Genomic DNA, 56,910 nt, shown 5'->3' with positions numbered 1-56,910 from the left:
GCGAGCAGCTCTCATTCAAGGAGCATCCGCGCGCGCCGCGAAGCGCACGCTGAAGCGCGCGCCGGGCATGGCTGCGCCCGGGTGCACGTCTTCCAGCAGCACCTCCACGTCGTGCTGGCGCGCGATCTCGCGCACGATGGGCAGGCCCAGGCCGGAGCCGTCGGCGTCGGTACCCAGGGCGCGGTAGAAGGGCTGGAAGACCAGCTCGCGCTCGGCCTCGGGCACACCCGGGCCGGTGTCCTCGACCTGCAGCAGCACCACGCGGCCGAAGGTGTCGGGCAGCACGCGCGCGGTGACCATGGCGGGGTTGCTGCCGTTGGAGGGGGTGTAGTTGATGGCGTTGTCCAGCAGGTTGCGCACCAGCTCCTTGAGCAGGGTGGGGTTGCCGTCCACCCACACGCCGCGTGCGCCGGGCTCCGCGCCGTCGTAGCCCAGGTCGATCTGCCGCTCCATCGCGCGGGGCACGCTGTCGCGCACCACCTCGATGACCAGGCGCGCCAGGTCCAGCGGCTGGCGCTGCACCACGGCGCTGCCGCCCTCGGCGCGCGCCAGCGCCAGGAGCTGGTTGACGGTGTGGGTGGCGCGCACGGACGAGCGGCCGATCTGCTTGAGCGACTGCTTGAGCTCGTCGGTGCTGGTGCCCTCGCGCTGCGCCAGGTCGGCCTGCATGCGCAGGCCGGCCAGCGGGGTCTTGAGCTGGTGCGCGGCGTCGGCCAGGAAGCGCTTTTGCGTGGCCATGGATTCGTGCAGGCGGCGCAGCAGGTCGTTGACCGAGTCCACCAGCGGCGCCACCTCCATGGGCACGGCCTTGTGGTCCAGCGGCGAGAGGTCGTCGCTCTTGCGCGCGCGGATGCGCTCCTCCAGCTGGTGCAGCGGCTTGATGCCCCGCGCCAGCGCCAGCCACACCAGCAGCACGGCCAGCGGCAGGATGACGAACTGCGGCAGCATCACCCCTTTGATGATTTCGGTGGCGAGCACGCTGCGCTTGGAGCGCGTCTCGGCCACCTGCACCAGTGCCGCGGGGGCATCGGGCAGCGGCACGCGCACCCAGATATAGGCCACGCGGATGTCCACGCCGCGCAGCTCGGCGTCGCGCAGCCGCACCTCGCCGGAGAAGGTGCGCTCCTCGGGCGGAGGCGGCGGCAGGTCGCGCTCGCCCGAGAGGTAGGCGCCCGTGGGCGAGAGCACTTGGTAGTAGACGATGTCCGACTCGTCGGCGCGCAGGATCTCGCTGGCCGGCTGCGGCAGGTTGAACTGCACCTTGCCGCCCTGCACGGTGACGAGCTGGGCCAGCGCGTGGGCGTTGTATTCGAGCGCGCGGTCGAAGGGCTTGTTGGCCAGGCCCTGGGCCACCAACCAGGTCAGCGCCAGACTCACCGGCCACAGCAGCAGCAGCGGCGTGAGCATCCAGTCGAGGATTTCGCCGAAGAGGGAGCGCTGCTCGCGCTGGAAGATTTTCAAGGTTTTCGGCCTCCAGCGCCTATATGGCAAGCGCCAGCAGCTATGAATTAATGAGCATCAACTCGGGATCTTTTCCAAGCAATAGCCCAGCCCGCGCACGGTGGCGATGCGGATCGGCCCGCGCTCGATCTTCTTGCGCAGGCGGTGGATGTAGACCTCGATGGCGTTGTTGCTCACCTCCTCGCCCCACTCGCACAGGCGCTCGACGAGCTGCTCCTTGCTCACCAGGCGGCCGGCGCGCTGCAGCAGCACCTCCAGCAGGCCGAGCTCGCGCGCGGACAGCTCGACCATCTTGCCGTCGATGGTGGCCACGCGCCCGGCCTGGTCGTACACCAGCGGCCCGTGGCGGATGGCGCTGCTCGCGCCGCCCATGCCGCGGCGCGTGAGGGCGCGTACGCGCGCCTCCAGCTCGGAGAGCGCGAACGGCTTGGCCATGTAGTCGTCGGCCCCGAAGTCCAGGCCCTTGACGCGCTCCTCCACGCTGTCGGCCGCCGTGAGGATCAGCACCGGCAGCGACGATCCGCGTCCGCGCAGGCGCTTGAGCACCTCCAGCCCGTGCAGCTTGGGCAGGCCCAGGTCGAGGATGAGCAGGTCGAACTCGTTGTTGGTCATGAGCGCGGCATCGACCTCGGTGCCGCTGGACACATGGTCCACCACCGCGCCCGAGCCGCGCAGCGAGCGCAGCAGGCCGTCGGCCAGCACCTGGTCGTCTTCGGCGATGAGGATGCGCATGGCGGGGTGTCTCCTGGTTATGGGCGCGGCGGGCACGCCTTGCTGTCCCTCAAATTCTAGGGCGTGTCTCCACCCGCATAGGCCTCCAGCCCCAGCGCCGCCACGGTGGCCACCTCCGCGCCCACCTCGGCGCGGAACTCGGCCTCCGCCTGCGCCACCGCGGCGCGGAAGGCGGCCAGCCAGGCCAGCCCCATGGGCGTGAAGCGCACGATGCGCGCGCGGGCGTCATGCGGGTCCGCCTCGCGCGTGACCAGCCCCCAGGCCTCGCATTGCTGGACCAGGTCGGCCATGGACTGCTTGGCCATGCCGGCGCGCTCGGCCAGGTCGGTGACGCGGTCGCCGCGCAGGGACAGGTGGCGCGTGATGTGGATGTGCGCCGCGCTCACCTGGTCGCGCGCCGCCAGGTTGGACAGGGCCAGCGGCGCCTCCGCGCTGCGCGCCATGAGCTGCAGCACGCGGGCGTCGAAACGGCGCATGGCATGGCCCAGCAGCCGGCCCAGGTGGGTCTGGCGCCAGCGGTCGTCGGGCAGTGGGGTGTCGTCCATAGCAAATTGTCAGCCAAACTGTCTAAAAAATCATTGGAATTAAAAATACCCACCCCTAAACTACTGTTCAGGCATACAGACTGTCATTCAATCCAGACAAGGAGCACTCCATGGACGCAAACGCCAACACCGAAAAAGCCAAGGCCCTGGCCGCGGCCCTGGCCCAGATCGAAAAGCAGTTCGGCAAGGGCACGATCATGCGCCTGGGCGAGGGCGAGCAGATTGAGGACATCCAGGTCGTCTCCACCGGCTCGCTGGGCCTGGACGTGGCTTTGGGCGTGGGCGGCCTGCCGCGCGGCCGGGTGGTCGAGATCTACGGCCCCGAATCCTCGGGCAAGACCACGCTCACGCTGCAGGTCGTGGCCGAGATGCAAAAGCAAGGCGGCACCTGCGCCTTCATCGACGCCGAACACGCGCTGGACACCAGCTACGCCCAGAAGCTCGGCGTGAACCTCAACGACGTGCTCATCAGCCAGCCCGACACCGGCGAACAGGCGCTGGAGATCGTGGACAGCCTCGTGCGCTCCGGCGCCGTGGACCTGATCGTCATCGACTCCGTCGCCGCCCTCGTGCCCAAGGCCGAAATCGAAGGCGAGATGGGCGACGCCCTGCCCGGCCTGCAGGCCCGCCTGATGAGCCAGGCGTTGCGCAAGCTCACCGCCACCATCAAGAAGACCAACTGCATGGTCATCTTCATCAACCAGATCCGCATGAAGATCGGCGTGATGTTCGGCAGCCCCGAGACCACCACCGGCGGCAACGCGCTCAAGTTCTACGCCAGCGTGCGCCTGGACATCCGCCGCATCGGCACCATCAAGAAGGGCGACGAGGCCATCGGCAACGAGACCAAAGTGAAGGTGGTCAAGAACAAGGTCTCGCCCCCGTTCAAGACGGCCGAGTTCGACATCCTCTTCGGCGAAGGCATCTCGCGCGAGGGCGAGATCATCGACATGGGCGTGGAGGCGCGCATCATCGAGAAGAGCGGCGCCTGGTACGCCTACAACGGCGAGAAGATCGGCCAGGGCCGCGACAACACGCGCGAATTCCTGCGCGAGAACCCTGCCCTCGCCCGCGAGATCGAGAACAAGGTGCGCGAAGGCCTGGGCGTGGCCCTGCTGCCCGCAGCGGCCCCCGCCGCCACGGGCGATGCCCCGCCCCCCGCCGAGAAGCCCGCCCGGGGCAAGAAGGCCGAGAAGGCCGAAGAGGCCTGAAATCCAGCCCAGCGCTTGGCAGGCAAGCGCAGGCAGCTATCAAGCCAATAGCACATGGGTTTCGCCCGGCTCTCGCTCAAGGCCCGTGCGCTGCGCCTGCTGGCGCAGCGCGAGCACTCGCGTAGCGAACTGCAGGCCAAGCTTGCGCGCCACGTGGAGGAAGGCGAAGACCTTCCCGCGCTGCTGGACGCGCTGGAGGCGCAGGGCTTCGTCAGCGCGCAGCGCGTGGCCGAATCCGTGGTGCACCAGCGCGCCGCGCGCTTCGGCGCCCGGCGCGTGGCGCAGGAGCTGCGGGCCAAGGGCCTGGATGAAGACCTCGTGCGCGCCACGGCGGCGCAGTTGGCCGGCACCGAGCTGGAACGCGCCCGCGCCGTGTGGTGCCAGCGCTTCGGGAGCGCACCGCCACCCGCCACACCCCAGGAGCGCGCGCGCCAGATGCGCTTTCTGGCCGCGCGCGGGTTCGCAGCCGAGGTGGTGTGCCGAGTGGTGCGCGGCGGCGATGAAGAATTCGAATGAAATCAGGCTCTAGCGCTTATACAAAAAGCGTTAGCAGCTCTTATTTCAAGAGCGTCTATCCCAGCAATCTTTCCGGATTGGCGTCCAGCTTGGTCAGCGCGTCGCGTGTGGCCCGCAGCGTGAGGCTTTCCTCCTCCTGCGCCACCAGCAGGCCGGCCTGCAGGTAGGCGCCCAGGCGCCGCAGCTGGATCAGGTAGCTGCTGCCGTCCATGGCGGCGAACAGGTGCAGCTGCTTGCGCTCGCTGTGCCAGACATACTGCACCTGGGCCGAGGCGCCGCTGTGGTCCAGCGTGAACCACGTGCCGCGCGGCAGTTCCTGCGCCCAGGCCACCATCTCCTCCTGCACGGGCGCGCCATTGTCGGCGATCACGTGGATGGACGAGGCGTCGATGCCCAGCAGCATCTCGATGTTGTCGGCGTTCAGGGGCATGTCGCCCATGGCCTCGTCGCCGATGTAGTCCTCCAGGTTCGCCAGGCGCCGGGCCATGGCGTCGATGTGGGCTTGCGGGATGGCAGCGGTCTTGGAGAGGAAGGCATCGGCCAGCGTGTCGGTCAGACCCTTGATCAGCACGTCCTGCTCCTGGCCCGCCACGCCAATCAGCGCCAGGCCCTGGCGCAGGCTCTGCAGCAGCGCCGGCAGGCTCTGGATGACCTGGGCGCGGTCGGCGCGGTTGGGCTTGGCGCTGGCAGCCCACACCAGGTCGGCCGCGGCGCGCTTGTAGGCCACGGTGTCGGCGTGCTGCGCCCCGTTGCGCACGGCGGACATGGCCAGCACCTCGGCCCAGGTCTTGAAGAGGAATTCGCGGATCTCGTCGCGCACCGGCATGTCCTTGAGCATGGTGCGCATCTCGATCGTGTACTGGATGGCCAACGTTTCCTTCTGCTCCACCTGCTGGGCCACGCTGACGATGCGTGAGGTGCCCTGCTTCTCGGTCAGGAATTTGGCGAGGAATTTCTCGAACTCGCCCAGCACCAGCTCGAACACGCGCCGCCCGGTTTCGGGGTACTGCTCGATCACCTGCACGATGCGGCGGATCTCGGCCTCCAGCGCGCTGCCGTTGATGCTGCTCGCGTCGAAGCCCAGCACGCAGGCGCCCATGCGGTCGATGAGCTGGCGCGCGGGGTGGGTCAGGTTGCTGAAGAATTCGGGCTCGGCCAGCGCCACGCGCAGCACCGGCACCTGCAGCCGCGCCACCCACACGCGCACCGAGGGCGGGATACGGTCCTCGCTCAGAATGCTCTGGAACATCAGCGCCACCACCTCGATGATGGCCTTCTCACTGGCCGTACTGGCCTTCTTCTTGAATTCCGCCGAGCGCTCGCGCACCACGTTGGCCACCTGCACCACGGCCTGCGGGCTGTAGTCCTGCACCAGGGTGGCCATGCCGCTGTAGTAGGTGTCGGCCTGCACGCGGTGGGCCGCCAGCGCGTGCGCCAGCGCGGCGGACGCGGGCGGCGCCTTGACCATGTCGTAGCCGGTGGTCGGCTGGGTAAGCAGGCGGCGCAGCTGCACCATCACGCCCTGGGCGCGCTGGCGCGCCCGCACGAGCGGGTTGCCGAAGGCCATGCCTGGGCGCGCACCCGGCAGGGGGGCATGGAAGCCCGTGGGCGGTGCCACCATCGTGGGCTGGAACGCGGCCTGGCGCGCCATGGCCTCGCGCGACTGCTGCAGCGCCTGCGAGGCGAGCCCCGCCGGCTCGGGGGCGCCAGTGGAAGGGCCCTTCGCGGCCAGCGCACCCGACCCGCTGCCCGGGCCTGTGGCGGCGGGGCGGCGCACGCGCGCGCGCAGGTCGTCGGACGCCGCCACCCCGTGTTCGTCGTACAGCTTGACCAGCCCCTGGTAGTGCCCCAGCGCCAGCACCGCCAGCTCGCGCTGCAGCGGATCGAGCACGAACTGCAGGTCGCTGCGCTGCAGGCCCGTCTCCAGCCACTGCTCCACCAGCCGCAGGCAGAGGGTTTCAGGGCGCAGGATGTCGCGGCTGTCGAGCTCGTGGCCTTCCAGGTGCTCGGTGCGCTTGCGCGCCTCGTCGAAGGGGTTGCCCACGTGCTCCAGCACGGTGAGCGCCATGCGCGAGGCGAGGATCTTGTTCTCGACCACGTCGTCGCTGAGCAGTTCCAGCCCGCCCGAAGCCAGCGCGCCGCGCGAGGTGGTGGTGGGCGGCGCCAGGTTCTCGCGCCAGGCGCGGCCGGTGCGCTCCACCCAGCCCTTGTGGTGGGCCTGGTAGCTCATCCAGGCATCGCGGCGCAGTTGCATGTCGCGCTGCGTGCCCGGCTGGCCCATGAGCTCGGTCAAAAAATCCTGGATCTTCTTGTCCAGCGCCGGCAGGCTGGCGCACAGGCCGTCCACGAACCGCTGGCGCGCCAAGTGGGCAAGCCGCCGGTGGGCAAGGGGGGAAGGCTGGGGATCCATGGGACCTCGATATTAGCCGCAGCCCGTATGCAGCGGCGCATCCGCCGCCCGCGTGTTTACACCACCGCGCCGGCGTTCGGATCGCCCGGATCGCCTTCCTTGCGCGTGCCGGTCTTGACCAGGTCTTCGCGCTTGACGCCCAGCCACATGGCAATGGCCGCGGCCACGAACACCGAGGAGTAGATGCCGAACAGGATGCCGATGGTCAGCGCCAGCGCGAAGTAGTGCAGGCTGGGGCCGCCGAAGAAGAACATCGACAGCACCATGGCCTCGGTCGAGGCGTGGGTGATGATGGTGCGGCTCATGGTCGAGGTGATGGCGTGGTCGATCACCTCGGGCGTGGAGAGCTTGCGGAATTTGCGGAAGGCCTCGCGGATCCGGTCGAAGATCACCACCGATTCGTTGACCGAGTAGCCCAGCACGGCCAGCACGCCGGCCAGCACCGACAGCGAGAACTCCCACTGGAAGAACGCGAAGAAGCCCAGGATGATGACCACGTCGTGCAGGTTGGCGATCACCGCCGCCACGCCGAACTTCCACTCGAAGCGGAAGGCCAGGTAGACCACGATGCCCAGCACCACCATGCCCAGCGCCATCAGGCCGCCGTGCACCAGCTCCTCGCCGACCTGCGGGCCGACGAATTCGGTGCGCCGCAGCGCCACTTCGGGGTCGGCGGCCTTGAGCGCAGTCAGCACCTGCTCGCTCTGCTGGGCCGAGGTCACGCCCTTCTGCACGGGCAGGCGGATCATCACGTCGCGCGAGGTGCCGAAGTTCTGCACCGTCACGTCGGCGTAGCCCAGGGACGAGACCGTGTCGCGCACCTTGCCGATGTCGGCGGTCTGGGTGTAGGCGACTTCCATCACGGTGCCGCCCGTGAATTCGACCGACAGATGCAGCCCCCGCGTGACGAGGAAGAACACGGCCAGCGCGAAGGTGATGAAGGAGATCGCGTTGAGGACCAACGCGTACTTCATGAAGGGAATGTCCTTGCGGATGCGGAAGAATTCCATGACCGTCTTTCCTTACTGAGCCTTGCCGGCCACGGAGCGCATTTCGGATGCGTCCTCGGGCTTCCACACCTGTCCGATGGACACGCTCTTGAGCTTCTTCTTGCGGCCGTACCAGAGGTTGACCAGGCCACGCGAGAAGAACACGGCCGAGAACATGCTGGTCAGGATGCCGATGCAGTGCACCACCGCGAAGCCGCGCACCGGGCCCGAGCCGAAGGCCAGCAGCGCCAGGCCCGCGATGAGGGTGGTGACGTTGGAGTCCAGGATGGTGGCCCAGGCGCGCTCATAGCCTGCCGCGATGGCCGCCTGCGGCGAGGCGCCGCCGCGCAGCTCCTCGCGGATGCGCTCGTTGATCAGCACGTTGGAGTCGATGGCCACGCCCAGCGCCAGCGCCATGGCGGCGATGCCGGGCAGCGTCAGCGTGGCCTGCAGCATCGACAGGATGGCGATGAGCAGCAGCACGTTCACGCCCAGCGCCACGGTGGAGAACACGCCGAACAGCATGTAATACACGCACATGAAGGCCGCGATGGCCGCCATGCCCCAGACCACGGAGTGGATGCCGCGCTCGATGTTGTCGGCGCCCAGGCTGGGGCCGATGGTGTATTCCTCGATGATCTCCATGGGCGCGGCCAGCGAGCCGGCGCGCAGCAGCAGGGCCGTGTCGTTGGCTTCCATGGTGGTCATGCGGCCGGAGATCTGCACGCGGCCGCCGCCGATCTCGGAGCGGATCACGGGCGCGGTGACCACCTCGCCCTTGCCCTTCTCGAACAGCACGATGGCCATGCGCTTGCCCACGTTGTCGCGCGTGATGTCCTTGAAGATGCGCGAGCCCTTGGCGTCCAGCGTCAGGTTGACGGTGGGCTCCTGCGTCTGGCCGTCGAAGCCGGGCTGGGCGTCGGTGAGGTTCTCGCCGGTCAGCACGACCTGCTTCTTGACGATCACGGCCTGGCCGTTGCGGTCCAGGTACTTCTCGGAGCCGAACGGCACGGGGCCGCTGCCCATCTCGGCGGCGCGGGCCTCGGTGCCCTCGTCCACCATGCGCACTTCCAGCGTGGCGGTGCGGCCCAGGATGTCCTTGGCCTTGGCCGTGTCCTGCACGCCGGGGAGTTGCACGACGATGCGGTCCAGGCCCTGCTGCTGGATCACGGGCTCGGCCACGCCGAGTTCGTTGATCCGGTTGTGCAGCGTGGTGATGTTCTGCTTGAGCGCCTGCTCCTGCACCTTGCGCAGCGCCTCGGGCTTTATGGAGGCGCGCAGGCGCATGCCGTCGCCGTCGGGGCTGCTCGTAGCCTGCAGGTCGGGGAACTGGTCGGCGATCAGGTTGCGCGCGGCGGTGAGCATGGCCTCGTCGCGCACGCGGATGTCCACCGCCTGCCCGTCGCGGCCGATGCCGCCGTGGCGGATGTTCTTCTCGCGCAGCGCGGTGCGCAGGTCGCCCGCGTACGACTCGGCCTTCTTGGTGAGGGCCGCCTGCATGTCCACCTGCAGCATGAAGTGCACGCCGCCGCGCAGGTCCAGGCCCAGGTACATGGGACGCGCATGCAGCGCGGTGAGCCAGTCGGGCGAGCGCGACACGAGGTTGAGCGCGACGATGTAGGGCGGGTCGGACGGGTCCGGAATCAGCGCCTTCTCGATCGCGTCCTTGGCCTTGAGCTGGGTGTCGGGCGTGTCGAAGCGCGCGCGCACGGAGTTGCCGTCGAACACCACCGAGTCCGACACCACGCCCGCGCCCTGCAGCGCTTCCTCGACGCGCTTTTGCACCGCGGTGTCGACCTTGATCGTGGCCTTGGCGGACGACACCTGCACGGCAGGCGCCTCGCCGAAGAAATTGGGCAGGGTGTACAGGGCCCCGATGAGCAACACGATCACCAGGATCGCGTATTTCCAGACCGGATAACGGTTCATGTTCGCGTTTCTTTTTCAAAGGCGCGCCCCAGGCAGGGGCCGCCGTGCAAGGGCCGCCCCGCAGCACTGGCGGCGTCCCCCTTCCCGCGCACAGCGCGAGAGAAGGGGAAGCGGCGCAGCCGCTCAGGGGGTTGTGCCTCACTTCACCGTGCCCTTGGGCAGCACCTGGGCGACGGCGCTGCGCTGCACTTGCACTTCCACGCCGTTGGCGATCTCCAGGTGCAGGTAGCCTTCGGACAGGCGCGTCACGGTGCCCAGGATGCCGCCGGCGGTGGCCACTTCGTCGCCCTTGGCCAGGGCTTCGATCATGGCGCGGTGCTCCTTCTGGCGCTTCATCTGGGGACGGATCATGATGAAGTACAGCACCACGAACATCAGCACCAGCGGGAGCATGCCGGTGAGCGAGGCCATCATGCCGCCCTCGGCGGCAGCGGCGGGAGCGGTCTGTGCAAAGGCAGGGGAAATCAACACGGGAAGGACTCCACGAAGAGGTGGGAATAGGAATATCCGCCAGGGGCACCGGGGCCTGCGGGCGGCGAGCCGGCCATTGTATGCGGCGGGCCGGCGGACGGGCCTGCTCCGGCGCTGCGCGCACCCATGGAGTGGGTGGTGCGGCACAGGGAACAAAAAAGCCTTGGAGCGCTTGCCCCACAAGCGCAAAAAGCTACTTAAACAATAGCAAAAAAGCCCCGTACCATGGCCGGTTAATGGTCACGGCGCGCACGGACATCATCGGCCTGGGCCTACGCCCGTCCCGTGCAGGCACTTCTAGGATAGGACACCGCATCCGCCGCAAGGGCGCCCCGCGCCGCCCTGCCTTCTCCCTCCTCCCGACACCGCTTTCCGAGAAAGGAGCCCTTCCCCATGGATTTCGCATCGGCATCCGCCTGGCTTCGCGCCGAGACGTTCTGGGGCATGCCCGCCGCGGGCGTGCTGGTGGCCCTCGCCGCGGCCGCGGGCACCTGCATCGTGCTGACGCTGCTGCTGCGCTGGGCCATCGCCCGCACCCGCCGGCATACCGACACCCGCAGCCCCGGCGGCCCCGGCAGCCTGCTTGCCCAGGTGCTGGCGGGCACCAGCCACCTGCTCATCCTCCTTGCGGCGCTGCTCGTGGGCGCAGGCATGCTGGACCTGCCCGGGCGCTGGCACGACCGCGTGGGCCAGCTCTGGTTCCTGGCGGTGGCGGTGCAGATCGGCCTGTGGGGCACGCGGGCCACGGCCATCGCCGTGGAGCGCTACCGGCAGCACCACGGGGCGGCGGGCGCAGGGCAGATCAGCGCCTCGGCCACGCTCATGTCCTGGGGGCTGCGCACGGTGCTGTGGGCCACGGTGCTGCTGGCCATCCTCTCCAACCTGGGGGTGAACATCACCGCGTTCATCGCCAGCCTGGGCGTGGGCGGCATCGCGGTGGCGCTGGCGGTGCAGAACGTGCTGGGCGACCTGTTCGCCTCCATGGCGATCGCGGTGGACAAGCCCTTCGAGGTGGGCGACTTCATCGTCGTGGGCAACATCGCCGGCTCGGTGCAGCAGGTGGGCGTGAAGACCACGCGCATCCGCGCGCTGAGCGGCGAGCAGGTGGTGATGAGCAACACCGACCTGCTCAAGCAGACCATCAACAACTACCGCTACATGCGCGAGCGGCGCATCGTCTTCAGCTTCGGGATCGCGCAGGACGCCACGCCCGAGCAGGCCGAGGCCGTGGCCCAGGCCATGCGCGCCATCATCGAGGCCGAGCCGCAGCTGCGCTTCGACCGAGCGCACTTCAAGGGCTTCGGCGCGAGCTCGCTCGACTACGAAGTGGTCTACATCGTGCAGGACCCGGGCTACAACCTCTACATGGACCTGCAGCAGCGCATCAATCTCGCGCTCTTGCGCCAGCTGCAGGCACTGGGCGTGCGCCTGGCGGTGCCGGTGAACCGCGTGCTGGTGGCCGGCCCGCCCGGCGCACCAGACGAGGACGCCCCGGCGGGCGTCAGCCCTCAGGCCGCCTGACGGGTGGCGGGGGCGCGCCAGCGGTCCATCAGCGCGAACCACTTCTTGCGGGCGGCCTGGAGGTGGCGCTCCTTCACGTGGCCGTAGCCGCGGATTTCCTCGGGGATGCGCGCGACCTCCACGGCCAGCGCCAGCCGGTCGGCTGAGAGGCCCGCCAGCAGTTCGTCGATGCTTGCGCGGTATTCCTGGATCAGCGCGCGCTCGGTCTTGCGCTCCTCGGTGCGGCCAAAGGGGTCGAGCGCGGTGCCGCGCAGGCCTTTGAGCTTGGCTAGCATGCCCATGGCGCGGCGCATCCAGGGGCCGTAGCTCTTCTTGACGAGATGCCCCTCGCCGTCGTGCCTGGCGAACGTGGGCGGGGCCAGGTGGTGCACGATGCGCCAGTCGCCCTCGAACATGCCTTCGAGGCGCCGGGTGAAGGCCGGGTCGGTGTGCAGGCGCGCTACCTCGTACTCGTCCTTGTAGGCCATGAGCTTGAACAGGTAGCGCGCCACGGCCTCGGTCAGCCGCGTGCCCTGGCCCAGCGGCGTTTCGGCCGCCTGCACCTTGTCCACGAAAGCCCGGTACTCGGCGGCATAGGCGGCGTTCTGGTAGTCGGTGAGGAATTCCACGCGCTTGGCCACCATCTCGGCCAGGCCGGGCTTCTTGACGAACTGGATCACCTGCGCGGCCTGGCCTTGGGCGGCCCCGTATAGCGCCTGCACGGCAGCAAGGTCGTGCGCGCAGCGGCGACCCCACTCGAACGCCGCCTTGTTGTTCTCCACCTGCACGCCGTTGAGCTCCATGGCGCGCATGAGCGCGGCGTGCGACAGGGGCACGCGCCCTTTCTGCCATGCGTAGCCCAGGATCAGCGGGTTGGTGTAGATACTGTCGCCCAGCAGCTGGGAGGCGGCCTGCTCGGCGTCGAACACGCCCAGCAGCTCGCGGCCCACGGCCTGGGCGATGGCGGCCTCGCAGCCGTCGGCGGGGAACTGCCAGTTGGGGTTGTGCACGAAGGCGGCCGCGGGCGTGCCGTGCACGTTGAGCGCCACGAAGGTGCGCCCCGGCTGCATGGCGGCCAGCGTGGCCTTGTTGGCGGCGACGATGGGGTCGCAACCGATCACCAGGTCGGCCTTGGCCGTGTCCACCTTGGTGGTGTGGATGGCCTCGGGCCGGTTGGCGATCTGCACGTGGCTCCAGGTGGAACCGCCCTTTTGCGCGAGGCCGGCCGCGTCCTGCGTGACCACGCCCTTGCCTTCGAGGTGCGCGGCCATGCCGAGCAGCGAGCCGATGGTGATGACCCCCGTACCGCCCACGCCGGCCACGACGATGCCCCAGGCCTCCTCGGCCACCGGCAGCACCGGCTCGGGAATGGGCGGCAGCGCGGCAAGGTCGCCCTTCTTTTCCTTCCTGGGCTTCTTGAGCTGGCCGCCCTCGATGGTGACGAAGCTCGGGCAGAAGCCCTTCACGCAGGAATAGTCCTTGTTGCAGGTGCTCTGGTTGATGCGGCGCTTGCGGCCGAACTCCGTCTCCACGGGCTCCACGGACAGGCAGTTGGACTGCACCGAGCAGTCGCCGCAGCCCTCGCAGACCAGCTCGTTGATGACCACGGTCTTGGCGGGCGTGGCGAGCGTGCCGCGCTTCCTGCGGCGGCGCTTCTCAGTGGCGCAGGTCTGGTCGTAGATGATGGCCGTGCAGCCGGCGATCTCGCGGAATTCGCGCTGGATGCGGTCCAGCTCGTCGCGGTGGAAGACCTCGATGCCGGGCGGCAGGTCGTTGAGCAGCTCGGGGTGGCCGGCGCGCGCCGCACCCACGGCGTGCGTGCGGCCCTGGTACTTGGCCGGGTCGTCGGTCACCACCACGAGTTTGGCCACGCCCTCGGCGCGCAGGCTGTGCGCGATCTGCGCGACCGAGTGGCCCTCGGGCCGCTCGCCCACCTGCTGGCCGCCGGTCATCGCCACGGCGTCGTTGTAGAGGATCTTGTAGGTGATGTTGGCGCCCGAGGCGATGCTCTGGCGGATGGCCAGCAGGCCGCTGTGGAAGTAGGTGCCGTCGCCCAGGTTGGCGAACACGTGCTTGTCCTTGGTGAACGGCGCCTGGCCCACCCAGGTCACGCCCTCGCCGCCCATCTGCGTGAAGGTGCTGGTCTTGCGGTCGGGCATCCAGTTGGCCATGTAGTGGCAGCCGATGCCGGCCACGGCGCGCGAGCCTTCGGGCACGCGCGTGCTGGTGTTGTGCGGGCAGCCGCTGCAAAACCAGGGCATGCGCTCGCCCGTGTCGATGGTCGTGGCGGCCAGGCCGCGCTCGCGCGCCTCGACGACCGAAATGCGCTCGTCCATGCGCGCCACGATGTCTGCAGGCACGCCCAGCTTCTTGAGGCGCTTGGCGATGGCCTTGGCGATGATGGCCGGCGTCAGGTCGGCCTTGGGGCGCAGCAGCCAGTTCTGGCTGGGGTTGGGCATGCTCCACTCGCCGCCGGTGTTGTCGCCCTCGATCTCGTCGAACTTGCCCAGCACGTTGGGGCGCACGTCGGGGCGCCAGTTGTAAAGCTCTTCCTTGATCTGGTATTCGATGACCTGGCGCTTTTCCTCCACCACCAGGATTTCCTGCAGCCCCCGCGCGAAGTCGCGCGTGATGGTGGCCTCCAGCGGCCAGACCACGTTGACCTTGTGCACGCGGATGCCGAGCTGGCGGCAGGTCTCGTCGTCCAGGCCCAGGTCCACCAGCGCCTGGCGCGTGTCGTTGTACGCCTTGCCGCTGGCGATGATGCCGAAGCGGTCGTGCGGGCCCTGGATCACGTTGTAGTTGAGCTTGTTGGCACGCACGTAGGCCAGGGCGGCGTACCACTTGTAGTCCATCAGGCGCGCCTCCTGCTCCAGCGGCGCGTCGGGCCAGCGGATGTGCAGGCCGCCCGGGGGCATCACGAAGTCCTCGGGCAGGACGATGTTCACGCGGTCGGGGTCCACCGAGATGCTGGCGGACGACTCCACCACCTCCTGGATGGTCTTGAGCCCCGACCACAGGCCCGAGAAGCGGCTCATGGCGAACGCGTGCAGGCCCATGTCCAGGATGTCCTGCACGCTGCTCGGGAAGAACACCGGCAGGCCGCAAGCCTTGAAAATGTGGTCGCTCTGGTGCGCGGCCGTGCTGCTCTTGCTGATGTGGTCGTCGCCCGCCACGGCGATCACGCCGCCGTGCCGGGCCGTGCCCGCCATGTTGGCGTGCTTGAACACGTCCGAGCAGCGGTCCACGCCCGGCCCCTTGCCGTACCAGATGCCGAAGACGCCGTCGTACTTCTTCGACTCGGGGTAGATGTCGAGCTGCTGCGTGCCCCACACCGCCGTGGCGGCCAGCTCCTCGTTCACGCCGGGCTGGAAGACGATGTTCTGCGCCGCCAGGTGCTTGCGCGCGCTCCACAGCGACTGGTCGTAGCCGCCCAGCGGCGAGCCCCGGTAGCCGCTGATGAAGCCCGCCGTGTTCAGCCCCGCGGCCGCGTCGCGCTGGCGCTGCAGCATGGGCAGGCGTACCAGGGCCTGCACGCCGCTCATGAAGGCGCGGCCCGCGCCCAGGGTGTATTTGTCGTCGAGCGTGACGGTTTCGAGCGCGCGGCGAACGTGATCGGGCAGCGGGGCGTTCATGGTTTTTGTCTCCGTGGGGTGCAGGTCCGCAGCCTCTTGGGCGCGGCATCTTCGCGGCGCCGGTGGGCACCGCTTGTAAAGAGTGCAGTGTATGTGCGCGATTCGGATAAGTGTTTGCTTTTTTTGCCGAGTTAACCCTGATGCAAGAAAGATCCTTTCCCAAAAGAATGCACAAATGGAAAATCTTGACCGTTACGACCTCGCCATCCTCCGCGAGCTGCAGGCCGAGGCCCGCCTGACCAACGCCGAGCTGGCGCAGCGCGTGGGCCTGTCGGCCGCGCCGTGCTGGCGCCGCGTGCGCGCGCTGGAGGAAGCCGGCTTCATCCTTGGCTACCACGCCGAAATCAACCGCCACAAGATCGGCCTGGGCGTACTGGCCTTCGTGCGGCTGGACGCCGAGCGCAGCACCGGCGACCTGACGCGCGCCATGGAGCAGGCCATCGCCAAGATCCCCGAGGTCGTCTCCTGCCACTACATCAGCGGCACCGGCACCTTCGAGCTGCAGGTGGTGGCGCCCGACCTGGACAGCTTCTCGCAGTTCGCACGCAACGTGCTGCTGAACCTGCCCAACGTGAAGGACATGCACACCAGCTTCTCGCTGGGCGAGGTCAAGGCCGGCGGCGCGCTGCCGCTGGCGCACCTGACGCCTGCGCGTGCCAGCGGGCGCGGCTAGCGCGCTGCGGTTTCCATAGCTGCCCGCGCTTGCCCCCTGGGCGCCGGGCGGCTTTTTCCTGCGATATCCGAGGGCTGCCAGGGGGCGGCCCGGCCCGCGGTGGCGGGCGCCCGGCATCCCCGCCACAATCGCAGTCACATGCCGCCACAGCCCACCCCCGACAGCGGTCCCGCGCCAGCGCAGCCGTCCCCCGAAGCCGCCCGCACATCCGCCAGCGCGGATGCCGCCGAAGCCGCCGCCTCCGCCGGCCTGGAGCACAGCGCCGCGCAGCGCGCGCCCTCCTCGCCCTTCGCGCCGCTCTCCGTCCCCGCCTTCCGCATGCTCTGGCTCACCTGGCTCGCGGCCAACACCTGCATGTGGATGAACGACGTGGCCACGGCCTGGCTGATGACCACGCTGACCAGCTCGCCCGCGCTGGTGGCACTGGTGCAGACGGCCTCCACGCTGCCCGTGTTCCTGCTGGGCCTGCCCAGCGGGGCGCTGGCCGACATCCTGGACCGGCGGCGCTACTTCATGGCCACGCAGTTCTGGGTGGCCGCCGTGGCCGTGGTGCTGTGCGGGGCCATCCTCTGGGGCGGGCTCAACGCCTACATGCTGCTGGCGCTCACCTTCGCCAACGGCATCGGCCTGGCGATGCGCTGGCCGGTGTTCGCGGCCATCGTGCCCGAGCTGGTGGGGCGCCACCAGCTGCCGGCGGCGCTGGCGCTCAACGGCGTGGCGATGAACGCCTCGCGCATCATCGGGCCGCTGGTGGCCGGCGCCATCATCGCCGGCGCGGGCAGCGCCTGGGTGTTCGTGCTCAACGCCGTGCTCTCGCTCATCGCGGGCTTCACCATCATGCGCTGGCGGCGCACGCCCACGCCCAACCCGCTGGGGCGCGAGCGCCTGACCAGCGCCATGCGCGTAGGCCTGCAGTTCGTGCGCGAGTCGCCGCGCATGCGCGCCGTGCTCTGGCGCATCTCCATCTTCTTCCTGCACGCCACGGCCCTGCTGGCGCTGCTGCCGCTGGTGGCGCGCGACCTGGAGGGCGGCGGCGCGGGCACCTTCACGCTGCTGCTGGCCAGCATGGGCGCGGGCGCGATCGGCGCGGCCATGTTCCTGCCGCGCCTGCGCCAGATGATGGCCATGGACGCGCTGGTGGCGCGCGGCACGCTGGCGCAGGCGGTGGGCACGGCGCTGGTGGCCTTCGCGCCCACGGTCTACGTGGCCGTGCCCGCCATGGTGCTGGCCGGCGCGGCGTGGATCACCACGGCCAACTCGCTCACCGTCTCGGCCCAGCTCGCGCTGCCCAACTGGGTGCGCGCACGGGGCATGTCCATCTACCAGATGTGCATCATGGGTGCCACGGCCGCGGGCGCGGCGCTGTGGGGCCAGGTGGCGGCGCTGACCAGCGTGCACATGAGCCTGGCCGTGGCCTCGGTCACCGGCGTGGCGGTGATGGCGGTGGTGCAGCGCCTGGTGCGCGACCGCCACGGCGACGAGGACCTGAGCCCCTCGCGCGCCTTCAAGATGCCCCAGGCCGACACGACGCCCCAGGCAGGCCTGCGGCTGGTGACCAGCATCGAGTACTTCATCAACCCCGCACGCGCGGCCGAGTTCCGCGCCGTGATGCAGGAGAGCCGCCGCGCGCGCATCCGCCAGGGCGCGCTGAGCTGGGAGCTGCAGCACGACATCGCCGATCCGCGCCGCTACGTGGAGCGCATCGTGGACGAGTCGTGGACCGAGCACCTGCGCCGCTTCGACCGCGTCACCACCTCGGACGTGGCGCTGCGCGACCGCAAGTTCGCCTTCCACGTGGGCGACGCACCACCGGTGGTGTCGCGCTACGTGGTGGAAGGCGAATGAGGCGCTCCTGAAAAAGGAGCTGCTTGCGCTTGCCAACAGCCATTTCCAGCCTATTTCCTTATGGAAACGGCTGGCAGCAAGCGCAACCAGCTATTCTTTCGGTAGCGCCATGCGCACGATGCGCGCCGGGCAGTTGGCATAGGCCTGGGCCACGCGCAGCTGCATGAGCCGGTGGCCCGGCGGGCTGCGAAAGCCCGGCAGCACCGCGTCATCCACCACGTCCAGATCGCCGTTGACGCGCAGGCGCGCGCCGCGCGCGAAGTCCACGAAGACGAGGCCCGCCGCCCCGCCCGCGCCAGCCAGCAGCCGCGCATCGCGCTCCGTGTCGGCCAGGAAGTGGAAGGTTCGAGCGTCGCCGAAGGCCAGCAGCGGGTAGATGCCCTGCGGCGTCTCCACGCGCGGCAGCACCTGGGACCAGAGCGCGCCCGAGGGCTCGCGCACGGTGATGAAGCAGAACGCCTGCGCGTCCATGAAGCGCGCCTGGCCCGCGCTCAGCTGCGGGGCGATGGTGCCCTGCATCTCGCGCGCGAGCTCTTCCACGCCGAAGCGGCGGTGTGCCTCGCGCTCGCCCGCGTGGAACACGGCCTCGGTGCCGTTCACGATGCGCATGGCGGCTCCTTCCACACGAGGCGCGGCAGCCCGGGCTCGTCCCGCTCGCTCACCAGCTCCACGCACACGGCCACGCTGCGCGGCGCGCCAGGCCAGTCGGGCAGCGCCCCGCCGATGCGCGCGCGGCCCTGCAGCAGCACGCTGCGGCGCGCGTCGAAGTCCACGAACAGCAGCGCGATGGCATCGCATTCGATCAGGTTGCCCAGCGTGTTGAACAGGTTGTTGCCGGGGTAGTCGGGGAAGACCACCTCGGCCCCCTGCACGCGCAGCAGCGGCCCGTCGCCCTGGCCGCGGTACGAGCAGTCGCATGCGCCCGCCGCGCTGGCCGAGCCGACGAGGAAGAACGCCCGCGCCTCCAGCCAGGGCTGGAGGACGACTAGGCGTGCGGCCTCCCCTGTCAGAAGAACCCCATCGCCTTGGGGCTGTAGCTCACCAGCAGGTTCTTGGTCTGCTGGTAGTTGGACAAGGCCATCTTGTGGTTCTCGCGCCCGATGCCCGACCGCTTGTAGCCGCCGAACGCCGCGTGCGCAGGATAGAGGTGGTAGCAGTTGGTCCACACGCGCCCGGCCTTGATGGCGCGGCCCATCTGGTAGGCCTGCGTGCCGTTGCGCGTCCACACGCCCGCGCCCAGGCCGTACATGGTGTCGTTGGCGATGGCGATGGCCTCCTCCACGGTCTTGAAGGTGGTCACCGAAGCCACGGGGCCGAAGATTTCTTCCTGGAACACCCGCATCTGGTTGTTGCCGAACAACAGCGTGGGCTTGACGAAGAAGCCGTCGTCCATCTCCTGGCCGGGGCGGTTGCGCTCGCCGCCGGTCAGGCACTGCGCGCCTTCCTCCTGGCCCAGGCTGATGTAGCCCAGGATGCGCTCCATCTGCTGCTGCGAGACCTGCGCGCCGATCATGGTGCTCTTGTCCAGCGGGTGGCCCTGCTTCATGGCCTGCACGCGCTTGACGGCACGCTCGATGAAGCGCTCGTAGACCGACTCCTGGATCAGCATGCGCGAGGGGCAGGTGCAGACCTCGCCCTGATTGAGCGCGAACATGGAGAAGCCCTCCATGGCCTTGTCCAGGAAGTCGTCGTCCGCGTCCATCACGTCGGCGAAGAAGATGTTGGGACTCTTGCCGCCCAGCTCGATGGTGGAGGGGATCAGGCTGTCGGCCGCCGCGCGCAGGATGCGCTGGCCCACGGCGGTGGAGCCGGTGAAGGCGATCTTCGTGATGCGCGGGCTGGTGGCCAGGGCCTCGCCCGCCTCCTTGCCGTAGCCGTTGACCACGTTGATGACGCCTGCCGGCAGCAGGTCGCCGATCAGCTCCATGAGCACCATGATCGAGGCAGGCGTCTGCTCGGCGGGCTTGAGCACCACGCAGCAGCCGGCGGCCAGCGCGGGCGGCAGCTTCCACGCGGCCATCAGCAGCGGGAAGTTCCACGGGATGATCTGGCCGACCACGCCGATGGGCTCGTGGAAGTGGTAGGCCACGGTGTGCTCGTCGATCTCGGAGATGCCGCCTTCCTGCGCGCGGATGCAGCCCGCGAAGTAGCGGAAGTGGTCGATGGCCAGCGGGATGTCGGCCGCCATGGTCTCGCGCAGCGGCTTGCCGTTGTCGATGGTCTCGGCGATCGCCAGCAGCTCCAGGTTCTGCTCCATGCGGTCGGCGATGCGCAGCAGGATGTTGGAACGCTCGGCCACCGGCGTCTTGGCCCACTTGTCCTGCGCAGCGTGGGCGGCGTCCAGCGCCAGGTTCACGTCTTCGGCGTCCGACTGCGCCACGCGGCAGAACGGCTTGCCGGTGATGGGCGAGACGTTGTCGAAATACCGGCCCGCCAGCGGCGCGACCCACTTGCCGCCGATGAAGTTGTCGTACTGCTGTTTGTAGGGGTAGGCGATGTCGAGGTTGAAGCGCTTGAGTTCGAACATGTCCATGGTCTTGTCTCCTTGTCGTTGCGGCCTGGCACCGCGCCGGCCGCCAGTGCTGACGCAAGGCGCATGCCAGTGCGCCCCCGCGCCTGCGGCCGCCGCGCGCTGTCACAGCCGCTGCGCCAGGCTGTGACAACACGGTGTTGCAGACTGCGACAGCCCCCGTTCCTATAATTTCCCGCAGTGCCCGCCAGAGGCCAGGAGACAAGCATGCGTGGAGCTTTTGACCCCCTGCAACAGGCCCGCCGCCAATTGGTGGAGTGCGGCACTGTGGCCTCCGGCGCGCTGGGCGAGCGGCTCACGCGCTCATGGCAGCGCAGCCTGCACGCCGGCCTGCAGCCGCTCTCGCGCGGCCCGGCGCCCGAGCCCATTGAAGGTCCCGCCTTCCACCGCGTGCTGCAGCGCAACGAACAGCTGCTGGCCTATGCGCGGCCGGTCATGGACTACCTCTACGGCCAGATCCAGGGCAGCCACTGCATGCTGGTGCTGGCCGACGCGCACAGCACCCTGCTGCACACCCTGGGCGACGACGCCTTCCTCGACAAGGCCCAGCGCGTGGCGCTGCGCCGCGGCGCGTCCTGGGACGAGCGCGAGCGCGGCACCAACGCCATCGGCACCGCCGTGGCCGAGCGCGCCGCGCTGCAGGTGCGCGGCGCCGAGCACTTCCTGGAGCAGAACGGCTTCCTGCACTGCTCGGCCACGCCCATCTTCACCGCCCAGGGCGAGGTGGCCGGTGCCATCGACATCTCGGGCGACCGCTACGCCTCGCAGCGCCATGCGATGGGCCTGGTGCACGGCGCGGCGCGCATGATCGAGAACAACTGGCTCAAGGCGCGCTACCCGCAGCACCTGCGCCTGCATTTGCACGCGCAGGCCGAGGGGCTGGACACGCCAGCCGAGGGCATCGTGGTGCTGACACACGACGGCGTGCTGGTGGGCGCCAACCCCGAGGGCATGCGGCTGTTGAATCTCGCGCCCGCCGACTTCTCCGCGCTGCGGCTCGAAGGCCGCCTGCAGCAGCGCCTCTCGCGCCTGCTGTCCCTGGCCGGACAGGCGCCGCAGGCGCTGGAGCTGCCCGACGGGCGGCGCCTGCACATGCGCGTGCAGGCGCCCGCCGCCACGGTAGTGGCCTGCGCACCTTCGCGCGCGGCCCCCCGCCCGCCCGGGACGCGCTGGCCGAGCGCGACACCGGCGATGCGCAGTGGCACGCCGCCACGCAGAAGGTGCGCCGCATCCTGGACAAGCCCATCCCCCTGCTGGTCCTGGGCGAATCGGGCGTGGGCAAGGAAGTTTTCGCGCGCGCCTGCCACGACAGCGGGCCGCGCCGGGGCAAGCCCTTCGTGGCCATCAACTGCGCGGCCATCCCCGAATCGCTGATCGAGGCCGAGCTGTTCGGCTACGCGCCCGGCGCCTACACCGGCGCGCAGCGCGGCGGCAGCCCGGGCCGCATCCGCGAGGCCGAGGGCGGCACGCTGTTCCTCGACGAGATCGGCCACATGCCGCTGCTGCTGCAGACCCGCCTGCTGCGCGTGCTGCAGGAGCGCAAGGTCGTGCCGCTGGGCGGAGCCCCCGTGGCGGTGGACTTCGCGCTGATGAGCGCCACCCACCGCCCTTTGGCGCAGGCCGTGGCGGACGGCAGCTTCCGCGGCGATCTGTACTACCGCATCAACGGGTTCAGCGTGCACCTGCCGCCCCTGCGCGAGCGCACCGACTTCGCGGCCCTGGCCGCCGCCATCGTGCGCGAGGCGGCGGGCACCCCGTGCCCTATCGCCCCCGACCTGCTCGCCGCCTTCCAGCGCTACGCCTGGCCGGGCAACCTGCGCCAGCTCACCAGCGCGCTGCACACCGCCTGCGCGCTGCGCGAGCCGCACGAGACCTGCATCGGCTGGCAGCACCTGGCCGACGACCTGCGTCTGGCGCTGCAGGAGCCCGCGCAGCCGCCCCAGGCCGCCGGCATGCTCAAGGAGCTGTCACGCCACGCGCTGCACGCGGCCCTGCGGGACACAGGCGGCAACGTGAGCGCGGCCGCGCGGCGGCTGGGCATCAGCCGGCAAACCATCTACCGCCATCTCCGTTCCGAAGGCTGAGTCAGGCGAAGCTGCGCCGCAGCACGCCCAGCAGCACCGTGCGCAGCAGCGGCGCCAGCGCCTCGGGCGGCGCGCCGGGCCGCAGCGCTGCCTCCAGCGCACCCCAATGGGCGGCCACCGTGCCCGTGACCTCGGCGCGCCAGCGCGCGGCCAGGCGCGGGGCGTCCTCGGGCGGCACGCGGGCCTGGTGCGCGATCACCAGGTAGTGGGTGCAGGCCGCCTCGACCGCATGGCGCTGAACGTCGCCCGCCGCGCTCTTCTTCTGCAGCGTGCGCACGGCCCAGGCCGTGGTGCCGCCCAGCAGCGCCCCCAACGCCGTGCCCGCGCCCAGGGTCAGGCCGCCCAGGCCCACGTCGATCAGTGCGCCCGCCTTGGCGCCCGCAGCGGCCCCGGCGGCGGCGCCTGCCGAGGTGCCGACGGCCAGCGCCGCCGTGCCGTCGCCGCGCGGGGCGGACAGGGCAGCGGGCGCCTCGGGCGCCGCCGGGGGCTGGCCGTGCAGCGCGCGCAGCGCGGTGTCCAGCGTGTGCAGGTGCCGGGCGTAGCCGGCCGGGTCCAGGACGGCGGCGCGCAGATGCCGAGCCAGGGCCTGCAGCGACTGCTCGAACCGCTCCTCATTGCGTGCCTCCCAGGCCGAGCGCAGCCGCTCCAGCACGGCACTGCGCTGGGGCAGCAGGGCGGTGGCGCGCTCGAACAGCACAGGCTCCAGCACCCAGCTTTCGCCCCACGCGGACCAGGGCAGCGCAGCCAGCGGAGCGCCCTGCCAGGCAGCGGGCACGGGCGCGTCGGCTAGGGCGATGACCGCGTCCACCGGCTCGCCCTGCGCGTCGGTGAAGCGCAGCTGGTCCTGCGTGCCCTGCTCGGCATGCGCCGCGACGACGGCGCGCAGCGCCTCGGCCTGCGCGGGGCTGGCGCCGAGCACGCCCAGCACCACGTCGCCGGGCAGGGCGGCGCGCAGCGCGTCGAAGTCCTGCAGGTCGAGGCGCAGGCCGCGCACCAGCCGCGCCTCGCGCCAGCGCGCCCAGGCGGCCAGGGCCAGGCGCGGCAGCACGACGACGAGCAGCAGCAGGCCCACGTACATCCACACCCAGCGGCTGCCGGCCGCGCCCTGCCCTGCGAAGTTCTGCGTGGCCGCGATCTCCTCCAGCGTGAACGGCGCCAGGCCGAACAGCGCGGTGAGCGGCCAGAACAGCACGGCCGCGATGGCGTGCACCTGCGCGGCGTCGAGGAAGGTGCTTTCCCAGCCGAACTGGTAGCGCACGACCAGGCCGCGCAGCAGCAGCGACAGCGCGATGCCCGCGCCCCAGGCCGCCGCGCACAGGTGCAGCACGCGCGCCAGGCGCTGGGCGAACGGCGCAGCGGTGGCGGCGAACCAGCGGCTGTAAAAGTCCGCCGCCACGCGCGCCGCCAGGCCGCGCCGGGCGGGCCGCGCCCAGCGGCGCAGCGCCTGGGGCAGCTCCGGCGCCGCCGGCTTGCGCCAGGCGCGCCACGCCAGCAGCGCGTACGTCGCCAGGTTCCAGGCCAGCACCAGCAGCAGCGGGGGCGAGAGCAGGTCCACGCGGTGGGCGTTGGCGATGCGGTCGGCCGCCAGCCCCAGCAGCAGCGCGCCCACGGGCAGGGCACGGGCCAGCCAGCGCAGGCGCGCGCTGGGCCGGGCCAGGGCGGCGATGGCGGCGTCGCGCGTGCCGGCGCGCTCCACGAGGGCCTGGGCGCGCGCCTGCACCACCTCACCCACCTCCACGCGCGCCACGCCGCGCTGGCGGGCCGCGGCGACGGCCTGGCGCAGGGCTTCATCCAGCTCGGGCGGGCTGACCGCGCCCGCCTGTTCAATGGACTGCGCGAGCAGCACGGTGCGCAGCTCGGATTCGGTCACCGGCAGAGAGGGCAATGCTCCTTCATTCATAGCTGCTGGCGCTTGGTGCATAAGCACTGGAGGCCATTTTGGCTATTGCTTTGGCCACAGCGCCCACAGGCGCAGGTTCTGCTTGAGCCGGCCGGCCAGCTTGCCCGCCTCGGCACCCCAGCCGGCGAAATAGTCCGCGCGCACCGCGCCGACGATGGCGCTGCCCGTGTCCTGCGCCATGACCAGCCGCGCGAGCTGCGCCGTGGGGCCGCTGGAGGCCAGCCACACCGGCGTGCCGTAAGGGATGCTCTGGCGGTCCACCGCGATGGAGCGGCCGGGCGTGAGCGGCACGCCCTGCGCGCCGCGCGGGCCGAAGGCGGCGTCCAGCGCGTCGAGCGGCTCCTCGCGGAAGAAGACGTAGCGCGGGTTGGACCAGAGCATCTCGTTCACCCGCTGCGGGTTGGCGCGCGCCCAGGCGTTGATGCCGGGCCAGGTGGCGTCGCGCACCAGGCCCTGGTCCAGCAGCCACCGGCCCACGCTCTTGTAGGGCTGGTCGTTGGTGCCCGCGAAGGCCACGCGCACCAGGCGCACCGAGCCGTCGGCCTCCTGCACACGTAGGCGGCCCGAGCCCTGGATGTGCAGCACCATGGCCTCCACCGGGTCGCGCACCCAGGCGATGGCGCGGCCGGCCAGGGCGGCCTGCGCCTCGCGCGAGGTCTCGATCTGCTGGCGCGTGTACCAGGGCTTGCGCGTGCCCAGGTCGGCGGGCGGGCGGTAGAGCGGCACCTCGAAGCCGTTGCCGGGCTGGCGCGCGGCCTCCAGGTAGGGCTCGAAGTAGCCGGTGAGCAGGCCCTCGGCGCTGCCCTCCGGCGTTTCGATGCGGTAGGGCTGCAGGCGCCGCTCCATCCAGCCGCGCTGCTCCTCGGGGGTGGCGATAGAGAGCTGGCGCACCTCGCCGCACAGCGGCGCGAACGCGGGCGCGGGGCGCTCGCAGTTGCGCAGCCAGGCGTTCCAGGCCTCGTGCAGCGCGTCCTCCTCCACGCCGGGCAGCTCGCTCCAGGCCACGGGCACCCAGCGGCTCTTGGACTGCGCAAGCGTGCCCGGCACGGCCGTGGGCCCGGCCAGCGGCGGCTGGGCAGCGGGCGTGGGGGGCGCCGCGGGGGCGGGCGCGGGGGCCGGCGGACGGGTGGAGCAGGCTGCCAGGATTCCTACAATCAGCGCCGTTGCAAGCAGGCGCGGCAGGCGCAGGGAGGGCGAATTCATGGGGCTGATTTTGCTTGAAGCGCTGCTGGCGCTGCTGGTGCTGGTGGCCATCGTCTGGTGGACCATGTTCTCGGGCCGCCAGCGCGGCGAGCTGCCGCCCTCCGAGCCCGAGGACAAGGCCGGCAAGAAGGATTGACATTTGTTTGCCGGCCCGCTTGCGGCTGGCACGGCGTCCTACAGACAGAGGCTGCCGGCGGTCGCTACGCTGTGCCCATCATTTCCTTCACTGGACACAAGGAGCCCTCTATGCGCAAACCTCTTCTCATCGGCACGGTCGCCGTGGTCATGCTGGCCACCGGCTGCGCCAACATGTCGGACACGCAACGCCGCACCGCCACCGGCGCCGGCGTGGGCGCCCTGGGCGGCGCGGCCGTGGGTGCCATCGCGGGCGGCCACGCGGGCACGGGCGCCGTGATCGGCGCGGGCGTGGGGGCCCTGGGCTCCTACATCTGGTCGCAGCGCATGGAAAAGCAGAAGCAGGAGATGCAGGCCGCCACCCAGGGCACGGGCGTTTCCGTGTCGCAGACGGCGGACAACCAGCTCAAGCTGGACATTCCCAGCGACATCTCGTTCGCCACCGGCCGCTCGGACATCCAGTCCAACTTCCGCCCCATCCTGGACCGCTTCGCCGACGGGCTGCGCAACAACCCGAACGCCGAGGTACGCATCGTGGGCCACACCGACTCCACGGGCAGCGACGCGATCAACAACCCGCTGTCGATGGACCGCGCCACCAGCACGCGCAACTACCTCACCAGCCAGGGCGTGAGCGGCGCGCGCATCCACGTGGAAGGCCGCGGCTCGCGCGAGCCCATCGCCACCAACGACACCAACGACGGCCGCGCACGCAACCGCCGCGTGGAGATCTACGTGGGCGAGCGCACGCAGGGCTGATTTCCCTCCTTGCCTCAAAAACGATAGCTGCCAGCGCTTGCCAGACAGGCGCTGGTAGCTATTTTCATTCCAAGGCTATTGCGGGGCCGTTCGCAGCAGGTTGGCCAGTTCCACGGCGGACTTGACCTGCATCTTGTCGAACACGCGCGCGCGGTGCACCTCCACCGTGCGCACGCTGATGTCGAGCTGGTCGGCGATGAGCTTGTTGGGCAGGCCCTCGACGACGAGGCGCATCACGTCGCGCTCGCGGTCGGTGAGTTCGGCCAGGCGGTCCTGCAACTCGTGCCGCGCGCGGCTGGCCTCCAGGTGCTGGGCCGACAGCTCCAGCGCCGCCTGCACGCGGTCCACGAGCTGGTTGTCGGAAAAGGGTTTCTCGCAGAAGTCGAACGCGCCGCGCTTGACGGTGGCCACCGCCGTGGGCACGTCGGCATGGCCGGTGAGGAAGATCACGGGGATGGCGGCGGTGTCGCCCCGCTCGACCATCTTGTCGAACAGCGCCAGGCCGCTCATGCCGGGCATGCGCACGTCCAGCAGCAGGCAGGCGGGCTGGCGCTGGCGGGGGCGCTCCAGCAGCATGAGCTCGAAGGACTCGGCGCTGGAGAACGCCTCGCTGAGCACGCGGCGCGAGCGCAGCAGCCAGGCCAGCGCCTCGCGCACCTCGGCGTCGTCGTCCACGATGTACACGGTGGCGTGGGATGCGGGTTCCATATCGGTTCAGTTCATCAATTTGCGCTCAACACGGTCGGCCGTCTATGCGGCGGGCTACTTCAGGCGAGGGCCACCGTGCAAGGGCCGCCCCGCCGCACGGGTGGCGTCCCCCTTCCAGGGGAAGCGGCGCAGCCGCTCAGGGGGTGGCCGGAAGCGTGAAAGTGAATACCGTACCACGGGGGGCCCGAGGCGCGTGTTCCATGAAGCCCCCGTGCTGCTCCACCACCGTGCGGCACAGGCTCAGGCCCAGGCCCATGCCCTCGGCGCGCGTGGTGTAGAACGGCGTGAACAGGCGGGCGGCCACATCCTCGCTGATGCCCACGCCCATGTCGGCCACGGAGAATTCGAGCCAGCTGCGGGCGACGTTGGAGGCCGCGCGGCGCACGCGCAAATCGAGGATGCGCGGGTGGATCTGCGGATCGTCCATGGCCTGCATGGCGTTGCGCGCGAGGTTGAGCAGCACCTGCTCGACCATGGTGCGGTCGCACAGCGCGGGGGGCAGGTCCTCCTCGATGTCCAGCGCCACGCGCACGTCCAGCTTGCGCGCCTGCAGTCGGATGATGGGCAGCACCGCGTCGAACAGGTCCTGCGCGGCCACGCTCTCGCGCGACTGGTCGCGCCGGCGCACGAAGTCGTGCACGCTCTTGATCACGCGGCCCGCGCGCTCGGCCTGCTGGGCGATGCGCTGCACGGCCACGCGCACGTCGTCCAGGTCGTGCGGATCGGGCGCCCCGCCCGGCGATTCGAGCAGATTCAGCGAGCCGTTGGCATAGCTGGAGATGGCGGCCAGCGGCTGGTTCAGCTCGTGGCTCAGCAGGGACGCCATCTCGCCCACCGTGGCCAGGCGCGCCGTGGCCTGCAGGCGCTCCTGCGAGGTGCGCGAGAGCTCCTCCACGCGCCGCTGCTCGCTCACGTCGAGGAACGAGCCCATCCAGCCGGTGTGCAGGCCGTGCGCGTTGATGAGCGGCGCCTCGTAGATCATCACCGGGAAGCGCGTGCCGTCCTTGCGCATGAAGGTCGATTCATAGCCCTCGCGCGGCGGGTGCAGCCCGCCGGACATGCGCACCACCTGGCGCTCGCCGTATTCCTGCGCATGCTCGGGCGGCCAGTACGGCAGCGGCGAGATCTGGCCCACCAGTTCGGCGGCCGAAAAGCCCACCATGTCGCAGAACGCGGGGTTCACGTAGGTGATGCGCCCGTGCAGGTCGCGCGCGCGCAGGCCCGTGACCAGCGAGTCCTCCATCGCCTTGCGGAAGGCCAGCGCGTCGCCCAGGTCGCGCTCGGCGCTCAGGCGCCGCCGGTTGTCGCGCACCAGCACCACCAGCACCGACACCAGCGCGATCGACATGGCCGTCACCAGCGCCGTGAGCACGTTGGGGAACACGCTGGGCGCGGTGTGCCAGCTGTCCATGCGCAGGATCAGCGTGGTGCCGGGCAGGTCGAACAGCTGCTGCGCCGTGAACATGCGCGAGCCGCGCCGCATGGCGCCCACCAGCGCCAGCCGCGTGCCGTCGGCCTCGGTGAACGACACCTCCTGCGTGCGCTGCAGGCCGGGCGCCACCAGGTCCACCAGCACGGTCTGCAGCGCGTAGGTGGCAACGAGGAAGCCCTGCAGCCGGCCCTCGTCGATCAGCGGCAGGCAGACCTCCAGCATCTCGCCGCCCATGCCGTCGGGCATGGGCTGGAAGTAGCTGCTCGAATACGAGGGCCCGCTGATGCGGCGCGCGTTGGAGCAGGCCAGCGCGATCTCGGAATGCGTGCCGCTGCGCGCGGCCGGGTCCCAGTGCAGCGGGCGGTAGGGCGTCTCGGAATGCGCGCGCACGCGCAGCTGCGTGTCGCGCCACTCGATGCGCGCCAGCTCGCGGCGCGCGCTCAGCAGCTCGGCCGCGCGCGACTCCCACGAGGCCAGGTCCGGGTTGTGCGCCTGCAGGGCCTGCAGGCTCTGGATGTTGTGCGCGAAAGCCTTGCGGATGTCGGCCACGGCGTCCTGCGTGTCGCGCTCCAGCCGGGTCTGCACCTGGCTGGCCTCGTAGCGGCCCGCCAGCCACACCAGCGTGACCAGCATGCTGGCCACCAGTGCGACGAGCAGCATCCACAGCGACCAGCGGCGCCATGCGCCCACCCAGCGGCGCCAGCGGCGCGGCATGCGGGGTTCCTGTTGCACCACCATCTTTAAGTCAAATCAGGCCCTAGCGCTTTCTGGGCAAGCGCAAGCAGCTATTAATTTTGAGTATTTCACAGCACGCAATGCTCCAGCGCGGGCAACTGGCCGCGCACCTGCGCCAGGTGCGCCGCGTCCAGTTCGCCCAGCACCACGGCCGGGCCTTCGTCCTGCTGGGCCAGCACTGTGCCCCAGGGGTCCACCAGCATGCTGTGGCCCCAGGTGCGCCGCCCGTTCTCGTGCCGGCCGCCCTGCGCGGGGGCGAGCACGTAGGCCAGGTTCTCCACGGCGCGCGCACGCAGCAGCACCTCCCAATGGGCGCGGCCGGTGGTCCAGGTGAAGGCGCTGGGCACCAGCAGCAGGTCGGCACCGGCGCGGGCGTGCGCGCGGTACAGCTCGGGAAAGCGCAGGTCGTAGCACACCGACAGGCCCACGCGCCAGGGTGTGCCGCTGCGCGCAACCATGGTGAAGCGCGCCGGTTCGCGGCCGGCCTGGATGGTCTGCGCCTCGTCGAAGCGCTCGCGGCCGTTGTCGAAGCGGAACAGGTGGATCTTGTCGTAGCGCGCCACGCACTCGCCCTGGGCCGAAAACACCAGCGTGCTGTTGTGCACGCGCCCAGGGCTGTCGCAAGCTAGCGGCAGCGTGCCGCCCACGATCCACAGGCCCAGCTCCCGCGCCGCGCCGGCCAGGAAGCGCTGGATGGTGCCATCGCCCCAGGTCTCGCACAGCGTGAGCTTGTCGCTGTCGCGCAGACCCATCGCGCCGAAGTATTCGGGCAGCACGGCCAATTCGGCACCGGCCTGCGCGGCCTGCTCCAGCAGGCTGCGCGCCTGGGCCAGGTTGTCCGCCAGCGATACGCCCGACACCATCTGCACTGCGGCGACTTTCATGAGGTCTCTCCTGAGGGGGACGGAACAGAGGATGCGCCCACTGGCGCGGCGGGCTTGCGCCGCTCCACGCGCTCCACGCGCGGGTCGGCCCAGGTGCCGTCGATGCGGAACTCCTGCGTGGCCGCCTGGATGAGCGGCCCGCGCAGGAACACCTGCGCCAGGAAGCTGCCCAGGCCGATGACGGGGTTGATGGCGGTGGCCACCAGCGAGGCGGTCATGGCGTTGATCTCGGGCACGACGACCACGTGGAGCTGCTGCGTCTCGTGCTGGATGTCGGCGCTGCCCTCCATGAGCACGGCAGCGTTGACGCCCTTCATCTGCAGGTTGTTGGTGGTGGCCACGCCCTCGGCGATGCGCACGTCGCCACGCACGAAGTCGAACGCAAAGCCCTCGCTGAACACGTCGCGGAAGTCGAGCGCGAACCGCCGGGGCAGCGACTGCAGGCTGAGCACGGACAGCAGCTTGGCCAGGCCCGGGTCGGCTTTGAGGAACTGGCCCGACTCCATGTTGACGTTCATCAGGCCGGTCATGGAGCGGTAGTCAGGCGACAGCGGCGAGCCCAGCCAGCCCACCTGACCCTCGATGCGGCCCTTGCCGCGGCGCAGCACGCCCTCCATGCCGAAGCGCGCGAGCAGGTCGCCCGAGTCGCGGATGTCCATGCGGAAGTTCATCACCGTGCGCCGCTGCGCGCCCGCGCCGCCCAGCAGGGCCCAGTTGCCGCTGGAGGTCAGCGTGGCCTCGGGCGCCGAGAGGTTGAACTGCTGCAGCCGCCATTCGCGCTGCCCGCCCTCGGTGGCGCGGTTCACGGCCTCGATCTCCAGGCGGCCCAGGTGCCGGCCGCGCAGCTCGAAGTCGTGCACCACGATGTCCAGCGCCGGGAGCTGGCCGGGCTGGCGCGCGTCTAGCAGGGCGTCCACCTGCAGCGCGTCCGATTGCGGGTCCGCCGCCTGCGGCACGGCCAGGCGGGACAGCCGCGCGAAGACGCGGCCCTGGGGCGTGTCGCCGCCGCCGGGGTGGTATTCGATGTAGCCGCCCAGCGCGTCGGCATCGATGTTGGCGCGCCAGACCTCGCCGGCGCGCGAGACGCCAGCCACCACGTCCTTCAGCGTGCGGCCCTGCAGCGTGACGGACGAAGCGCGCACCGCCAGCTGGGTGGGCAGGTAGTCCAGCTCCGGGCCGGCCGGCGCGGCGGCGCCGGGCGCCGCGGGCGACTGCAGCAGCGCGCTCCAGGCATCGGCGTCGACCGCGCCCAGCGCCACGTTCGCCGTCACGCCGCGCGCGGGCAGCGGCGCGGCCTCTCCGGGGGCCAGCCCCAGCGAGATGGCGCCCGCGAGCACCCGGGCGCGGTCTTCGGCGCGGCCCTCGCCCAGGTCGCGCACGTAGGCCAGCGAACCGATGCTGCCCAGCTCCAGCGTGAGATCGTCGCGCAGCGGCGCGCTGGCAGAGGCTGCGGCCTCGCGCGTCAGGCGCGTCTCGAAGCGCACCGGCAGCGGCTCCTGCGCCGCCTTGCCCAGGGGCGCCGGCACGTCCAGCGCCATGCCGCGCAGGTCGGTGGTGACCTGCAGCTCCGGCACGCCGCGCCGCACGCCCAGGGCCATCGCATACGCCGCGCTGCCGCTGGCGTGCCGCGCCAGGCGCGACAGCAGGCCCAGTTGCGGCGCGTCGCGCAGGCCTTCGGCCGTGGCCGTGCCCTGGGCGCGCACGCGCACGCCCGAGTCACCGGCTGCCGCGGCAGCGCCCTGCGGCACGCGCATGCCGCCCGAGAGCTGCACCTCGCCGCCCAGCGCGCGGCCCTGCACGCCGGCCAGGGTGAAGCCTTCTTCGCTGAACTGCACCGCACCGCGCGCGCCCGTGACCGTGGGCGCATCGGGCACGAAGCGCACGTCGTTGCCCGCCAGGGCGACGCTGCCGCGCACGGTGGAGCGCTCGATCGCGTCGATGGGCAGCTTCAGCGCCAGCTGCAGCTCGGCCGCGCCCGTGGCGGCGGCCTCGTCCAGCGCGCCATGCGTGAGCTGCGCGATCTGCGAGGCACCCACCACCGCCAGCATGTCGGCCAGCGGGCCGCGCACGGTGCCCGCCACGTCCACCACGGTGTGCTCCAGGTCGGGAATGCGCGCGTTCACCTGCCGCACGCGCAGCCGGGGCATGCCCTGGATACTGCCCGAGGCCTCGCGCACCGCCATGCCGGCGCGGTCGAACACCAGCTCGCCCGCCAGGCCCACCAGCGCAGGCCAGGGCTTTTCGCCGGGGGGCTGCAAGGCGGGCGGCACGTAGCCGTAGGTGACGTCCTTGACCCGCGCGGTGATGTGGAACTCGCCCGGCCTGGCTTGGCCCGGGCCGCCGTGGGCGAAGGGCAGTTCGTGCAGGTCGCCCTTGACGCGAAAGCGCACCTGGCTCGCGCTGCCGGCGAGGATGGCGTCACGCACGTAGTGGCGCGACTCGGCGGGAATGTGCAGCGGCAGGTAGCGGTGCACACGCGTGCCGTCGGCGCGCGCGAGCTGGCCCGACAGGTCCAGCACGCCGGGAAAACGCGAGCGCGCGGGCGACGTGGCCGGATCGGCCGTGTGCCAGGCCAGGCGCGCCTCGCCCTGGGCATCGGCGTTGGCGAAGCGCAGGTCGCCCGCCTGCACGGCGATGCGCTCGCCGTCGATCTGCCAGCGTACCGTGGCGCCGAGCTGCTGCACGGGCACGACGGGCTCCTCGAACACGCCGGGCAGCAGCAGCGCGCCGTCGGCCATCGCCAGCACGGCACGGCCGCCGGCCTGCGTCAGCTCGAATTCCACGCGCGCACCGCTCAAACCCATGGCGGAAGGGGCCCCGCCGGGCGGCACCTCCGCCAGCGCCAGGCCGGCCACGCGGCCGCGCGCCTGGTATTGGGACGGCCGCTCCAGCGGGCCGCGCCAGCTCGCCGCCACCTCCTCCACCAGCCCGCGCGGCGCATAGGTGGCCAGCGCGCCGTGCACCGCCTCGCCCAGCGGCAGGCGGCTGGCGATCTCGGAGAGCGCGGCCAGGTCCAGCCGGTCGGCACGCAGCTCGCCCTGCTCCTGGCCCGGGCGGCCCTGCCCCGTGTGGCGCAGCACCACGTTGCCGCCGGGCCACCGCAGGCCGTCATCGGTGGTGAACTGCAGGCCCTGCGTGGAGAACTCGAAGCCTTCGCCCAGCCATTGCCCCCCGAGCCGCCCCGCGATGCTGCGCAGCGCCAGGGGCTTGAGGTCCTGCCCCAGGGTGGCGTTGACCTCGGCGAGCGCCAAGTCCGCCGTGCCGCCCACCACCTCGCCGCGCCGCACGTCCACCCAGGCGCGCAACGCGCCCCGGCCCTGGGCCACCCGCAGGGAGCCCAGATCGGCGTGCCGTTCCAGGCGGGAGACGTCCACGCGCGTGAAGTGCGCGAACAGCTGGCCGCTCCACTGCTGCCACGCCCCGCCGTGGGTGGTCAGCAGCGGCTGGCGGAACTGGCCGTGGAGCGTGAAGCGGTCGCCCCACTCGGGCGGCGGCGTGGCGTCCAGCCGCACGCCGTGGCGCCAGCCGCCATTGCGCAGCAGCAGGTCCACCTGCGTGAGCGCCAACGGCTCGGCGCCGCGCAGTTCGTCGGTCCAGCGCAACGTGCCGCCGCGGATGGCCACCTCGGTCTGCGAGAACAGCCAGTCGGCCGCGGCGCTGTCGCCCTGCGCGCTGTCGCGAAAGGGCAGGCCGGCGATGAAGATGCGGCCGTCGCCTGCCCGGCGCACGTCCAGCTCAGGGCTGTCTATATAGAGCTGCTCGAACCCCAGGCGCAGCAGCGAGCGCGGCGACAGCGCCACCACCACGCGCGGCAGGCGCAGCGCCTCGCGCCCCTGGGCGTCCAGCAGGGCCACGCCAGACAGCTCCACCGTGGGAAAGACCCCCTCGCTGCGCGCCGCGATGGCGGCGATGCGCACGGGTACCCCTAGTGTCCGCTGGGCATAGCGTTCGAGCTGCGCTTGGTAGTCGCCGATACGCGGCACAATCCAGCCATGCAGCCCCCCAGGCGGCCGCCAGCAGCAGCCAGAACGCCAGCAGCGCGCCCAGCGCCCATCGTGCACAGCCCGCCACGCATTTCAGCAAGCGGGAAGGGTGGGGCAAAGGCTCTGTCATGGCGGGCGAAAAGGGTGGCAGGAATTATGACCCGCCCATCTCCTGAGGGTTCAGCACCCAACGGTGTCGTTCTGTACGGACGCGCCGTGCCGTTTTTGCCGTTCAGATGTCCTCGATTGAACCCGTAGCCCTTGCAGGCCCGCTTTCGGAATATTCGCGCTTCCACCAGCGCCTGCGGCGCCGCTACGCGCAGGAGCTCGCGCTGCTGCCGCCCGGCGTGCCCACGCGGGACGTGCTGGGCGCGACCTGCGATGCGCTGCTGGCCGCCGGGCACGACCTGGGCGCGGCCCTGCGCATCCTGCGCCAGCTGGTGATGGAGCGGCTGATCTCCCTGGACTGCGACGCCCGCGCCCCGCTGGCCGACATCACCCTGCCCGTCACCTGGCTGGCCGAGCTGGCGCTGGACCGCGCCTGCCGCCAGGCCCGCGCCGAGCTGGACGCGCGCCACGGCGCGCCGCAGGGCCCGCAGGGCCAGCCGGTGCAACTGTGGATCGTCGGCATGGGCAAGCTCGGCGCGCGCGAGCTCAACGTGTCGAGCGACATCGACCTGATCTACATCTACGAGCACGACGGCGAGACCGCCGGCCTGCCGGACGGGCGCGGGCGCATCTCCAACCACGAATACTTCGCCCGCGCCGTCAAGACGATCTACGGCCTGGTCGGCGACACCACCGAGCATGGCTTCGTCTTCCGCGTGGACCTGGCGCTGCGGCCCAACGGCAATTCCGGCCCGCCGGCCTGCTCGCTGGCCGCGCTGGAGGAATACCTGCTGGTGCACGGGCGCGAGTGGGAGCGCTTCGCCTGGCTCAAGAGCCGCGTGGTGGCGCCGCTGGACTGCATCGCCAGCCCGGAGGTGCAGGCCCTGCGCGGCGTGGTGCTGCCCTTCGTGTTCCGCCGCTACCTGGACTACGCCGTGTTCGACGCGCTGCGCGCTTTGCACGGCCAGATCCGCGACCATGCGGCCAAGCGCAGTGCGGGCCACCCGGGGCGCGCCAACGACGTGAAGCTCTCGCGCGGCGGCATCCGCGAGATCGAGTTCACCGTGCAGCTGCTGCAGGTGGTGCGCGGCGGCCAGTTCCCCGAGCTGCGCTGCCGCCCCACGCTGGAGGCGCTGCAGCGCCTGGCGCGCGCCGGCCTCATGCCGCAGGAGACGGCCGCGCAGCTCGCCGACGCCTACACCTTCCTGCGCCGCGTGGAGCACCGCATCCAGTACCTGGACGACCAGCAGACCCATGTGCTGCCCACGCGCGACGACGACTTGGCCTGGATCGCCCAGACCCTGGGCCTGAGCTGCTGCGACTTCCTGCGCGAACTCGACGCCCACCGCGAGCTGGTGGCCCAGGAGTTCGACACCCTGCTCGGCGGCCCCGAGAAGAAGCAGTGCACGGGCGGCGGCTGCGGCGGCCCGCGCGCGGCCACATCGGGCGTGGCCGGCGCGCCGGACCTGGACGCGTTGCTCGAACAGCTGCCGCCCCGGCTGCGCGAGCGCGTGGCCGAGTGGCGCACCCACCCGCGCGTGCAGGGCCTGCGCGACGAGGCGCGCGCACGCCTGCTGCGCATCGTGCAGCGCACCGGCCGCTGGCTGGCCGACGGCAAGGCCAGCGAAGCCGCCGCCGTGCGCCTGGTGGACTGGCTGGAGCCCCTGCTGCGCCGCGAAAGCTACCTGGCACTGCTGCTGGAGCGCCCCTCGGTGCACGAGCACCTGCTGCACCTGCTGGGCGCCGCCAAGTGGCCGGCGCGCTACATGCTGCAGCACCCGGGCGTGATCGACGAGCTGGCCGGCGGCGCGCTGCTGTCCGAGCGCTTCGTGCCCGTCGATTTCGAACGCGAGCTGGGCCTGCGCCTGGCCGCGCTGCAGTCCACCGGCGAGGACGACGACGAGAACCTGCTGAACCTGCTGCGCCGCGCCCACCATGCCGAGACCTTCCGCACGCTGGCGCGCGACGTGGAGGGACGCATCACCGTCGAGCAGGTGGCCGACGACCTGTCCCTGCTGGCCGACAGCGTGCTGCGCATCACGGCCCGCTGGTGCTGGGACCGGCTGCGAAACCGCCACCGCGACACGCCGCAGTTCGCCATCATCGGCTACGGCAAGCTCGGCGGGAAGGAGCTGGGCTACGGCAGCGACCTGGACATCGTCTTCGTCTTCGACGACGACGACGAGCGCGCCTCCGAGGTCTATGCCGCCTTCGTGCGCAAGCTCATCAACTGGCTCACCGTGAAGACCGGCGAGGGCGACCTGTTCGAGATCGACACCGAGCTGCGCCCCAACGGCAACTCCGGCCTGCTGGTCACGAGCTTCAAGGCCTACGCCGACTACCAGGAGCGGCGCGGCAGCAACACCGCCTGGACCTGGGAGCACCAGGCCATGACCCGCGCGCGCTTCGTGCTGGGCAGCGAGGACCTGCACGCGCGCTTCGACTCCGTGCGCGAGGCCGTCATCACCGCCCCGCGCGACGCGGCGGCGCTGCGCGGCGAGATCCAGGCCATGCGCCAGCGCCTGTATGCCGCCCACCCCGTGCCCGCCGGGCAGTTCGAGGTCAAGCACAGCCCCGGCGGCATGCTGGATGCCGAATTCGCCGTGCAGTACCTCGTGCTGTCGCAGTCCGCCGCCCACCCCGGCCTGCAGGGCAACGTGGGCAACATCGCCCTGCTGCAGCGCGCCGAAGCCGCCGGCCTGCTGCCCGCGGGCGTGGGCCGCGCCGCCGCCGACGCCTACCGCACGCTGCGCCAGGTGCAGCACCGCGCGCGCCTCAACGAGGAGCCCACGCGGGTGCCGCAGGACGCGCTGGCCGCCGAGCGCGACGCGGTGCTGGCGCTGTGGCGCGCGGTGTTCGGCTGAACCCGCTCAGTCCACCAATTCCAAACGCCGAACGCTCTTGTGCTCCACCCAGGAGCGCGTGAGCGCGTCGAAGGCCAGGAAATGCGCGGCCGCCAGGTGCGCGTCGATCGCGGCCTGGTCGTCGTAGCGCTCGTACAGGAAGATGCGCGACGCATCGGCGAGGTCGCGGCAGATGTCGAACTGCTGGCAGCCGGGCTCGGCCGCGCGGGTCTGTCGCGCGTTCTCGGCCAGCGCGCGCTCGAAATCGGCGCGGTGTTCCGTCCGGACGGTGAAGTCGACGACCAATGCGAGGGTCATGGAGGGCTCCTTGTTCTGCCTGCGTTCAGTCCAGGCTCAGGCGCGCCTTCTGGGCCAGCGCGCTGAACTTGGCGATCTCGTCCTTGATCTGCCGCGCCATCTCGTCGGGCGTGCCGGCGACGGGCTCCGCGCCCATGTCGATCCACTGCTTGCGCATCTCGGGATCGGCCAGGATGCGGGCCACGTCCGCGTGCACCTTGTCGATGACCGGGCGCGGCGTGCCGGCGGGCGCCATCAGGCCGAACCAGGTGGCGATGTCGAAGCCCTTGAGGCCCGCCTCGGACAAGGTCGGCACGTCCGGCAGCGCCGAGGAGCGCCTGGCGGTCGCCACCGCGAGCGGGCGCAGCTTGCCGCCCTTGATGAGGGGCAGGCACGACGGCACGGTGTCGAACATCATCGTCGTCTGCCCGCCCATCAGGTCCACCAGTGCCGGGGAGCTGCCCTTGTAGGGCACGTGCAGCGTCTGCACGCCGGCCATGTCGTTGAAGTTCTCGCCGATGAGGTGGTGCGCCGTTCCGGCCCCGGTGCTGCCATAGGTCAGCTTGCCGGGCTGCGCCTTGGCCTGGGCCACGAGGTCGGCCACCGAGCGCGCGGGGTTGCTGCTGGACACCACCAGCACGTTGGGCACGACGGCCAGCACCGAGATCGGCGCCAGGTCGGTGGCGAAGTTGTAGGGCAGCTTCTTGTAGACCGTCTGCGCGATGGAGTGGTGCACCGCGCCGATCAGCAGGGTGTAGCCGTCGGGCGGCGACTTGGCGACGTAGTCCGCGCCCAGGGTCAGGCCCGCGCCCGGGCGGTTCTCCACGACGACGGGCTGCTTCCACAGCTCGGCCAGCTTCTGGCCGATGGAGCGGCCGATCTGGTCCGTGCTTCCGCCCGGGGGCGAAGGCACCACGATCTTCACGGGGCGGGCGGGCCATGCCTCGGCCAGCGCCGCGGCGGGCAATGCGGCAGCCAGGGCTGCGGCCAGCGCAGCCTTCCATAGGGGTTTCATGTCGTCTCCTTGGGATGCAGTGGTGAAGAAAAAGGACCGTCAGCGGTCGATCGCGGCGACCACCGCGCGGGTGATGGCGGCCGTGCCGTCGCTGCCGCCGAACTCCATGGGGCGCACCTGCCCCGTGGCGAACACCTGCTCCACCGCGCGCTCGATCAGCGCCGCGCCGTCGGACAGGCGCGCGTCGCCGCCGCGCCCGGCCAGCCAGTCGAGCATCATCGCGGCGGACAGCAGCATGGCGGTCGGGTTGGCCCGGCCCTGGCCCGCGATGTCGGGCGCGGTGCCGTGGGCCGGCTGGAACAGCCCCACCTTGTCGCCGATATCGCCCGAGGGCGCCATGCCCATGCCGCCCACGAGCGCGGCGATCAGGTCGGAGAGGATGTCGCCGAACATGTTCTCGGTGACCAGCACGTCGTAGGTCCAGGGCTTGAGCACCAGGTTGAGCGCCATCGCGTCGACGTAGGCGCTGTCGGCCCCGACAGCGGGATGCCGCGCCGCGACCTCCTCGAACACCTTGCGGAAGAACGCCATGGACGCGAACACGTTGGCCTTGTCGACATTGGTCACCCGGCCCGCGCTGCCCCGCTGCGCCGCCCGGCGCTCGGCCAGGCGGAAGGCGAACTCGCAGATGCGCGCCGTGCCCGCGCGCGTGATGCGCATGGTGTCGAACACCTCCTCGTCGCCGCGCACGTCGCCCCGGCCGCGCGCGTAGAACAGGCCCTCGGTGTTCTCCCGCACCAGCACCATGTCGATCTGCTGCGCCTGGGGGTGCGCCAGCGGCGTGGGCAGGCCGGGGAAGGTGCGGATGGGGCGCACGCCGGCATAGAGGTCGAAGGCCATGCGCAGGTCGATCTGCGGAATGATCTCCGTGCCGTCGGCGCCGCGCACGTGCGGCAGCCCCATGGCGCCGAAGAGGATGGCGTCGGCCGACTCGCACGCACGCAGCGTGGCGTCGGGCAGCGCCTCGCCTGTGTCCTGGTAGTGCTGCGCGCCGGCGGGCAGCCATTCGAGCGCGAAGCCCGTGCCGATGCGGCGGGCCGTGGCGGCCAGCACCGCCTCGGCCGCGCGCATGACCTCGGGGCCGATGCCGTCTCCGGCGAGCACTGCGATGTGATGACTCTGCTTCATGGATGGATGGGTGGGAGTGGAAGTGGCGAAGAAATGCGGCGGCCCTGGCCGGCGCGGACGCAGCCGGCGGACTCCGCGGGACGGCTTCAGACCTGCTGCAGCCGGTAGCGTTCGAAGATCGCGAGCAGCTCCGAGCTGGCCCGCTGGCGGTGCGCCCGGTTCACGGCCGCGGCGCCGGCCGAGTCGCCCGCGCGCAGGCAGTCCAGCAAGGCGCGGTGCTCCTGCGTGGAATTGACGGGCTTGGGACGCAGCCGCAGCGTGAACATGCGGGCGCGGTGGGCGCGGTCCCAGTGGCCGAAGACGGATTCGGCCAGCAGGCGGTTGCCCGCCAGGGTGACGAGCCGGGCATGGAAGTCTTCGTCGGCCGCAGCCCAGGCGTCGAGGTCGTCGCGCGCCAGCGCGGCCTCCATGGCGTCCGTGGCCTGCTGCAGCGGCGCGAGTTCGGCGGCCGTCGGATGGCGCTTGGCCACCATTTCCGCGGCCAGGCTTTCCAGGGCGGTGAGCACCTCGTAGATCTCCCGCATGTCCGTGGCCGACAGCGGCAGCACGCGCATGCCGCGGCGCGGCACCACCTGCACCAGCCCTTCGCGCTCCAGGCGTATCAGCGCCTCGCGCACGGGCGTTCGGCTCACGCCCAGTTCCAGGGCGATTTCCTGCTCCAGGGCTTGGTGCCCGGGAGGCCAGGCGTTGTCGAGGATGCGGCGGCGGATGGTGTCGTACACCGAGTCCTTGAGCGTGCCGGCGGTTGGCGAAGGAATGGAAGAAGTCATGGCGGGATTTAATGTATACGTTAATGCATCCATACACAAATCCCTTGCGGCAGGGATAACCCTGAATGCTTCAGGGAAGTTGCGTGGACTACCAAAAAGATAGCTGCTTGCGCTTACCAGAAGAGCGCTAGAGCCGATTTTCATCAAAATAAAACAAACGTTTGATTCATCGTGGTGTAATGCGCGGCGATGAGCACCATCGCGCCACCCCCGTCCAGTCCGGAGACAAGCCAGACGCGCACGCGGCTGCTGCTGGCCGCGCTCAAGCTGTTCTCCGAGCAGGGATACGCCAAGACCTCCATCCGTGCCATCGCCGCCGAGGCGCAGGCCAACGTGGCGGCGGTGAGCTACTACTTCGGCGACAAGGCGGCGCTGTATGCGGCGCTGTTCTCCGACTCCTTCGGCTCGCTGCACGCGCTGGTGCCCGACTTCACCCGCCCGGGCCTGAGCCTGCGCGCCGCGCTGCGCTGCTTCTTCCAGGGCGCCCTGGGGCCGCTGCACCATGGCGCCATCGCGCGCCAGGTGGTGCGGCTGCACATCCGCGAGATGCTGGAGCCCACCGCGCAGTGGCAGATCGAGCTGGAGCGCGACGTGCGCGCGCCCAACGAGGCCATGGCCGCCCTGCTGTGCCGCCACCTGGGGCTGGCGGCGCCCGACGACGACCTGCACCGCCTCACGCTGACTCTCACCGGCATGGCCTTCCAGCTCTGGGGCCATCAGGAAGTGGTGGCCGCCATGCAGCCGCACCTGCTGGCCACGCCCGAGGCCGTGGACCGCTGGGCCGAGCAGCTGACCGAATTCGCGCTGGCCATGGTGGCCACCGAACGCCGCCGCCGCGCCCGCGCGGCACGCCCCGCCCCCTCTTCCCCTTCGCGCCGCCGCCCACCCGCCCCATGACGCCTTTCCGTCCCTCCCGTCTCGCGCTCGCCGCCCTGCCCCTGCTGCTGGCCGCCTGCGCCGTGCAGCGCCCGCCCGCGCAGGCCCCGGCCCCCACGCCCGCCGGCTGGCACGCGCCCGTGCCCCACCAGGGCAGCGTGGCCGACCTGGCACGCTGGTGGGAGCAGCACGCCGACCCGCTGCTGGGCGAGCTGGTGCGCGACGCGCAGGCGCTGAGCCCCACCGTGGCCCAGGCAGGCGCGCAGCTGGCGCAGGCGCGCGCGCAGCAGGTGGCGGCGCGCGCGGCGCTGCTGCCCGCGCTGGACGCGCAGGCCAACGCCAGCCGCGGCTTCAACGAACAGGTGGGCGGCATCGCCACCGTGGCCCAGGCGGGGCTGCAGGCGGGCTGGGAGATCGACCTGTTCGGCCGCAATGCGGCCGTGGAGGACGCCGCGCGCGAGCGCCTGGCGGGCGCCCGCGCCCAGTGGCACGAGGCGCGCGTCTCCGTGGCCGCCGAGGTGGCGCTGCAGTACAGCGGCTGGCACCACTGCATGCGCCAGCTCGCGGTGGCGCAGGCCGATGCGCGCTCGCGCGGCGAGACGGCGCGGCTGGCGCAGGAGAGCGAGCGCGCCGGCTTCACCGCCCCCGCCACCGCCGCGCTGGCCACGGCCAGCCATGCCGACGCGCTGGGGCGCGCCGCGCAGCAGCGGCTGCAGTGCGAGATCGATGTGAAGACGCTGGTGGCCCTCACGGGCCGCACCGAGCCGGCGCTGCGGGCGCAGCTGGCCGCCGCGCCGCCGCTGCGTCCGCAGGACGCGCTGTTCGCCATCGGCAGCCTGCCCGCGCAAACCCTGGCCCAGCGCCCCGACGTGTACGCCGCCGAGCGCGAGGTGGCCGCCGCCAGCGCCGAGGTGGGCGACGCCCAGGCCCAGCGGCTGCCGCGCGTCACGCTCAGCGGCTCCATCGGCCGCGGCCTGGTGCGCAGCGGCGGCGTGGAGGTCACCAGCAACACCTGGTCCATCGGCCCCGTGGCGGTGACGCTGCCGCTCTTCGACGGCGGGCGCCGCGCGGCGCAGGTGGACGCGGCCCGCGCACGCTACGACAGCGCCGTGCAGCGCTACCACGCCCAGGTGCGCCAGGCCGTGGGCGAGGTGGAGCAGGCGCTGGTGCGCCTGGACAGCACTGCCGGCCGCAGCGCCGATGCGCGCCGCGCGGCCGACGGCTACCGCCGCTCGTTCGAGGCCACGCAGGCGCGCTGGACCGCCGGCATGGCCAGCCTGGTGGAGCTGGAGGATGCGCGCCGCACGCAGCTCGCCTCCGAGACCGCGCTGGTCGCGCTCGAACAGGAGCGCATGGCCGCGTGGATCGCCCTGTATCGCGCCGCCGGCGGCGGCTGGTCCGAAGCCGCCCCCACGCCCTGAACCCTTGCACCCCGACATTCCAACGGATGCCTTCCATGCAACGCCTGACTTCTTCCTCCTCCCTCATTGCCGCGGCCGTGCTGGCCGCGCTGGCCGCCGGCGGCGCGCTGGTGGCCACCGGCCCGTCGCGCGCGGCGCAGGAGGCGCCCGCCGCCGCGCCGCGCCCCGCCCTCACCGTGGTCGCCACGCAGCCGGTGCGTGGCGCGGTGGCCGAGCGCCTGCCGGCCAACGGCAACGTGGCCGCATGGCAGGAGGCCAGCATCGGCGCCGAGGTGAGCGGCCTGCGCCTGACCGAGGTGCGCGTGAACGTGGGCGACGCGGTGCGCGCCGGCCAGGTGCTGGCCACCTTCGCGCCCGAGACCATCCAGGCCGACGTGGCCCAGGCCCGCGCCAGCGTGGCGGAGGCGCGCGCCGCGCTGGGCGAGGCCCAGGCCAACGCCGACCGGGCGCGCACGCTCAGCGCCTCGGGCGCCTTGAGCCAGCAGCAGATCCAGCAGTACGCCACCGCCGCGCAGACGGCCCAGGCGCGCGTGGAGGCCGCGCAGGCCGCGCTCAACGCGCAGCAGCTGCGCCTGAAGCACACGCAGGTGCTGGCGCCCGACAGCGGCGTGATCTCCGCGCGCACGGCCACCGTGGGCGCGGTGGTGGGCGCGGGCACGGAGCTGTTCCGCATGGTGCGCAAGGGCCGGCTGGAATGGCGCGCGGAGGTCACCTCCAGCGACCTGCCGCGCCTGCGCCCCGGCGCCAGGGCCACCGTCACCGCCGCCAGCGGCGCGCAGGTGGAGGGCACGGTGCGCATGCTCGCGCCCACGGTGGACCCGCAGACGCGCAACGCGCTGGTCTACGTGGATCTGCCCGCGCACCCGGACATCCGCGCCGGCATGTTCGCGCGCGGCGAATTCCTGCTGGGCGCGCGCGACGCGCTGTCGGTGCCGCTGTCGGCCGTGGTGGTGCGCGACGGGTTCAGCCACGTCTTCGCGCTGGAAGCATTCGACCAGGGCGAGCGCGTGCGCATGCGCCGCGTGCAGACCGGCCAGCGCACCGGCGCGAATGTGGAGATCACCGAAGGCCTGGAGCCCGGCGCGCGCATCGTGCAGCAGGGCGGCGCCTTCCTGAACGACGGCGACGTGGTGCGCGTGGCCGCGGCATCAGAGCAAAAACAGCCTCCAGCGCCCGCCAGTCGAGCGCAACCAGCTACGAAATAAGGAGCATCGGCCATGAACCTGTCCGCCTGGTCGATCAGGAACCCCATTCCGGCGGCGATGCTGTTCGTGCTGCTGACGCTGGCCGGCCTGCTGTCGTTCCGCGCCATGAAGGTGCAGAACTTTCCCGACATGGACCTGCCCGTGGTCATGGTCACCGCCGCGCTGCCGGGCGCGGCGCCGGGACAGCTCGAATCGGACGTAGCGCGCAAGATTGAGAACGCCATCGCCACCACGCAGGGCCTCAAGCACATCACCACCACGCTGGTGGACGGCACGGCCACCATCGCCGCCGAGTACCAGCTCGAAAAGCCCGTGCAGGAGGCGGTGGACGACGTGCGCTCGGCCGTCTCGCGCGTGCGCGCCGACATGCCGGCCGACCTGCGCGACCCCATCGTCACCAAGCTGGAGCTGTCCAGCCAGCCCATCCTGGCGTTCGCCATCGCGTCGAGCAAGCTGGACAACCAGGAGCTGTCGTGGTTCGTGGACGACACGCTCACGCGCCGCCTGCTGGCCGTGCCCGGCGTGGGCGCGGTCGCGCGCGTGGGCGGCGTCACGCGTGAGGTGCGCGTGGCGCTGGACCCGCTGCGCCTGCAGGCCCTGGGCGCCACGGCGGCTGAGGTGTCGCGCCAGCTGCGCCAGGTGCAGGTGGAGAACGCGGGCGGGCGCGCCGAGCTGGGCGGCGCCGAGCAGCCCCTGCGCACGCTGGCCACGGTGCAGACGGCGCAGGAGATCGCGGCGCTGGAGATCCCCATCTCCGGCGGGCGCCGCATCCGCCTGGACCAGGTGGCGACGGTGACCGACACGGTGGCCGAACCGCGCACCGCCGCGCTGCTGAACGACCAGCCGGTGATCGGCTTCGAGGTCTCGCGCAGCCGCGGCGCGAGCGAGGTGGAGGTGGGTGCGGGCGTGCAGAAGGCGCTGGACGCGCTGCAGGCCGAGCAGCCGCACCTGAAGCTCACGCGCACGGTGGACTTCGTGGACATCGCGCAGGACGAGTACGACAGCTCCATGAAGCTGCTCTACGAGGGCGCCATCCTCGCGGTGGTGGTGGTGTGGCTGTTCCTGCGCGACTGGCGCGCCACAATCGTCTCGGCCGTGGCGCTGCCGCTGTCGGTGATCCCGGCGTTCATCGGCATGCACCTGCTGGGCTTCTCGATCAACATCATCACGCTGCTGGCGCTGTCGCTGGTGGTGGGCATCCTGGTGGACGACGCCATCGTGGAGGTGGAGAACATCGTGCGCCACCTGCGCATGGGCAAGACGCCCTACCAGGCGGCCATGGAGGCGGCCGACGAGATCGGCCTGGCCGTGATCGCCACCACCTTCACGCTGATCGCGGTGTTCCTGCCCACGGCGTTCATGAGCGGCATCGCCGGGCGCTTCTTCAAGCAGTTCGGCTGGACGGCGGCGCTGGCGGTGTTCGCCTCGCTGGTCGTGGCGCGGCTGCTCACGCCGATGATGGCCGCCTACATCATGAAGCCCATCGTGGCGGCGGAGAAGGAGCCGCGCTGGCTCGCTGCCTACATGCGCGCATCGCACTGGTGCCTGCGGCACCGGGTGCTCACGCTCATCGGCGCGCTGCTGTTCTTCGTGGGGTCGCTGGCGCTGATCCCGCTGCTGCCCTCGGGCTTCATTCCGGCCGACGACAACGCGCAGACCCAGGTGACGCTGGAGCTGCCGCCCGGCAGCAAGCTGGCCGACACGCGCGCCGCCGTGGCCCTGGCCACCGGGCGCGCCATGGCCGTGGGCCACGTGGAGAGCATCTACACCACCATCGGCGGCGGCTCGGCCGGCGCCGATCCGTTCGCCGGCAGCGGAGCGGCGGACCCGCGCAAGGCCACGCTCACGCTGCGCATGGCGCCGCGCCACGAGCGCCCGCTCAAGCAGGAGATCGAGCAGCGCCTGCGCGCGGCCATGCAGGACGTGCCCGGCGTGCGCGTGAAGGTGGGCCTGGGCGGGTCGAACGACAAGTACATCCTGGCGCTGGCCAGCGAAGACCCGCAGGCCCTGGCCGACGCGGCGCGCGCGGTGGAGCGCGACCTGCGCACCATCCCCGGCATCGGTGGCATCGGCTCCACCGCCAGCCTGGTGCGCCCGGAGATCGCCGTGCGCCCCGACTTCGCGCGCGCCGCCGATCTGGGCGTGACTTCGCAAGCAATCGCCGAGACGCTGCGCGTGGCGACCGTGGGCGACTACGAGCAGTACCTGCCCAAGCTCAACCTGGCGCAGCGGCAGGTGCCCATCGTCGTGCGCCTGGATGACGCGGCGCGCGAAGACCTGTCGGTGCTGGAGCGCCTGGCCGTGCCCGGCGCGCACGGGCCGGTGCGGCTGGGCGAAGTGGCGCAGCTCGCGGTGGCGGGCGGGCCGGCCGTCATCAGCCGCTACGACCGCTCGCGCAACGTGAACTTCGAGATCGAGCTGGGCAGCCGCGGCCTGGGCGAGGTGACGGAGGCCGTGCGCCAGCTGCCCGCCGTGCGCGGCCTGCCCGCCAGCGTGCGCCTGATCGACGTGGGTGACGCCGAGATGATGGGCGAGCTGTTCGCCAGCTTCGGCCTGGCCATGCTCACCGGCGTGGTGTGCATCTACATCGTGCTGGTGCTGCTGTTCAAGGACTTCCTGCAGCCGGTCACCATCCTGGCCGCGCTGCCGCTGTCGCTGGGCGGCGCGTTCGTCGCGCTGCTGCTGGCGGGCAAGAGCTTCTCGATGCCCTCGCTGATCGGGCTCATCATGCTCATGGGCATCGCCACCAAGAACTCCATCCTGCTCGTGGAATACGCCATCGTGGCGCGGCGCGACCATGGCATGAGCCGCATCGACGCCCTGCTGGACGCCTGCCACAAGCGCGCACGCCCCATCATCATGACCACGCTGGCCATGGGCGCGGGCATGATGCCCATCGCGCTGGCGCTGGGCGGCGCGGACATGAGCTTCCGCTCGCCCATGGCCGTGGCGGTGATCGGCGGGCTCATCACCTCCACCGTGCTCAGTCTGCTGGTGGTGCCGGCCGTGTTCACCTACGTGGACGATTTCGAGCGCTGGCTGCGCCGACGCGTGCTGCGGCGCGCGGACGGCGCCGGATAATGGGCCGCCATGCACCTCGTCGCGCTGAACATCGATTCCATCCATCTCGGCCATCCGCTGCCGTTCGCGCTGCGCGGGGCCGATGGCGCGCTGCTGGCCCACAAGGGCTACGTGATCCGCAACCGCGCGGAGCTGGACGTGCTGCTGGCCCGGGGCCTGCAGCTGTGCGTGGACACGGACGAGTCCGGCGACAGCCACCGCGCCTACCTGGCCCAGCTGCAGCAGATGCTGCTGTCGGAGAACCCGCTGGGGCAGATCGCCTCCATGAAGATCACCGCCGCCGCGCAGGGCCCGCAGGGCACCGCGCAGAGCGGGGTTCCTGACTGGGCCGAACTGCAGCTGCACGCCACGCAGCTGCTGCGCGCGCCCTCCGCGGCCGATTTCCCGCGGCGGCTGCAGGCGCTGCGCGAGGCGCTGGCGCGCCACTGCCAGCAGACGCCCGACGCGACGCTGCTCGCGCTGGTCTACCTGTCCGCGCAGGAGACCCGCCTCTACAGCGCCACGCACGCCCTGCTGGTGGCCTGCGTCTGCATGGTGGTGGCGCACGAGACGCTGCGCTGGCCGCAGGAGCGGGTGGACCGGCTGGGGCAGGCGGCGCTGTCGATGAATGTCGCCATGACCGCGCTGCAGGACCAGCTCGCCCAGCAGACCCAGCCGCTGACCGCCGCGCAGGTGCAGTCCATCCAGGGCCATGCCGAGCTTTCCGAGGCGCAGCTGCGCCAGCTCGGCGTGGCCGACCCGGCGTGGCTGGAGGCCGTGCGGCACCACCACCGCCGCACGCCCGGCCCCCTGGCCGCGCGCAGCGAAGGCCAGCAGATGGCCCGGCTCATCCAGCGCGCCGACGTGTTCGGCGCGCGCATCGCCCCGCGCGCCACGCGCCCCCCATGGCGGTGACGGCGGCCATGCAGGCCAGCTACTACGACGAGGAGCGCCAGGTGGACGAGGCCGGCGCGGCGCTGGTCAAGACGCTGGGCGTGTACCCGCCGGGCACCTTCGTGCGGCTGGCCAGCCAGGAGGTGGGCGTGGTGCTGCGGCGCGGCGCCAGCGCCACCACGCCGCGCGTGGCCGTGGTGCTCAACCGCGACGGCCTGCCCACCGGCGAGATGATCCCGCGCGACACGGCGCAGCCCGGCTGGAAGGTGTCCGCCCCGGTAGCGCGGCACGAGGTGCGGGTGCAGGTGCAGCTGCCGCGCCTGCTGGCCCTTGTCTGAACGTGATGGTCGCAACCATCTGAAACCCTTGCGCACGCGGGTGCTTCCCGGGCATACCATGCAGCCGGGCGCCCGCTGCGCTCCAATGACCTTCCACCGTTGCTCCACACACTGCCATGCGCCGCCTCTATCTGCCCTTGATCTGCTGCGCGCTGCTGGGGGCCTCGCCGCTCGCGCGGGCCGCCCCGGACGCCGCCTGCCCCGCGCTGCTGGACCACACCGTCCTGCGGCTGCAGGACGAGGCGCCGCAGTCGCTGTGCCAGTACGCCGGCAAGGTGCTGCTGGTGGTCAACACCGCGAGCTACTGCGGCTTCACCGGGCAGTACGAGGGCCTGGAGGCGCTGCACGCGCGCTACCGCGACCGGGGGCTGGTGGTGCTGGGCTTTCCGTCGAACGACTTCGCGCAGGAAACGGGCAGCAACGCCGAGATCGCCGAGTTCTGCGCCAACACCTTCGGCGTGCGCTTTCCCATGTTCACCAAGGGCCACGTGCGCGGCGCGCAGGCGGCGCCGCTGTACCGCGCGCTGGCCGCGGCGTCCGACGGGCAGACGCCGCGCTGGAACTTCCACAAGTACCTGGTGAGCCGCTCCGGCCGGGTGGTGGGCAGCTACGGCAGCTCCGTTGCGCCGGACAACGGGGCGCTGGTGCAGGCCATCGAGCGGCAGCTGGCGGCGCCGCGTTGAGCGCCGTCCGGTTTTTCACATTTTTTGAGAAAAAGGGCTGGAACTTTCGCCAAGCAGCCCCACTCTAGGAGGTACCCGTCGGCGAGAATGTTCGCGCGGCACTGCAAGACACTGTTTTTCATGTTGCGAAGCCTTCCGGACCTGTTCCGGATGCAATCCTGAGGCGCTTCTCCTCCCTCCCTCTCTTACTTCGTTTCAGGGCGCTTCGCAACTTTTTTATATGCGCAAAAAAGCGCGCCTTCCCCGGCGGAAGGCGCGCTTTTTTCATGGGGCCGTCAGTGCGGCGGCTGGGTGTCCGCGAAGCTGGGACGCTGCATGAGCTTGTCGAGCAGGCGGCCCAGGTGGGGGTGGTCGGTGCGCCACGCCAGCTGCGGGAAACGGAATTCCAGCCACGCCAGCGTGCAGCCCACGACGATGTCCGACAGGCTCAGGTGCACGCCGCTGCAGTACGGCTTGTCGCCCAGCCCCTGGGCCATGGCCTGCAGGCCCGCGCGCACCTTGCCCATCTGCCTATCGATCCAGGCCTGGCTGCGCTCGCCGTCCTTGCGGTGGGGCCAGGTGGCTTCCAGCCGTGCAAGGATGGCGGCGTCCAGCACGCCGTCGGCCAGCGCTTCCCAGGTCTTGACCTCGGCGCGCTCGCGGCCCTGGGCGGGGATGAGCCGGCCCACGGGCGAGAGGGTGTCGAGGTATTCGACGATCACGCGCGAGTCGAACACCGCCTCGCCGCCTTCCATCACCAGGCAGGGCACCTTGCCCAGGGGGTTGGAGGCGTTGATGGCCGTCTCCTCGGACCATACGTCTTCCGTCTGGAAGCGGTAATCCAGTTTCTTTTCGGCCAGCACCACGCGCACCTTGCGCACATAGGGGCTCGTGGGAGATCCGATGAGTTTCATGGCTGGGGTCGCGCCGCGCGGGCGGCTTGTGTGGTGGGGGGCGGCCGATTCTAGCCAGACCTCGCGCCGGGGGCGCGCACCTACAATCGGCGCCCATGAGCCTGTCCACCATCACCGCCCTGTCCCCCCTCGACGGCCGCTACGCCGCCAAACTGTCCGCCCTGCGCCCCATCATGAGCGAGCACGGCTACATGCACCGCCGCGTGCAGGTGGAGGTGGCGTGGTTCATCGCGCTGTCGGATGCGGGCTTCGCGGAGTTTCCACCGCTGTCCACGGGCGCGCGCGCCTACCTGCTGGGCTTGGTGCGGCACTTCTCCGAGGCCGATTCGGCCGCCATCAAGGAGATAGAGAAGACCACCAACCACGACGTGAAGGCGGTGGAATACTGGATCAAGTCCAAGTTCGAGGCCCGCCCCGAGCTGGAAAAGGCCGCCGAGTTCGTGCACTTCGCCTGCACCAGCGAAGACATCAACAACACCAGCCACGCGCTGCAACTGCGCTCGGGCCGCGACCAAGTGATCCTGCCGGGGCTGGACCGCATCGTGCTCAAGCTGCGCGAAATGGCCCACCAGTTCGCCGACGTGCCCATGCTCAGCCGCACCCACGGCCAGACGGCCAGTCCCACCACCGTGGGAAAGGAGCTGGCCAACGTGGTGGTGCGCCTGCAGGGCGCCGTTGCTGCAATAGCCGCGGTGAAGATCCTCGGCAAGATGAATGGCGCGGTGGGCAACTACAACGCCCACCTGTCGGCCTGGCCCGAGTTCGACTGGGAGGCCTTCAGCCGCAAGGTGGTCGAGACGCCCGAACCGCAGGGCCTGGGCCTCACCTTCCAGCCCTACAGCATCCAGATCGAGCCGCACGACTACATGGCCGAGCTGTTCGACGCCGTGGCCCGCGCCAATACCATCCTGGTGGACCTGTCGCGCGACGTGTGGGGCTATGTGAGCCTGGGCTACTTCAAGCAAAAGCTCAAGGCGGGCGAGATCGGCTCGTCCACCATGCCGCACAAGGTCAACCCCATCGACTTCGAGAACGCCGAAGGCAACCTGGGCTTGGCCAACGCGCTGCTGCGCCACCTGTCGGACAAGCTGCCCGTGAGCCGCTGGCAGCGCGACCTGACGGACAGCACCGTGCTGCGCAACATCGGCGTGGCGCTGGGCTACGCGACGCTGGCCTATACCTCGCTGATGACGGGCCTGAACAAGCTCGAACTCAACCAGCAGGCGCTGGCCAGCGACCTGGACACGAGCTGGGAAGTGCTGGCCGAGCCCATCCAGACCGTCATGCGCCGCTACGGCGTGGCCGGCGCCTACGAGAAGCTCAAGGAAGTCACGCGCGGCCAGACGGTGACGGCCGAGGCGCTGCACGCGCTCGTCAAAGGCCTGGAGATCCCGCAGGCCGACAAGGACCGCCTGCTGGCGATGACCCCTGGCAGCTACACCGGCAAGGCCGCCGAGCTGGCCCGCCGGGTGTAAAAAACCATAGCTGCCTGCGCTTTCCTGCCGGGCATTTGCAATACAAAGAGCTGCCAAAGCGAGCGATAGCAAGCACAGGCAGCTCTTGTTTTTGAAGCATCCATGGCCCTCAAATCCACCATCTTCAAGGCGAACCTGCAGATCGCCGACATCGACCACGGCTACTACGCCGACCACCAGCTCACCCTGGCGCGCCACCCCAGCGAGACGGACGAACGCATGATGGTGCGCCTGGCGGCGCTGGCGCTCAACGCCTGGCAGCTGCAGGCGCTGTGCCAGGGCGACGGCCAGCTCGCCTTCGGCGCGGGCCTGTCCGACCCGGACGACCCGGACATCTCGCTGACCGACTTCACCGGCCGCAAGCGCCTGTGGATCGAGGTCGGCCAGCCCGAGGACAAGCCCCTGGCCAAGGCCGCCAGCAAGGCGGACGCGGTGCTGGTCTACGCCTTCCACCACGCGGCCGAGGTCTGGTGGAAGGGCATCGAGAACAAGCTGACGCGCCAGGACCGCCTGCAGGTCTGGCGCCTGCCGAGCGAATCGGCGCAGCAGCTCGTCCAGCTGGCCGAGCGCAGCATGCAGCTGCAGGCCACGGTGCAGGAAGGCGCGCTCACGCTCGGCAGCGAGCGCGGCAGCGTGCACGTGGAGCCGCTGCGCTGGAAATAGCGCCGGGCTTTTTCAGCGCGGCATCAGCGCGCCGCAGTTCCAGCACTGCTCGAAACCGCCCTCGACGCGCTCGCCGCAGCCGGGGCACAGCCACTGGCGCTGGGGCAGGCGCTCCAGGTCGCGCAGCAGTTCGCGGGCGCGCTCGGCATGCTCCGCATGGGTCAGCCAGATCTCGGGCAGGCACTCGCCCGGCGGCAAATGCCCGGCCGCCGCGCCCAGGTGCTGGCGCTGCACCGACGCGGGCATGCCAGCCTCGCACAGCAGGTCACTCCACAGCGTGGCGATGGCGATGTTGGGTGCCTGGGTCAAGCGCAGCATGCGGCCCACGATAGCCGCGAAGCGCAGGGCGTAAAGCCGGCCCGTCAGATCCCTTCGGCCGCCCGCTCGGCATAGCGCGTGAAGCGCAGCGCCGTGCCCTCGCGCGTGATGCGCCGCCACACGGCGCGCTTGTCCGCCGGGCCCATGGACAGCCAGTGCTGCACCTCGGCGAAGCTGCGCCCGCAGCCCTTGCACCATTCGTCGCCCTGGCTCGTGGAGCAGATGGCGATGCAGGGCGTGTCGGGCGTGGTGGCGTACCAGTCCAGCCAAGCCGCCATGGCCGGGGCCGGCATGTCCTGCGGCGCGATCTCGTGCACGCGCGCGAACACCATGCGCCCATACACCTCGGCCAGCGCCGCCAGCCCGGGCGCCAGCGCCACGCCGTCGGGCGACGGCGCACGGGCGCGCCAGTGGTTGATGGCGGCCTCAATGTCGGTGATGTGGATGGCGGCGGTCATGTGCGGGAGAAAAGGAGGGGGCATGATAGTGCGCCCTCCGCCGCCCCTTGCGCAGCCACGGTTATGCGTGTTTTTGCGAATCCGCATCGCGGAAAACACGCTTTGCCATGGATCAGGAACTGTGTTCAAATCGCGGCCTTCAAGGGGGAGTAGCTCCCCGTGGGCAGGCGCCTTCGCAAGCAGGGCCGCATGCCGACGGATGTCAGGTCGTCAAGACGAAGCCATGCGCTTCCGGCCTGCCAGGCGCGGTCACCGCCGCCGCCGAGCAAGACCTTTGAGCCACTGGCAACCCATGGTCGGCTCAAGGCGTCCCCCTTCCCCTGCAAGCAGGCAGGCGCGCCCCCCTTCCAGAGTGCCCGGTAATTGAACGCAACCGGTTCCCCCGAACCGGCATTCGACCAACAAGGTATTCACAACATGGATTTGGACTTTCTCACCCACGCGCCGTTCTGGATCGCCCTGGGGCAGATCATCATCATCGACATCCTGCTGGGCGGCGACAACGCGGTCGTGATCGCACTGGCCTGCCGCAAGCTGCCAGCGGCCCAGCGCACCAAGGGCATCATCTGGGGCACGGCCGGCGCCATCATCCTGCGCGTCGTCCTCATCATCTTCGCGATGACGCTGCTGAACCTGCCCTTCCTGAAGGTGGTGGGCGCCATCCTGCTGGTATGGATCGGCGTGAAGCTGCTGGCACCCGACGAAGACGGGCACGGCAACGTGGCCGAGAGCGACAAGCTGCTGGCCGCCATCAAGACCATCATCGTGGCCGACCTGGTCATGTCCGTGGACAACGTGATCGCCATCGCCGGTGCCGCGCAGAGCTCGGGCGAGCACTCCACCCTGCTGGTGGTGCTGGGCCTGCTGATCTCCATTCCCATCATCGTCTGGGGCTCGCAGCTGGTCATCAAGCTCATGGAACGCTTCCCCTTCATCATCGTGGCCGGCGGCATGCTGCTGGGCTGGATCGCGGGCGGCATGCTGGTGACCGACCCCGTGTTCGTGAACCCCGACAAGTGGCAGTGGATGCCCAAGCTGGGCAGCGTGGACGAGCAGGGCCTGGCCGTGATCTCGCGCACCCTGTACTGGTCCGCACACATCGCCGGCGCCCTGCTGGTGCTGGCAATCGGCAAGGCCATCATGGCGCGCCGCGCGCCGGCCGAGCCGGCGCAGCACGGTTGAAGAGCGGCACGGCAGAGCAAGGGGCCGCCATGCACAAAGCCATCGTGTACATCGACGACGCTGCCCACGCGCGGCAGGTCCTCGCGCCGCTGGTCACGGGTGCGCAAGCCGCCACGACCCACTGGGTGCTGGTGGCCTGCGCCCCGCGCATGACGCACCGCATCAGCAAGTGGGTGAGCCACAGCGCGCGGGAAAACTGGCGCGCCAAGTGGGCCGACAAGCTCTTCGCGCAGGTACAGCCCTGGGTGGAAGCCGCTGGCGGCCCCGTGAGCACCGTGCTGGCCAAAGGCCCGCTGCCTGAACTGCTCGTCCAGTTGCAGGCCGAGCATGGCGCCGGCATCCCGGTGGTGGATGCCCGCCGGCCCAAGGTGGAGCAAGAGGCGCAGGCGCCCGCTCCGGTGGCCACACCTCAGCCGGCCAGCACCACCGTCGTCACCCGCAAGCCGCCGCGCCGCTGGTCGGTGCCGGGCTCACTCACCAGCCTGGGCCTGCTGTTCATGCTGGCCACGGACTGACAGCGTCGCCCGCGGGTCCGGTGCTATGCTGGGCCCCATGCGACTACTGCTCAAATGGCTGCTGAGCGCAGCCGCCCTGCTCTGCGTGGCCTACATCTACAGCGGCGTGGAAGTGCGGAGCTTCGGCTCCGCCCTGCTGGCCGCATTCGTCATTGGCCTGTTCAACGCGGTGCTGCGCCCGGTGCTCGTGATCCTCACGCTGCCGGTCACCATCGTCACCATCGGGCTGTTCCTCTTCGTCATCAACGCCCTCATGTTCTGGGGCGCCGCCTCGGTGCTGGGCGACGGCTTCCAGGTCCAGGGGTTCACGGCGGCGCTGATCGGCTCGCTGATCTACTCGGCGCTGGGCCTGCTCATCGAATCAGCGCTCGGCGGCCTGTTCCTTCAGAAGTGACTGCACGGCACGCAGCCGCGTGTCGATGATCGACGCCTCGATGTAGTCGAACCCCGCCCCCCGCGCCGCGCCATGTCCTGCCCCGCCTTGAAGCGGTCCACCGCCGCAGCATAGTCGTAGCGCGCCACTTGCGCCTCGGCATCGGCGCGCACCGCGCGCAGCGGCTGGTTCTGCTGCTGCCACGCCTGCGACAGTGCCTGCCATGCGCCCGCATCGCGCGGGTGCGTGGCCACCCAGGTCTGCAGCGTGCCCGTCATCTCGGCCGCGCGGCCGGTGCGCAGCAGGGCCTGGGTGCGCAGCAGCATCTCCGGACGCGCCGCGGCCTGCGCGTCCGCTTCGTCCAGATAGGCCAGCGCCGCCTGGGGCTGGCCGGCGGCCAGTTCCACCTCGGCCCCCAGCAGCCGCGCCTGGCGCGCTCCCGCCGCATCGCCCTGCACATCGGCCTGCAGGCCGCGCAGCGCCTTGCGTGCCGCGTCCATGTCCTGGAGCTGTAGCGCGCTCAGCGCGGCCGCATACCGGGCCGCCACGCGCTGCGCCACGGGCCGCGCGGCGAAGCCTGCATCCTGCGGCTCGGCCACCCATTGGCGCCACGCATCTACGCCAGGGCGCATCAGCACGCGGGCGCGGGCGGACATCATCACGTGCTCCAGCGTGGCGGGCGCGGGCTTGGCCGCATCGGACCCGACGCGGCTGTGCATGTCGGCAATGCGCTGCGTGGTCAGCGGGTGGCTGCGCAAATAGGGCCAGCTGCCGTTGTCGTTGATACGGTTGGCCTGCTGCAGCTTGTCGAACATGCTCACGAAGCCCTGCGGCGCGAAGCCCGCGGGTGCCATCAGGCCATAGCCCACGCGATCGGCCTCGCGCTCCATGTCGCGCGAGAAATTGAGCTGGTTCTGCACCGCCAGCGCCTGCCCGCCCACCATCAGCGCCTGCGCCGCGTCCGGGCTGCGGCTGGCCGCCAGCGCGCCCAGGATCATCGCGCCCAGCATCAGCGGCGTCTGCCGGCCCTGCTGCGCAATCAGCCGCGCAATATGCCGCTGCGTAACGTGACTCAACTCGTGCGCCAGCACCGAGGCAAGCTCATCGCGCGTGCCCACCACGGCGATCAAGCCCAAGTGCACGCCAAAATACCCCCCCGGCAAGGCAAAGGCATTCACCGTACGGTCGCGCCCCAGCAGGATGTCCCACGCGAAACGCTCCTCCAGCTCGGGCGACAGCTCGCCACGCGCCTTGGCGGCCTGCACCAGGGAGCGGAACAGGCCCTGCACATATTCGTTGAGAACCGCATCGTCGATGTAGTCAGGGTCGCGGTACAGCTCGCGGATGATGCTGTCGCCCAGCTTGCGCTCGGCGCTGGTCGTGATTTCCGCGCCGTCACCCAGCGTGGGCAACGCGGTCTGCGCCAGGGCGCAAGGTGTCTGGACAGCCCCCATTGCTACGAAAAAAGAAGCTGCCAGCGCGCGCCCCATATGCCCTAAAGGCCTTTTTGGCTTGAAACTTTGCACGAAACTCCTCTGTCCAGTCCTGCGGCACATCGCCGTATGATGCCCCGGCCCGATGAATGTTCGCGCCCGTTTGTAACCCGCCATGCCCACACCCGCTTCCCCTCTCACCCATTTCGACGCCCAAGGCCAGGCCCACATGGTGGACGTAGGAACCAAGCTTGCCACCCATCGGGTCGCTATCGCCACCGGCCGCATCACCATGCAACCTGCCACGCTGGAGCTGGTGGCATCGGGCACTGCGAAGAAGGGCGACGTGCTGGGTGTGGCACGCATCGCCGGCATCATGGCCGCGAAGAAAACGAGTGAGCTGATTCCTCTGTGCCACCCCCTGGCCCTGACCCGTGTGGCGGTGGATTTCGAGTTGCTGCATGCGGAAAACGCCGTGCAATGCACCGCCACCGTGGAAACCTTAGGGCCCACGGGCGTGGAAATGGAAGCGCTGACCGCCGTGCAGGTAGCGCTGCTCACCATCTACGACATGTGCAAGGCGGCGGACAAGCGCATGGTGATGACCGGCGTGCAGATGCTGGAGAAGCACGGGGGCAAGTCGGGGAGCTTTGTGGCCTGATGCGGGCCACGGAGTGTGGGTGGCCTGCCCG

General features: G+C 70.8%; 43 protein-coding genes, 1 tRNA gene and 4 pseudogenes (1 of these 48 running past the window's edge). 22 read left to right on the top strand and 26 right to left on the bottom strand.

Going from position 1 to position 56,910, the window contains the following annotated elements; all coding sequences use genetic code 11:
• Positions 1-15: 15 nt before the first annotated feature.
• Genes AAG689_RS23415 through AAG689_RS23405 form a run of 3 tightly spaced genes read right to left on the bottom strand, consistent with a single transcriptional unit; the run spans position 16 to position 2,738 of the window.
• Positions 16-1,461 (bottom strand): sensor histidine kinase N-terminal domain-containing protein, encoded by a 1,446-nt coding sequence (locus AAG689_RS23415; RefSeq protein WP_406624002.1) that lies wholly within the window; start codon positions 1,459-1,461, stop codon positions 16-18.
• 57 nt (positions 1,462-1,518) lie between these two features.
• On the bottom strand, positions 1,519-2,193 hold the full coding sequence (locus AAG689_RS23410; protein ID WP_406624001.1) for a response regulator: 675 nt from the start codon (positions 2,191-2,193) through the stop codon (positions 1,519-1,521).
• A 56-nt stretch (positions 2,194-2,249) separates the two neighbouring features.
• The gene (locus AAG689_RS23405) at positions 2,250-2,738 is read right to left on the bottom strand and encodes a MarR family winged helix-turn-helix transcriptional regulator (RefSeq protein WP_406624000.1); all 489 of its coding nucleotides are present in this window, start codon (positions 2,736-2,738) and stop codon (positions 2,250-2,252) included.
• Between the two features lie 110 nt (positions 2,739-2,848).
• Here AAG689_RS23405 and recA point away from each other — a divergent pair, with 110 nt between their 5' ends.
• Positions 2,849-3,949 carry a recombinase RecA gene (gene recA, locus AAG689_RS23400; RefSeq protein WP_406623999.1) on the top strand — a complete coding sequence of 367 codons (1,101 nt, stop codon included), beginning with the start codon at positions 2,849-2,851 and terminating at the stop codon, positions 3,947-3,949.
• A gap of 54 nt (positions 3,950-4,003) precedes the next feature.
• Positions 4,004-4,465, top strand: a complete 462-nt coding sequence (gene recX / locus AAG689_RS23395) for a recombination regulator RecX (RefSeq protein WP_406623998.1) — start codon at positions 4,004-4,006, stop codon at positions 4,463-4,465.
• Between the two features lie 55 nt (positions 4,466-4,520).
• Here recX and AAG689_RS23390 read toward each other — a convergent pair whose 3' ends face one another.
• The 4 genes from AAG689_RS23390 to yajC all read right to left on the bottom strand — a co-directional run bounded on the left by AAG689_RS23390 (position 4,521) and on the right by yajC (position 10,264).
• Positions 4,521-6,875, bottom strand: a complete 2,355-nt coding sequence (locus AAG689_RS23390; protein ID WP_406623997.1) for a DUF1631 family protein — start codon at positions 6,873-6,875, stop codon at positions 4,521-4,523.
• A 56-nt stretch (positions 6,876-6,931) separates the two neighbouring features.
• Positions 6,932-7,885 carry a protein translocase subunit SecF gene (secF, locus tag AAG689_RS23385; protein ID WP_406623996.1) on the bottom strand — a complete coding sequence of 318 codons (954 nt, stop codon included), beginning with the start codon at positions 7,883-7,885 and terminating at the stop codon, positions 6,932-6,934.
• A gap of 12 nt (positions 7,886-7,897) precedes the next feature.
• On the bottom strand, positions 7,898-9,793 hold the full coding sequence (gene secD, locus AAG689_RS23380; RefSeq protein ID WP_020229233.1) for a protein translocase subunit SecD: 1,896 nt from the start codon (positions 9,791-9,793) through the stop codon (positions 7,898-7,900).
• A 138-nt stretch (positions 9,794-9,931) separates the two neighbouring features.
• Positions 9,932-10,264 (bottom strand): preprotein translocase subunit YajC, encoded by a 333-nt coding sequence (gene yajC / locus AAG689_RS23375; protein WP_024001654.1) that lies wholly within the window; start codon positions 10,262-10,264, stop codon positions 9,932-9,934.
• 393 nt (positions 10,265-10,657) lie between these two features.
• Here yajC and AAG689_RS23370 point away from each other — a divergent pair, with 393 nt between their 5' ends.
• The gene (locus AAG689_RS23370; protein WP_406623995.1) at positions 10,658-11,785 is read left to right on the top strand and encodes a mechanosensitive ion channel family protein; all 1,128 of its coding nucleotides are present in this window, start codon (positions 10,658-10,660) and stop codon (positions 11,783-11,785) included.
• Here the strand turns inward: AAG689_RS23370 and AAG689_RS23365 are convergent.
• Positions 11,773-15,399 (bottom strand): indolepyruvate ferredoxin oxidoreductase family protein, encoded by a 3,627-nt coding sequence (locus AAG689_RS23365; RefSeq protein WP_406623994.1) that lies wholly within the window; start codon positions 15,397-15,399, stop codon positions 11,773-11,775. The genes AAG689_RS23370 and AAG689_RS23365 overlap by 13 nt on opposite strands.
• Positions 15,400-15,574: 175 nt before the next feature.
• Between AAG689_RS23365 and AAG689_RS23360 the strand changes: the two genes are divergently transcribed.
• Both AAG689_RS23360 and AAG689_RS23355 read left to right on the top strand, forming a co-directional pair.
• Entirely contained in the window at positions 15,575-16,072 is a 498-nt protein-coding gene (locus AAG689_RS23360) for an Lrp/AsnC family transcriptional regulator (RefSeq protein WP_020228236.1), read from the top strand.
• Between the two features lie 138 nt (positions 16,073-16,210).
• Positions 16,211-17,917, top strand: a complete 1,707-nt coding sequence (locus AAG689_RS23355) for an MFS transporter (protein ID WP_406623993.1) — start codon at positions 16,211-16,213, stop codon at positions 17,915-17,917.
• 90 nt (positions 17,918-18,007) lie between these two features.
• Here the strand turns inward: AAG689_RS23355 and AAG689_RS23350 are convergent, their stop codons facing one another.
• From AAG689_RS23350 to AAG689_RS23340, 3 genes are read right to left on the bottom strand one after another with little or no spacing between them, the layout of a single operon-like run.
• A complete protein-coding gene (locus AAG689_RS23350) occupies positions 18,008-18,526 on the bottom strand; it encodes a hypothetical protein (protein ID WP_406623992.1) in 519 nt (172 codons plus the stop codon).
• Positions 18,514-18,885, bottom strand: a complete 372-nt coding sequence (locus AAG689_RS23345; protein WP_406626395.1) for a pyridoxamine 5'-phosphate oxidase family protein — start codon at positions 18,883-18,885, stop codon at positions 18,514-18,516. The genes AAG689_RS23350 and AAG689_RS23345 overlap by 13 nt, the downstream gene beginning before the upstream one ends.
• 38 nt (positions 18,886-18,923) lie before the next feature.
• Positions 18,924-20,450: an aldehyde dehydrogenase family protein gene (locus AAG689_RS23340; protein WP_406623991.1), complete on the bottom strand. Its 1,527-nt coding sequence runs from the start codon at positions 20,448-20,450 to the stop codon at positions 18,924-18,926.
• Between the two features lie 204 nt (positions 20,451-20,654).
• Between AAG689_RS23340 and AAG689_RS23335 the strand changes: the two are divergent.
• Both AAG689_RS23335 and AAG689_RS23330 read left to right on the top strand, forming a co-directional pair.
• Positions 20,655-21,203 (top strand): annotated as a pseudogene (locus tag AAG689_RS23335) (GAF domain-containing protein); the annotation flags it as partial.
• 464 nt (positions 21,204-21,667) lie between these two features.
• Positions 21,668-22,531: a sigma-54-dependent Fis family transcriptional regulator gene (locus AAG689_RS23330; protein WP_406623990.1), complete on the top strand. Its 864-nt coding sequence runs from the start codon at positions 21,668-21,670 to the stop codon at positions 22,529-22,531.
• 1 nt (position 22,532) lies between these two features.
• On the opposite strand, the gene AAG689_RS23325 is transcribed toward AAG689_RS23330, so the two are convergent.
• Both AAG689_RS23325 and AAG689_RS23320 read right to left on the bottom strand, forming a co-directional pair.
• Positions 22,533-24,416 carry a DUF2868 domain-containing protein gene (locus AAG689_RS23325; protein WP_406623989.1) on the bottom strand — a complete coding sequence of 628 codons (1,884 nt, stop codon included), beginning with the start codon at positions 24,414-24,416 and terminating at the stop codon, positions 22,533-22,535.
• A gap of 57 nt (positions 24,417-24,473) precedes the next feature.
• Positions 24,474-25,685 (bottom strand): murein transglycosylase A, encoded by a 1,212-nt coding sequence (locus tag AAG689_RS23320; protein ID WP_406623988.1) that lies wholly within the window; start codon positions 25,683-25,685, stop codon positions 24,474-24,476.
• On the opposite strand from AAG689_RS23320, the gene AAG689_RS23315 reads away from it, so the two are divergent.
• Together AAG689_RS23315 and AAG689_RS23310 are read left to right on the top strand one after the other, a co-directional pair.
• Positions 25,633-25,770, top strand: a complete 138-nt coding sequence (locus tag AAG689_RS23315; protein ID WP_020228228.1) for a hypothetical protein — start codon at positions 25,633-25,635, stop codon at positions 25,768-25,770. The genes AAG689_RS23320 and AAG689_RS23315 overlap by 53 nt on opposite strands.
• Positions 25,771-25,880: 110 nt before the next feature.
• Entirely contained in the window at positions 25,881-26,528 is a 648-nt protein-coding gene (locus AAG689_RS23310) for an OmpA family protein (RefSeq protein ID WP_020228227.1), read from the top strand.
• Positions 26,529-26,603: 75 nt separating this feature from the next.
• Here AAG689_RS23310 and AAG689_RS23305 read toward each other — a convergent pair whose 3' ends face one another.
• The 4 genes and pseudogenes from AAG689_RS23305 to AAG689_RS23290 form a co-directional block, all read right to left on the bottom strand.
• A complete protein-coding gene (locus AAG689_RS23305) occupies positions 26,604-27,236 on the bottom strand; it encodes a response regulator transcription factor (RefSeq protein ID WP_406623987.1) in 633 nt (210 codons plus the stop codon).
• 136 nt (positions 27,237-27,372) lie between these two features.
• Positions 27,373-29,382 carry a nitrogen regulation protein NR(II) gene (locus AAG689_RS23300; RefSeq protein WP_406623986.1) on the bottom strand — a complete coding sequence of 670 codons (2,010 nt, stop codon included), beginning with the start codon at positions 29,380-29,382 and terminating at the stop codon, positions 27,373-27,375.
• Positions 29,383-29,471: 89 nt separating this feature from the next.
• Positions 29,472-30,287 carry a carbon-nitrogen hydrolase family protein gene (locus tag AAG689_RS23295; protein ID WP_406623985.1) on the bottom strand — a complete coding sequence of 272 codons (816 nt, stop codon included), beginning with the start codon at positions 30,285-30,287 and terminating at the stop codon, positions 29,472-29,474.
• A pseudogene (locus AAG689_RS23290) lies at positions 30,284-34,400 on the bottom strand (YhdP family protein). The gene AAG689_RS23295 and the pseudogene AAG689_RS23290 overlap by 4 nt, the downstream one beginning before the upstream one ends.
• Positions 34,401-34,506: 106 nt before the next feature.
• Here AAG689_RS23290 and glnE point away from each other — a divergent pair.
• Entirely contained in the window at positions 34,507-37,242 is a 2,736-nt protein-coding gene (gene glnE / locus AAG689_RS23285; RefSeq protein WP_406623984.1) for a bifunctional [glutamate--ammonia ligase]-adenylyl-L-tyrosine phosphorylase/[glutamate--ammonia-ligase] adenylyltransferase, read from the top strand.
• Between the two features lie 6 nt (positions 37,243-37,248).
• On the opposite strand, the gene AAG689_RS23280 is transcribed toward glnE, so the two are convergent.
• From AAG689_RS23280 to AAG689_RS23265, 4 genes are all read right to left on the bottom strand, one after another.
• Complete coding sequence (locus tag AAG689_RS23280) at positions 37,249-37,539, bottom strand: putative quinol monooxygenase (RefSeq protein WP_406623983.1); 291 nt, start codon at positions 37,537-37,539, stop codon at positions 37,249-37,251.
• A 25-nt stretch (positions 37,540-37,564) separates the two neighbouring features.
• On the bottom strand, positions 37,565-38,533 hold the full coding sequence (locus tag AAG689_RS23275) for a tripartite tricarboxylate transporter substrate binding protein (RefSeq protein WP_406623982.1): 969 nt from the start codon (positions 38,531-38,533) through the stop codon (positions 37,565-37,567).
• A 39-nt stretch (positions 38,534-38,572) separates the two neighbouring features.
• Entirely contained in the window at positions 38,573-39,661 is a 1,089-nt protein-coding gene (locus AAG689_RS23270; protein ID WP_406623981.1) for an isocitrate/isopropylmalate dehydrogenase family protein, read from the bottom strand.
• A gap of 86 nt (positions 39,662-39,747) precedes the next feature.
• Positions 39,748-40,431, bottom strand: a complete 684-nt coding sequence (locus AAG689_RS23265) for a GntR family transcriptional regulator (protein WP_406623979.1) — start codon at positions 40,429-40,431, stop codon at positions 39,748-39,750.
• Positions 40,432-40,620: 189 nt separating this feature from the next.
• Here AAG689_RS23265 and AAG689_RS23260 point away from each other — a divergent pair, with 189 nt between their 5' ends.
• The 6 genes and pseudogenes from AAG689_RS23260 to AAG689_RS23235 all read left to right on the top strand — a co-directional run bounded on the left by AAG689_RS23260 (position 40,621) and on the right by AAG689_RS23235 (position 48,908).
• Complete coding sequence (locus AAG689_RS23260) at positions 40,621-41,328, top strand: CerR family C-terminal domain-containing protein (RefSeq protein ID WP_406623978.1); 708 nt, start codon at positions 40,621-40,623, stop codon at positions 41,326-41,328.
• The gene (locus AAG689_RS23255) at positions 41,325-42,728 is read left to right on the top strand and encodes an efflux transporter outer membrane subunit (RefSeq protein WP_406623977.1); all 1,404 of its coding nucleotides are present in this window, start codon (positions 41,325-41,327) and stop codon (positions 42,726-42,728) included. The genes AAG689_RS23260 and AAG689_RS23255 overlap by 4 nt, the downstream gene beginning before the upstream one ends.
• Before the next feature lie 35 nt (positions 42,729-42,763).
• On the top strand, positions 42,764-43,933 hold the full coding sequence (locus AAG689_RS23250) for an efflux RND transporter periplasmic adaptor subunit (protein WP_406623976.1): 1,170 nt from the start codon (positions 42,764-42,766) through the stop codon (positions 43,931-43,933).
• Between the two features lie 12 nt (positions 43,934-43,945).
• Positions 43,946-47,014 (top strand): efflux RND transporter permease subunit, encoded by a 3,069-nt coding sequence (locus AAG689_RS23245; RefSeq protein ID WP_406623975.1) that lies wholly within the window; start codon positions 43,946-43,948, stop codon positions 47,012-47,014.
• Positions 47,015-47,023: 9 nt separating this feature from the next.
• A pseudogene (locus AAG689_RS23240) lies at positions 47,024-48,225 on the top strand (HD-GYP domain-containing protein).
• A 116-nt stretch (positions 48,226-48,341) separates the two neighbouring features.
• The gene (locus AAG689_RS23235) at positions 48,342-48,908 is read left to right on the top strand and encodes a glutathione peroxidase (protein WP_406623974.1); all 567 of its coding nucleotides are present in this window, start codon (positions 48,342-48,344) and stop codon (positions 48,906-48,908) included.
• Between the two features lie 275 nt (positions 48,909-49,183).
• On the opposite strand, the gene AAG689_RS23230 is transcribed toward AAG689_RS23235, so the two are convergent.
• Positions 49,184-49,801: a glutathione S-transferase family protein gene (locus AAG689_RS23230; protein ID WP_406623973.1), complete on the bottom strand. Its 618-nt coding sequence runs from the start codon at positions 49,799-49,801 to the stop codon at positions 49,184-49,186.
• 95 nt (positions 49,802-49,896) lie between these two features.
• Between AAG689_RS23230 and purB the strand changes: the two genes are divergently transcribed.
• Entirely contained in the window at positions 49,897-51,276 is a 1,380-nt protein-coding gene (gene purB, locus AAG689_RS23225) for an adenylosuccinate lyase (protein ID WP_406623972.1), read from the top strand.
• A gap of 102 nt (positions 51,277-51,378) precedes the next feature.
• Positions 51,379-51,939 (top strand): YaeQ family protein, encoded by a 561-nt coding sequence (locus tag AAG689_RS23220; RefSeq protein WP_406623971.1) that lies wholly within the window; start codon positions 51,379-51,381, stop codon positions 51,937-51,939.
• A gap of 12 nt (positions 51,940-51,951) precedes the next feature.
• On the opposite strand, the gene AAG689_RS23215 is transcribed toward AAG689_RS23220, so the two are convergent.
• On the bottom strand, positions 51,952-52,257 hold the full coding sequence (locus tag AAG689_RS23215) for a putative signal transducing protein (RefSeq protein ID WP_034690882.1): 306 nt from the start codon (positions 52,255-52,257) through the stop codon (positions 51,952-51,954).
• Positions 52,258-52,301: 44 nt separating this feature from the next.
• Positions 52,302-52,715: a DUF3717 domain-containing protein gene (locus tag AAG689_RS23210; RefSeq protein WP_406623970.1), complete on the bottom strand. Its 414-nt coding sequence runs from the start codon at positions 52,713-52,715 to the stop codon at positions 52,302-52,304.
• A 417-nt stretch (positions 52,716-53,132) separates the two neighbouring features.
• On the opposite strand from AAG689_RS23210, the gene AAG689_RS23205 reads away from it, so the two are divergent.
• From AAG689_RS23205 to AAG689_RS23195, 3 genes are read left to right on the top strand one after another with little or no spacing between them, the layout of a single operon-like run.
• A complete protein-coding gene (locus AAG689_RS23205) occupies positions 53,133-53,897 on the top strand; it encodes a TerC family protein (RefSeq protein WP_020228800.1) in 765 nt (254 codons plus the stop codon).
• A 29-nt stretch (positions 53,898-53,926) separates the two neighbouring features.
• Complete coding sequence (locus AAG689_RS23200) at positions 53,927-54,412, top strand: hypothetical protein (protein WP_034690886.1); 486 nt, start codon at positions 53,927-53,929, stop codon at positions 54,410-54,412.
• 37 nt (positions 54,413-54,449) lie between these two features.
• Positions 54,450-54,806 carry a phage holin family protein gene (locus AAG689_RS23195; protein WP_034690888.1) on the top strand — a complete coding sequence of 119 codons (357 nt, stop codon included), beginning with the start codon at positions 54,450-54,452 and terminating at the stop codon, positions 54,804-54,806.
• On the opposite strand, the pseudogene AAG689_RS23190 reads toward AAG689_RS23195, so the two are convergent.
• Positions 54,774-56,275: pseudogene (locus AAG689_RS23190) on the bottom strand (M48 family metalloprotease). The gene AAG689_RS23195 and the pseudogene AAG689_RS23190 overlap by 33 nt on opposite strands.
• A gap of 118 nt (positions 56,276-56,393) precedes the next feature.
• Here AAG689_RS23190 and moaC point away from each other — a divergent pair.
• Positions 56,394-56,879, top strand: a complete 486-nt coding sequence (gene moaC, locus AAG689_RS23185; protein ID WP_406623969.1) for a cyclic pyranopterin monophosphate synthase MoaC — start codon at positions 56,394-56,396, stop codon at positions 56,877-56,879.
• Between the two features lie 20 nt (positions 56,880-56,899).
• Here moaC and AAG689_RS23180 read toward each other — a convergent pair.
• Positions 56,900-56,910 (bottom strand) — tRNA-Arg (locus tag AAG689_RS23180) (it continues 66 nt past the right edge of the window).

It is taken from the genome of Acidovorax sp. SDU_ACID1, assembly GCF_045291395.1.
In the GTDB taxonomy this organism is placed as follows: domain Bacteria; phylum Pseudomonadota; class Gammaproteobacteria; order Burkholderiales; family Burkholderiaceae_C; genus MR-S7.
This window is presented reverse-complemented; position numbering and strand designations above follow the sequence as displayed.

Bases quoted from the DNA above. Each gene is read 5' to 3' on its own strand.
- AAG689_RS23410 (WP_406624001.1), bottom strand. From the start codon at position 2,193: ATGCGCATCCTCATCGCCGAAGACGACCAGGTGCTGGCCGACGGCCTG.
- AAG689_RS23405 (WP_406624000.1), bottom strand. From the start codon at position 2,738: ATGGACGACACCCCACTGCCCGACGACCGCTGGCGCCAGACCCACCTG.
- recA (WP_406623999.1), top strand. From the start codon at position 2,849: ATGGACGCAAACGCCAACACCGAAAAAGCCAAGGCCCTGGCCGCGGCC.
- recX (WP_406623998.1), top strand. From the start codon at position 4,004: ATGGGTTTCGCCCGGCTCTCGCTCAAGGCCCGTGCGCTGCGCCTGCTG.
- AAG689_RS23390 (WP_406623997.1), bottom strand. From the start codon at position 6,875: ATGGATCCCCAGCCTTCCCCCCTTGCCCACCGGCGGCTTGCCCACTTG.
- secF (WP_406623996.1), bottom strand. From the start codon at position 7,885: ATGGAATTCTTCCGCATCCGCAAGGACATTCCCTTCATGAAGTACGCG.
- secD (WP_020229233.1), bottom strand. From the start codon at position 9,793: ATGAACCGTTATCCGGTCTGGAAATACGCGATCCTGGTGATCGTGTTG.
- AAG689_RS23370 (WP_406623995.1), top strand. From the start codon at position 10,658: ATGGATTTCGCATCGGCATCCGCCTGGCTTCGCGCCGAGACGTTCTGG.
- AAG689_RS23365 (WP_406623994.1), bottom strand. From the start codon at position 15,399: ATGAACGCCCCGCTGCCCGATCACGTTCGCCGCGCGCTCGAAACCGTC.
- AAG689_RS23360 (WP_020228236.1), top strand. From the start codon at position 15,575: ATGGAAAATCTTGACCGTTACGACCTCGCCATCCTCCGCGAGCTGCAG.
- AAG689_RS23355 (WP_406623993.1), top strand. From the start codon at position 16,211: ATGCCGCCACAGCCCACCCCCGACAGCGGTCCCGCGCCAGCGCAGCCG.
- AAG689_RS23350 (WP_406623992.1), bottom strand. From the start codon at position 18,526: ATGCGCATCGTGAACGGCACCGAGGCCGTGTTCCACGCGGGCGAGCGC.
- AAG689_RS23340 (WP_406623991.1), bottom strand. From the start codon at position 20,450: ATGGACATGTTCGAACTCAAGCGCTTCAACCTCGACATCGCCTACCCC.
- AAG689_RS23315 (WP_020228228.1), top strand. From the start codon at position 25,633: ATGGGGCTGATTTTGCTTGAAGCGCTGCTGGCGCTGCTGGTGCTGGTG.
- AAG689_RS23320 (WP_406623988.1), bottom strand. From the start codon at position 25,685: ATGGCCACCAGCACCAGCAGCGCCAGCAGCGCTTCAAGCAAAATCAGC.
- AAG689_RS23310 (WP_020228227.1), top strand. From the start codon at position 25,881: ATGCGCAAACCTCTTCTCATCGGCACGGTCGCCGTGGTCATGCTGGCC.
- AAG689_RS23305 (WP_406623987.1), bottom strand. From the start codon at position 27,236: ATGGAACCCGCATCCCACGCCACCGTGTACATCGTGGACGACGACGCC.
- AAG689_RS23300 (WP_406623986.1), bottom strand. From the start codon at position 29,382: ATGCCGCGCCGCTGGCGCCGCTGGGTGGGCGCATGGCGCCGCTGGTCG.
- AAG689_RS23295 (WP_406623985.1), bottom strand. From the start codon at position 30,287: ATGAAAGTCGCCGCAGTGCAGATGGTGTCGGGCGTATCGCTGGCGGAC.
- glnE (WP_406623984.1), top strand. From the start codon at position 34,507: ATGTCCTCGATTGAACCCGTAGCCCTTGCAGGCCCGCTTTCGGAATAT.
- AAG689_RS23280 (WP_406623983.1), bottom strand. From the start codon at position 37,539: ATGACCCTCGCATTGGTCGTCGACTTCACCGTCCGGACGGAACACCGC.
- AAG689_RS23275 (WP_406623982.1), bottom strand. From the start codon at position 38,533: ATGAAACCCCTATGGAAGGCTGCGCTGGCCGCAGCCCTGGCTGCCGCA.
- AAG689_RS23270 (WP_406623981.1), bottom strand. From the start codon at position 39,661: ATGAAGCAGAGTCATCACATCGCAGTGCTCGCCGGAGACGGCATCGGC.
- AAG689_RS23265 (WP_406623979.1), bottom strand. From the start codon at position 40,431: ATGACTTCTTCCATTCCTTCGCCAACCGCCGGCACGCTCAAGGACTCG.
- AAG689_RS23260 (WP_406623978.1), top strand. From the start codon at position 40,621: ATGAGCACCATCGCGCCACCCCCGTCCAGTCCGGAGACAAGCCAGACG.
- AAG689_RS23255 (WP_406623977.1), top strand. From the start codon at position 41,325: ATGACGCCTTTCCGTCCCTCCCGTCTCGCGCTCGCCGCCCTGCCCCTG.
- AAG689_RS23250 (WP_406623976.1), top strand. From the start codon at position 42,764: ATGCAACGCCTGACTTCTTCCTCCTCCCTCATTGCCGCGGCCGTGCTG.
- AAG689_RS23245 (WP_406623975.1), top strand. From the start codon at position 43,946: ATGAACCTGTCCGCCTGGTCGATCAGGAACCCCATTCCGGCGGCGATG.
- AAG689_RS23235 (WP_406623974.1), top strand. From the start codon at position 48,342: ATGCGCCGCCTCTATCTGCCCTTGATCTGCTGCGCGCTGCTGGGGGCC.
- AAG689_RS23230 (WP_406623973.1), bottom strand. From the start codon at position 49,801: ATGAAACTCATCGGATCTCCCACGAGCCCCTATGTGCGCAAGGTGCGC.
- purB (WP_406623972.1), top strand. From the start codon at position 49,897: ATGAGCCTGTCCACCATCACCGCCCTGTCCCCCCTCGACGGCCGCTAC.
- AAG689_RS23220 (WP_406623971.1), top strand. From the start codon at position 51,379: ATGGCCCTCAAATCCACCATCTTCAAGGCGAACCTGCAGATCGCCGAC.
- AAG689_RS23215 (WP_034690882.1), bottom strand. From the start codon at position 52,257: ATGCTGCGCTTGACCCAGGCACCCAACATCGCCATCGCCACGCTGTGG.
- AAG689_RS23210 (WP_406623970.1), bottom strand. From the start codon at position 52,715: ATGACCGCCGCCATCCACATCACCGACATTGAGGCCGCCATCAACCAC.
- AAG689_RS23205 (WP_020228800.1), top strand. From the start codon at position 53,133: ATGGATTTGGACTTTCTCACCCACGCGCCGTTCTGGATCGCCCTGGGG.
- AAG689_RS23200 (WP_034690886.1), top strand. From the start codon at position 53,927: ATGCACAAAGCCATCGTGTACATCGACGACGCTGCCCACGCGCGGCAG.
- AAG689_RS23195 (WP_034690888.1), top strand. From the start codon at position 54,450: ATGCGACTACTGCTCAAATGGCTGCTGAGCGCAGCCGCCCTGCTCTGC.
- moaC (WP_406623969.1), top strand. From the start codon at position 56,394: ATGCCCACACCCGCTTCCCCTCTCACCCATTTCGACGCCCAAGGCCAG.